The following is a 56,393-nucleotide window of genomic DNA, read 5'->3' on the forward strand; positions in this document are numbered from 1 at the left end:
GGACGACCTGAGGCCGCGGAAGCCGCAGCCGAGCGCGCGCAGCGCCGCCTCGGCCCGGTCCTCCGCGATCGCGGCGGCCATCTCCTCGCCGTCGGCCGCGTCCGAGACGACGACGTACCGCAGCGAGAAGTGTTTCAGCGGCGACGCCTCTTAGGACAGCGACCCCTCCTCGGTGAACCGCATGCTGGTCGGCCCGTGCCGCGCCGCCTCGGCGAGCAGGCGCGCCCGTGCCTCGCCGGTCAGCGCGTCCCAGGTGCCCCGGACGATCACCCGGTAGGTGTGCCGCCCGCTCAGGTGGCTCCGCTCCTTCTCCCGGCCGCCGCCGGCCCTGGTCGGGTGTGAAGGCCCGACTGTACGGCGCGGACGCACACCGTGACGCGCCGTTTTCCGGCGGCCCGGCGGCCCGGGCGCTCCGCGAGGCCGTCGCGCGGAGCGTCGCGGAGGCCGCGGGGACCCGCACCGAGTTCACGGTGGGCCCGCGTGCGGCCCGTGGAATCCGCGCGGAACGCGTCCGGAGCGCCTGCAACCCCTGCGGAACGCGTCCGGGGGTGTGACACTGGCGACCTCACATATCCGACAGTCGCGTATTCCTCAAAGAGTGAGGGTCCGTGGTCACCGTGTGTGGCCGCCGGGGGCTTGGAGGCGCACGGTCTTCCGAACTTCTGCAGTGAGGTGGGCGGTCAGGCTACTGGCCGGATCCGGTCACTGGTTGCCTGGCGCAGTGCGGCTTGGAGGCGGTCCCGGACTGCGGTCTGGGCGGCGATGCGTTCGTCGAGGACTGCCAGTCGCTGCACTGCGACCCGGATGCCCCTGTCGGACGGCGGCGCCGCGGTTACGTCTCCGTCCAGACACGGCAGGAAGACCCGCACGTCGTCCAGGGTGAGCCCGGCGGTCAGGAGGTAGCGGATGTTGCGGACCCGCACCACCGCACGCTCGTCATAGAGGCGGTAACCATTGGGGGTCCGCTCGGAGGAGATCAACCCCGCCTGCTCGTAGTGCCGCAGCGCACGGGCGGTCGTCCCGGTCGCCTTGGCCAGCTCACCGATCTGCACCCGCTCTCCCCTCTGGGGTGCAACTCCTATCACGCCACGACCGCCCCGCCGTCGACCGGGAGTACGACCCCGGTGACAAACGACGCGGCCGGTGCGGCAAGCTGGGTGATCGCCCAGGCCACCTCCTCGGGCTGGCCGATCCGGCCCAGCGGGGTGTGTGCCAGCTGCCACTCCCGTACCGCTGCCATCCGCTCCGGTGTCAGTCCCTGGTGCTCGCCGATCGGGGTGTCGATCGCTCCGGGGGCGACCGCCGCCACTCGGATCCCGCGAGGTGCCAGCTCGACGGCCCAGCTGCGGGTCAGCGTCTCCAGCGCGGTCTTGGTCGCCGCGTAGACAGAGCTGCCCGGCCAGGCCCGCTGCCCCACCGATGTACTCACGTTGACGATCACTCCGTCGGACGCCTCCAGAGACGGCAGCGCGGCCTGGGCCAGCAGGACAGGTGCGATCAGGTTGGTGGCAACCTGCAGTCCGATCATCTCCGGCGTGAGCGCGCCGAGGGAACCGCTGCGCACGATGCCGGCATTATTGACCAGCACGTCCAACCGGCCGTGCGTCTCCAGCGCGGTCCGGACGATCAGCTCGGGCGCGCCGTCTGCGGTGATGTCGACAGCCAGCGGGGTGATGTGGCTGTGCCTGGCGGCGGTCTCGTTGAGCGGTTCGGCCCGTCGGCCGACGGCCAGGACGTGGGCGCCCTCGGCGGCGAAAGCGCGGGCGGTGGCCCGGCCGATCCCGGTGCCGGCCCCGGTGACGGCGACGACCCTGCTGATCCTGGGTGCAGTGCTGCTGTCCATGCCGGTCATCGTTGAACCCTGCCGCCAGCGGTAAGGTCAAGCGGCGCCTGGTGGGCCTGTGATTGATCAGCGGGTGTGGTCACCGGGGGCATAGTGATGTGTGGCAACCCCGACAACCTCCCTCACCTGGGACCAGGGTGCCGAGATGGCCGCCCTGCGGTGGTGACCCGCCACACAGGCCGGCTATATGGCCGGGATGGTCTTGCTGGTGCCGCTTGGCGACCGGTTCCCGCACCGCTCGTTCCTCGTCGTCCTACCGCCGGGCGCCGGAAACTCAGGCAACCGACGCCCTGAAAGGATCGGTGGGAATGATCTCTGCCTCGTCGAAGAGCTGCTCCAACGCCTCGTGCCCGTGACGCCTGCGGAACTCGATCTCGGCCGTCGTGACGGGCAGGGTCCACAGGATGCGGGCGTGACCTCCCGGAACGGAGCAGTGTTCGAGGTCGGGTCCGTGGAGACAGGGCAGGCTGATCAGCAGGTGGTCGCAGGTTGACCCCGGCACCCACGGTTCACCGATCGGCATGCTGTGCTCCAGGTCGAGCTGATGTCCTCCGCAGTGGTAGTAGGCGATCATCGCCATGAGCTCGATGAACCGCTGGTCGCGGACGTGGGCGGTCATGACGAACTCAAGGCCGTGGCCGTCCTTCTCCAGCGCGGCCCAGCACCCGGCGGTCACATAGGCCCAGCTGTCGCCGCGGGGACCCGGCCCTACGATCAGAACTCGCAGATCGGGCACCACCTCTCGCCGTTCCGGCCCGAGGCCGTAGTCGACGACCTCCACGGAGTGCCCTTCGAAGAACGCCCGGACATGTGACTCAACGGCCTCCGCGGCCAACACCCTCGCATCACTCACCGCGCGATCATCCCAACTCATTGCCCCTTTGGCGCGTATCTGGGGCACACCCCGTCCGGACCGTGCGGAACGCGCCCCGGGCCGTGCGGAACGCGTCAGGAGGACGCCTTTGCGGAACCCTGACCGGCGGTGCCTCTGGCCGGATCACCGGGTACCGGGTTCCATGGTCGTCGTGACGACGATCCGACGCGAGGTACTGACGCTGCCCGCCGCGCAGTTGGGGCCGGACAACCCCCTGCCCCCGCTGCGCCCGCTCGACGAGGTCCACGACGTCGAGGGCCAGGACGACAAGGAGATCGGGCGCCTGCCGCGGGACATGGCCCGGCAGATGCGCTGTGCGCCGCTGCGCAGCCTGCTGCCGGTCCGTGTCCGCGACGGCTACGACCGGACGCGCGAACCCCGGCAGATCGACGCGCTGGTGCTGGAGAACGACCGGCTGCGTGCCACGGTGCTTCCCGGGTTCGGCGGTCGCGTCGCCTCCCTGGTGCACAAGGCAACCGGCCGCGAACTCCTCTACCGCAACCCGGTGTTCCAGCCCGCCAACTTCGCCCTCAACGGCGCCTGGTTCTCCGGCGGCATCGAGTGGAACATCGGCGCGACCGGCCACACCACCCTCTCCTGCTCCCCCCTGCACGCCGCCCGCGTCCCGGCGCCCGGCGGCGGGGAGATGCTGCGCCTGTGGGAGTGGGAACCGCTGCGCGACCTGCCCTTCCAGATCGACCTCTGGCTGCCGGACGGCGCCGACTTCCTGTACGTCGCCGTCCGCATCCGCAATCCCCACGACCGGCCGGTGCCGACCTACTGGTGGTCCAACATCGCGGTGCCGGAGGAGCGTCGGGTGCTCGCGCCCGCGCACGAGGCGTTCCACTTCGGCTACGAGCGCCGCCTGCGCCGGGTGCCCGTCCCCTCGTACGACGGCACCGACCGGACGTACCCGCTGAACAGCACCTTCGCCGCCGACTACTTCTACGACCTGCCCGAGGGGCGGCGGCCCTGGATCGCCGCGCTCGACGACGGCGGCGACGGCCTGGTGCAGACGTCGACCGACGTGCTGCGCGGCCGCAAGCTGTTCGTGTGGGGCGCCGGCCCCGGCGGGCGGCGCTGGCAGGAGTGGCTGACGGAACCCGGCACCGGCGGCTACTGCGAGATCCAGGCCGGACTCGCCCGCACCCAGCTGGAGCACGTCCCGCTGGAGGCGGAGAGCGAGGTCGCGTGGCTGGAGGCGTACGGGCCGCTGAGCGCTCCGTCGCCGGCGGGGGAGTGGGACGCCGTCCTGCGGCGCACCGAGGAGCGACTCGACGCCGCCCTGCCGCGCACCGTCGTCGACGCCGCGTACGAGGCGTGGCGGCCGTACGCCGACGCCGAACCGGACGAGATGCTCGCCACCGGCTCCGGCCGGGGCGCACTCGAAGTGCTGCGCGCCGGCTGGAAGCTGCCGGGCACGCCGTTCGCCGAGTCCACCCTCGGCGAAGCGGAGGAGCCCTGGCGGGAACTGCTGCGCTCGGGGTCCTTCCCGCAGCCGCGTGAGGTGCGGCCGCCGGGTCCGACCCTGGTCGCCCCGCACTGGCGGGACATGCTGGAGACGGCTCCCGCCACCCCGCTGACGGAGTACCACCTCGGTGTCGCGCAGTGGCACGCCGGAGACCGGGCGCAGGCGGTGCGCAGCTGGGAGCGGGCCCTCGCGTCGCCGTCCGCGCCCGCGTCGCCGGGGTGGCCGCTGCTGCGCTGTCTCGCCGTCGCCGACGAGGAGGGCGGACACCACGAGCGGGCCGCCGACCGGTACGCCGAGGCCTTCGACGGCCTGTGCCGGGAACGGCGCGACGACGACCCGTCGTGGGCGGCGGCCACCGCCGCGCTGGGCCGGGAGACGATCGAGGCGCTGCTGCGGGCCGGCCGTGCGGCACCGGCGCGGGGCGTGTGGGAGCGGCTGCCCGCCACCACCAGGGAGCGGGGCCGGTTCCGGCTGCTGGAGGCGGAGCTGCTGCTCGCCGAGGGCCGCCGGGAGGACGCCCGGGCCGTCTTCGAGGAGGGCTTCGAGGTCGCCGACCTGCGCGAGGGCGACGAGCGGCTCGGGCAGGTGTGGGAGCGGACCGGGGCCGGGGAACTTCCGGGGCGCTACGACTTCCGGATGCGCCCCGGCCCCGTGCGGTCCTCCCCGTCCTGACCCGGCGGGCTGCGGCCGGGTCAGGACGGGGTCCTGGCGGGTCCTGGCGGGTCCTGGCGGCGGGTGGCCGGCGGGGGACGGACCGCCGTGGTCCCACGCACCCGGCGCCGTCACACCCGCGGTTACGGCAGCCGGGGTGCGGCGCGGCGACGCCGGGACGGTGGTCGCCGCGACGGCCGTCGTGACGGTCGCTGCGGCAGGGGAGGTGTCCGTCCGGTGCCGCGCGTCGTCCCTCCGCGCGTCCGGTCGGCCCGGCCGCGGGAGCCGCCCGGCGGGCGTGCCGGGTGGGCGCGGCGGACGTTTGGGGGCCCCGCCCGGGGGGACGCGGAAGGTTCCGTACGAACTCCGCGACAGCGCCGGAGGGGAACCGTGAGTCGACCCCGTATCGTGATCGTCGGTGCCGGCTTCGCCGGATACCGGACGGCTCGAGTGCTGTCCCGGACGGCCCGCGGCAGGGCCGACGTCGTCCTGCTGAACCCGACGGACTACTTCCTGTACCTGCCCCTGCTGCCCCAGGTGGCGGCGGGCATCCTGGAACCGCGCCGCGTCACCGTGTCCCTCTCCGGCACCCTGCGCCACGTGCGCCTGGTCCTCGGCGAAGCCGATCGCGTCGATCTGGACGCCCGCTCGGTGCACTACACCGACCCCGAGGGCAACGAGGGCACGCTGGGCTACGACCGGCTCGTGCTCGCCGCGGGCGAGCCGGCGTGGTCGCCGCTCCGGCCCGCAGCGCAGGAGCACGCCGGCGCCGGCGGCGCGGGTGGCGCGCCCGAACCGGCGGGGAACCGGACCGGCGCGCGACCGGGGAGGACAGAGCCCAGCCCGGAGCCGCCCAGGAACCAGCCGGGCGGCGAGTCCGCGGAGAACCGGTCCGGCACGCGGCCGGCGAGGACACAGGTCGGTGCGGAACCGGCGAGGAACCAGCCCGGCGGGGAACCGGCCAGGAACCAGCCCGGCGGCGAGCCCGCGAAGAATCAGCCGGGTGGCGAGCCCGCGAAGACCCGGCCTGGCGCGCAACCGACGGGCGACCAGCCCGGCAGGGATCCGGCAAGGGACCGGCCGGGCGGTGAGTCCGCCGGCAATCAGCCCGCCGGGAAGCGGCCCGGCGTGGAGCCGCCGGCCGGCCGCCCGCCCGGCGAGGTGCCGCCCGGTGAGAAGCCCCCCGTTGAGGCGCCGCCCGTCGAGGCGCACCGAGGCCGGCGCCTCTCCCCCGGGCCGGTCGACCGCGACGACCTGCCGATGGACCCCCCGGTGGACACACCGGCGGAAACCGCAGCGGGAATCCCCGCGAAAGGAGATCCATGAACACCGACGAACTCGCCGAACTCGGGCAGCAGTTGCGCGTCGACAGCGTGCGGGCCGCCGCCGAGGCGGGCTCCGGGCACCCGACGTCGTCCATGTCCGCCGCGGACCTGGTGGCCGTCCTGCTCGCCCATCACTTCCGCTACGACTTCGAGCGCCCCGACCACCCGGGCAACGACCGGTTCGTGCTGTCCAAGGGGCACGCCTCGCCCCTGCTGTACTCAGCCTTCAAGGCGGCCGGCGCCATCGACGACGAGGAACTGCTCACCTTCCGCAAGCTGGGCAGCCGACTCGAAGGGCATCCGACGCCGCAGCGGCTGCCGTGGGTGGAGACCGCCACCGGCTCGCTCGGGCAGGGACTGCCGATCGGCGTCGGCATGGCGCTGGCCGGCAAGCGGCTGGAGCGCGCCGGGTACCGGGTATGGGTACTGTGCGGCGACAGCGAACTCGCCGAGGGCTCCATCTGGGAGGCCGCCGAGCACGCCGGTCACGAGCAGCTCGACAACCTCGTCCTGATCGTCGACGTCAACCGGCTCGGCCAGCGTGGCCCCACCCGGCACGGGCACGACCTCGACGCCTACGCCCGCCGCTTCCGCGCCTTCGACTGGCACACCGTCGAGATCGACGGGCACGACCTGGAAGCGATCGACCGGGCCTACGGCGAGGCGCTGTCCACCGCGGGGCAGCCCACCGCGGTCATCGCCCGCACCGTCAAGGGCAAGGGCGTCGCCGACATCGAGGACCGCGAGGGCCTGCACGGCAAGCCGCTGAAGAACGCCGACGAGGCGATCGAGGAACTCGGCGGCGTCCGCGACCTGCGCGTACGGGTGAGCGAGCCGGCCTCCGTCCGGCCGCCGCAGACCGTGGGCGACAGCGACCTCGAACTGCCCCGCTGGGAGAAGGGCGAGGAGGTCGCGACGCGCGACGCGTTCGGCCGGGCGCTCGCCGCGCTCGGCACCGCGCGCGGCGACGTCGTCGTGCTCGACGGCGAGGTCGGCGACTCCACCCGCGCGGAGTTCTTCGCCAAGGAGCACCCCGACCGGTACTTCGAGTGCTACATCGCCGAGCAGCAGATGGTCGCGGCCGCCGTCGGAATGGCCCGGCGCGGCTGGGTGCCCTACGCCTCCACGTTCGCCGCCTTCCTCACGCGCGCCCACGACTTCGTGCGCATGGCCTCCATCAGCGGTTCCGGCATCAACCTCAACGGCTCCCACGCGGGTGTCTCCATCGGGCAGGACGGGCCCTCGCAGATGGGCCTGGAGGACCTGGCGATGATGCGCGCGATCCACGGCTCGACCGTGCTGTACCCGTGCGACGCCAACCAGACGGCGAAGCTGGTCGCCCAGACTGCGGGCCTGGCCGGCGTCCGGTATCTGCGCACCTCCCGCGGGGGCAGCAAGGTGATCTACGGACCGGACGAGGAGTTCCCGGTCGGCGGCAGCAAGGTGCTGCGGTCCACCGACCGTGACCGGCTGACGATCGCCGCCGCGGGCGTCACCGTGTACGAGGCGCTGGCGGCCGCCGACACCCTGGAGCAGGAGGGCATCCCGGTCCGGGTGATCGACCTGTACTCCGTCAAGCCCGTCGACCGCGACACGCTGCGCCAGGCCGCCGACCAGACCGGCTGCCTGCTCACCGTCGAGGACCACCGCGCGGAGGGCGGCCTCGGGGACGCCGTGCTCGACGCGTTCAGCGACGGGCGCCCGGTGCCCCGCCTGGTCCGGCTCGCCGTCGGCACGATGCCCGGCTCGGCCTCGCCCGCCGAGCAGTTGCACGCCGCGGGCATCGACGCCGAGTCGATCGCGGCGTCCGCGCGGCTGCTGGTCGAGCAGGCGATCGTCCCGTGAGCGGGGAGACGCGCACCGTGCGGGCCGGCCGCCGCACGGTCCAGGTGCACCGGCCGGACAAGGTGCTCTTTCCCGGGCGTGACAGCGACGGCGGCGGCGCGAAGGAGTACACCAAGGCGGACCTCGTCGACTACTACCGGGCTGTCGCGCCGTTCATGCTGCCGCACCTGCGCGGCCGCCCGCTGATGCTCCAGCGCCACCCCGACGGCCTCGACGGACCGAGGTTCATGCAGAAGAACGCCCCGGAGAGCTACCCCGGCTGGATCACCCGGGCCGAGGTCGCCAAGGAGGGCGGCACCGTCACGCACGTCGTGTGCGACGACACCGCCACCCTTGTCCACCTCGCCGACCAGGCCTGCCTCACCCTCCACCGGTGGCTGTCCCGGGTCGGCCGGATCGAGCGGCCGGACCGCATGGTCTTCGACCTCGACCCCGCCTGGGAGGCCGGTCCCTCCGGCACCGCGCCGGGGGAGGACTTCGCGCCGGTGCGCGAGACCGCCCGGGAGCTGCGGGAGCTGCTGGACCGGCTGGGGCTGCCCTCGGCGCCGATGACGACGGGCTCGCGCGGTCTGCACGTCGTGGTCGCCCTCGACGGACGTCATGACTTCGACGACGTGCGCGCGTTCGCCCGGGACGTCGCCGAGGTCCTCGCCGCCGCCCACCCGGACCGGCTCACCACGGCGGCCCGCAAGAGCGAGCGCGGCGACCGGCTCTACCTCGACGTGCAGCGCAACGGGTACGCCCAGACCGCGGTGGCCCCCTACACGGTCCGCGCCCTGCCCGGCGCGCCCGTCGCCGTGCCCGTCACCTGGGACCAGCTCGACGGCGCGGACATCGGGGCCCGGCGGTGGACCCTGGCCGACGCCGTCGACCAGGCCCGCACGGACCCCTGGGCCGGCCTGCTCGGCCGGGGCCGCTCCCTGAACCCGGCGCGACGCCGCCTGGACGCTTTCCGTGGCTAATACACATACCGGCCCTGCGCAGGTGGAACGCCCAACGGAGGGGACCTCTGCGCCCGTGAAGGTTTGGCCAACGGACTCGCGGCCACACGGAAGAAAGAGGTGGCCATGACGAACACGAACAACACACAAGACTCGCAGGATTCACAGAAGCCACAACAATCTCAGGAGTCAGAGGCAACAGCGGATCAGCGTGCGGCCCGTCCGAGGCCGATGGAGGTGCTGCGCGAGGCGCGCGCCCAGCTCGCCGAACTCACCGGCATGACCGCGGAGTCCGTCTCCTCGTTCGAGCAGACCGAGGACGGATGGTCGCTCGAGGTGGAGGTCCTGGAACTCGAGCGGGTCCCGGAGACGATGAGCCTGATGGCGAGCTACCTGGTCGAGCTCGACCCCGAGGGGCAGCTGACCGGCTACCGGCGCCTCCGCCGTTACGAACGCGGGCGGGCCGACGCACGGTCCGGCGGCCGGTAGGCCGCACCCGCGACGACATTCGCAGTCCATTCCCACAGACAAGGAGGCGCGGTCGGCATGACCGTTGTCCCGGCACAGCAGAGCGGCGGCGGAGGCGGCAGCAGCGGCCTCTACGACGTACTCGAACTCGTCCTCGACAGGGGGCTTGTCATCGACGCGTTCGTCAGGGTCTCCCTGGTCGGCATCGAAATCCTGAAGATCGACGTCCGTGTCGTCGTCGCCAGCGTCGACACCTATCTGCGCTTCGCGGAGGCATGCAACCGGCTCGACCTGGAGGCCGGGCCGCGCAAGAGCCCGGGCCTGCCGGAGATCGTCGGCGAGGTCACCGAGTCCGGTGCGCGCGGCAAGTCCAAGGGAGCCCTGTCCGGCGCCGCCGAGACCATCTCGGACGCGTTCAAGCAGGCCCGTGAAGAGGGCGAGAGCAGGCCGAGGGCCCGCAAGACCGCCGCCCGCCGGAAGGAGGAGGACGAGTGAGCACATACGTCTACGGCATCACGGCCGCGTCGCACCCCGCGCTGCCGGACGGCATGGAGGGCGTCGGAGAGCCGCCGCGCCCCGTGCGCGTGCTGCGCGAGGGCGAGCTGGCGGCGATCGTCAGCGATGCGCCGGAGGGGCTGCGCCCCAAGCGCAGGGACCTGCTCGCCCACCAGAACGTGCTGGGTGAGGCGGGAGCGGCGGGCTGCGTCCTGCCCATGCGGTTCGGCAGTGTCGCCCCGGACGACGCCGCCGTCACCGGCGTGCTGGCCGAGCGCGCGGACCACTACGCCGAGCGCCTGCAGGCCCTGGACGGCAAGGTCGAGTACAACGTCAAGGGCAGTCACATCGAAGAGGCCGTGCTGCACCGCGTGATGGCCGAGAACGCCGAGGTCCGGGCACAGGCGGAAGCCAACCGGCAGGCCGGCGGCGGCAGTTACGACCAGAAGATCCGGCTCGGCGAGATGGTCGCCGGCGCGGTCAAGGCCCGCGAGGGAGAGGACGCCGCGGAGGTGATCCGGGCGCTGGAGCCCGCGGCCGCCGCGATGAGCTCCGGTCCCGAGTCCACGGGCTGGCTGGTCAACGCCTCCTTCCTGGTCGACCGGAACACGGCGGAGGACTTCCTGGGTGCCGTGGAGGACGCCCGCAAGGCACTGCCGCACGTAGAACTGCGCGTCAACGGACCGCTGCCGCCGTACAGCTTCGTCGAGCCCGGCCCCGCCGAGCCCGCCGAGTCCGCGGCGACCCCGGCCGGAGCGGACGCGGGAGCGGAGTAAGGCGATGGGACTGATCTCGGAGGTGCTGCTGCTGCCGTTCGCACCGGCACGCGGCAGCGCCTGGGCGATCAGGAAGGTGCTCCAGGAAGCGGAGCGCCTGTACTACGACCCGGCCGCGGTACGGGCCGAACTCGCCCAGCTGGAGGAGCAGCTGGAGGCGGGCGAGATCAGTGACGAGGAGTTCGACCGCCGGGAGGACGAGCTCCTGGACCGCCTGGAGGTCGGCATGCGCGGTGGCGCGGGAACAGGTGAGGGGACAGCGCGATGAATCGAACGGCACTCGGCCTCGCGGTAGGGGCCGGATACCTTCTGGGACGTACCAAAAAAGCGAAACTCGCCCTCGCCGTCGGAAGTCTGGTGGCCGGCAAGAAGCTGAACCTGGGCCCCAAGGGCATCGCCGAGCTGGTGAACCAGCAGCTGCAGAACAACCCGCAGTTCAAGGAGATCAGCGACCAGCTGACGCAGGAGCTGCGGGGCGTCGGCAAGGCGGCGTCGGGTGCGATGGTGGAGCGGCAGATCAGTTCGCTCGCCGACCGGCTGCACGGCCGCACCGCCCAGGTGCGCGACCAGCTCGCGGGCGGCGGGAAGGCCGCCGAGGCGGACGGGCCGGGTGCCGAGGAGCCCGAGGGCGACGAGGTCGAGGACGAGTACGAGGACCGGGAGGGCCGCGAGGCGCAGGAGCCGGACGGTGAGTCCGAGGGCGAGCCGAGGAAGCGGAAGCCCGAAGGCCGTGAGACGGCCGCGAAGGCGCGGCCGAAGGCGGCGAAGCAGAGCCCCGCCAGGAAGACGGCGGCGAAGAAGACCACGGCCGCGGGGAAGACGGCGGCGAAGAAGACGGCCTCGGCCGGCGACGCCGCGCGCGGTGCCCGCCCCCGGCTGCCGAAGGGTGGCGGTGAGCGATGACCGAAGCACTGCGATCGGTGAAGTCCACCGCCGGCAAGGAGTCCAAGGACAACCCGCTGTCCGGCCTGGCCCACAGCGAGGCCGTGGACCGGCTGAAGTCGGAGGTGCAGGACTTCCTCGCCGCCCAGGCCCAACGCATGCTGACCGGGGTGGGCCGCAAGCTGGGCGCGACCACGCTCAAGCTCAGCGACATCGCCGAGGGCAAGAGCCCGGGCTTCGCCAAGATGGCACTCGAGGGCGGCCGCAAGCTCGCCGAGGGCAAGGGGCCGGTGCGCTCCGTGCTCGAACTCGGTGCCTCGAAAGCGAAGGACAACGTCGTGGGCGCGCTGAAGAACCTCGGGGGCGGCAAGGGCAAGGGCAAGAAGCGCGCCGGCAACAAGCCCACCGTCATCATCGAGTCCCTCGACGTCGGCGTGCCGGTGCGCACCGCCTACGACCAGTGGACCCAGTTCCAGGACTTCAGCATCTTCGCCAAGGGCGTCAAGAGCGCGAGCCGCATCGACGACACGACCTCGGACTGGAAGGGCAAGATCTGGTGGTCCAACCGTAGCTGGAAGGGCCTGACCGTCGAGCAGATCCCCGACTACAAGATCCAGTGGTCGTCGGAGGCCGCCAAGGGCACCCACAGGGGCGTCGTCACCTTCCACCGGCTCGACGACAACGGCACCCGCATCCTGCTGGTCATGGAGTACTTCCCCAGCGGCTTCTTCGAGAAGACCGCCAACCTCTGGCGTGCCCAGGGCCGCCGGGTCCGCCTGGACTTCAAGAACTTCGACCGCTACATCAGCCTCAAGGGAGAGGCGGAGGACGGCTGGCGCGGCGAAATCCGGGACGGTGAGGTCGTCCGCACCCACGAGGAGGCGCTCGAGGAGGAGCAGCGGGCCGAGCAGGAGGGCGAGGAGCCCGAGGGCGCCGAGGAGGCTGCCGAGGCCGAGGAGGGCGCTGAGGAGGAGCCCACCGAGGAAGAGCAGGCTCCGGAGGAGGGCGCCGAGGAAGAGCCCGAAGGGGAGTACGAGGAGGACGAGGAGGGCGCCGAGGAGGAGCCCGAAGGGGAGTACGAGGAGGAGGAGGCTCCCGAGGAGGGCGGCGAGGAAGAGCCGGAAGGGGAGTACGAGGACGAGGAGGCTCCCGAGGAGGGCGGCGAGGAAGAGCCGGAAGGGGAGTACGAGGACGAGGAGGCCCCTGAGGAGGGCGGCGAGGAGGAGCCCGAAGGGGAGTACGAGGACGAGGAGGAAGGCGAGCCCGGGCCCGCCGAAGGTGGGAGCCGCCGATGACGACCCCGAGCCGGCTGCCCGACCCCTACGGCCCGAGCAGCGGCGCCAACCTTGCCGACATCCTCGAACGGGTGCTCGACAAAGGCATCGTCATCGCTGGTGACATCCGCATCAACCTGCTCGACATCGAACTCCTCACCATCAAGCTCCGACTCGTCGTGGCCTCCGTGGACAAGGCGAAGGAGATGGGTATCGACTGGTGGGAGAGTGATCCGGCACTCTCCTCGCGAGCCCGCCGCGACGAGCTCGCGCGGGAGAACGCCGAGCTCCGGGAGCGGCTGGCGCGCCTGGAGGAACTGGAGCTGGACAGGGGCCGTGCCCAGAAGGAGAACCCATGACCGGACTGCGGTACGTCTACGCCGTCTGCCGTCCCTTCGGCACGCCTCTCCAGGCCGAGCTGACGGGCGTGGCGGGCAAGCCGGCCAAGCTGCTTCCCCACCACGACCTGGTGGCCGTGGTGAGCGAGGTGCCGGAGGCCGACTTCGCCGAGGAGCCGCTGCGGGCCCATCTGGAGGATCTCGACTGGCTCGCCGCGACCGCCCGCGGCCACCAGAGCGTGATCGACGCGCTCACCGTCGTCACCACGCCGCTGCCGCTGCGCCTGGGCACCGTCTTCCGTGACGACAGCGGCGTGCGCACCATGATGGAGGCTCGCGAGGACCACTTCCTGCACACCCTGCACCGGCTTGAGGGCCGCGTCGAGTGGGGTGTCAAGGTCTACCTCGAGACCGAGCAGCCGGAGAGCGCGCAGCCCGCGCCGGCCCCCAAGGCCGCGTCCGGCCGGGACTACCTGCGGCAGCGGCGGCAGCAGACGAGGGCGCACGAGGATCTGTGGCAGCGGGCCGAGACGTTCGCGACCCGGCTGCACGAGACGCTGTCCTCCCTGGCGGAGGACACGCGGCTGCACACGCCGCAGAACGCCGTCCTGTCCGGCTCCTCGGGGCGGAACGTGCTGAACGCGGCCTATCTGGTGCCGCGCGCCGGGTCCGAGGAGTTCGTCGAACGCGTGGACCGCACCAAGGACGACGTCCCCGGGCTGCGGGTGGAACTCACCGGTCCCTGGGCGGCCTACTCGTTCGCCCAGGACACCGCGGAGGAGGGGACGGGTTCGTGACCGTCGTGGAACGCCGCGAGATCGCCCTGGTCGATCTGCTCGACCGGCTGCTGGCCGGCGGAGTGGTGATCACCGGGGACGTGACGCTGCGCATCGCGGACGTCGACCTGGTCCGCATCGACCTGAACGCGTTGATCAGCTCGGTCAACGAGCAAGTGCCCTCACCGTTTGGAGACTGACGTGACATCGCCGACCGGGCCGTCCCCGGCCGAGCCGTCGCCAACCGGACCATCGCCAACCGGACCACCGCCGGCCGAGCAGTCGCCGGCCGATTCGTCGTCGGCTGAGGGGTCGTCGGCCGATTCGTCGCCGAGGGAGCCGTCGCCGGCTGATTCGTCGTCGGCTGAGCGGTCCCCTGCCGGGTCGTCGCCGGCCAGGCGGAAGCGGCTGGATCTCGAACCGGACACGGTCGAGCGCGACCTCGTCAAGCTCGTGCTGACCGTCGTCGAACTGCTGCGCCAACTCATGGAGCGGCAGGCGCTGCGCCGCTTCGACGAGGGCGACCTGAGCGAGGAGCAGGAGGAACGGATCGGGCTGACGCTCATGCTCCTGGAGGACCGCATGGGCGAGCTGCGCGACCGCTACGGACTGCGGCCCGAGGACCTGAACCTGGACCTCGGGCCCCTGGGGCCCCTGCTGCCCCGGCAGTGACGGGTTCCGTGGCGGTGGCGTTCCCGCGCCGCCGCCACGGCAGCCGTGCCCCGGCCGGGAAAGCCGGGATCATGTGCGGCCCGCGCGGCCGGTCAGGAGTCCTTGCGGCAGAGAATCTCCCCGTGCAGCACGGCGAACCAGCCGTCCTCCCTCTTCCCCCACTCCCGCCAGGCCTCCGCCACGGCGCGCAGCCGCCCGGGGGTCGCGTGGCCGCCGTCCACGGCGCGGTCCGCGTACGCCGAGGCCAGGGTGCGCTCCGCCCACAGACCGCTCCACCACTCCCGCTCGGCTGCGGTGGCGAAGGTCCATGTGCTCGACGTGGCCGTGACGTCCGTGAAGCCCGCCCGCGCCGCCCAGGAACGCAGCCGGCGTCCCGCGTCCGGCTCGCCGCCGTTGGCGCGGGCCACCCGCTCGTACAGCTCCAGCCAGTCGTCCATCCCTGGTACCTCCGGATACCAGGTCATCGCCCCGTAGTCCGCGTCGCGCACGGCCACGTACCCGCCCGGTCTCGTGACCCGCCGCATCTCGCGCAGTGCCGCCACGGGATCGCCCACGTGCTGCAGCACCTGGTGGGCGTGGACCACGCAGAAGTGGTCGTCGGGGTAGGGCAGGGCGTGCACGTCGGCGACCGCGAAGCCGACGTTGGACAGTCCCCGCCCGGCGGCCGTGGCGCCGGCCCGCTCCAGGATCGCCGGCGCCCGGTCCACGCCGGTGACGTGCCCGTCGGGTACCAGTTCCGCCAGGTCGGCGGTGATGGTGCCGGGGCCGCAGCCCACGTCCAGGACCCTCATGTGGGGCCTGAGCGAGCCGAGGAGGTACGCCGCCGAGTTGGCGGCGGTGCGCCACATGTGCGAACGCAGCACGGACTCGTGGTGGCCGTGTGTGTAGACGGCCGTCTCCCGCGGCTCAGGCATGGCCTTGCCCCTCTCGTCGTACCGGTCCCCGCCGGGCCCGTCGGCCCGGGGCCCGGGCCCCACGGCCCGGGCCGGCGCGGATCACGGTACGCGCGCATGCCGCATGATGAGACCGACGTCCCACTAAGTGGACTGATTGTTGGTCAGGTGCGGGGGAGGGGGCGGTACACCGGCAGGGCCCCGGGCAGCTTCTCCAGCCACACCTCGTCATCGACCTCCATGACCTCGCCGTCGTAGGCGAGCAGCGTGCCGGGGGCGACACCCGTCAGATGCAGCCGGTGCACCTGCACCCCCGCGTGGGCGGGGGAGCGGGTCAGCGGGCCGGCGAGAGCGGCGGCGAGCAGCCGCAGCGCGGGCCGGCGACCGCCGTGCACCACGCGCACGTCGAGCACACCGTCCGCCAGGTCCTGCCGGCGGCCCGGCGCCAGGCCCATCCGGTGGTAGGTGCCGTTGCCGGCGAACAGCAGCCACAGCGGACGGCGCCGGCCCTCGAACTCGGCCTCCAGGGGATGGCGGTCCGCACGCAGCACCCGCAGCGCCGCCAGCACGCCGGCGGGCCACCCGCCGATCCGCTTCGACCAGTGCTCCCGCTCGCGCACCAGCTCCGGGTACACGCCCAGGCTGAAGGTGTTCAGGAAGATGCCCCGCTTGTGCCCGGAGGAGAAGCGGCCCACGTCGGTGCGCATACCCTCGCCCCGCTCCAGGGCCCGGGACAGGTCCCGCACGTCCTCCACGCCGAGGTCGTACGCGAAGTGGTTGAGGGTCCCGCCGGGCAGCACGGCGAGCGGCAGTCCGTGCCGCAGGGCGACCTCGGCGGCCGCGTTCACGGTGCCGTCACCGCCGCACACCCCGAGCACCCGGGCCCGGCCGGCCGCCTTCTCCAGCTCCGCCCCGACGTCCTCCGGCGCGCACTCCACGACCTCCGCCTCCGGCAGCGCGTCCCGCAGCGCCTGGGCCCGGTCCGCGGTGCCCGACGCGGTGTTCGCGACGACGACCAGGCCGTCGCCCCCGGGCAGCGCCGGCAGGTGGGCGCGCGGCCGGGCCGGCGGGACGATCTGCCCGCGCGTGGGCACCAGGCCCCGGACGGCGAACGCGGCGCTCGCGCCCAGGGCCGCGCCCGCCAGGACGTCGCTCGGGAAGTGGACACCGGTGTACACGCGGGAAGCCACCACCGACAGGGCCAGCGGGGCCACCGCCGCGCCCCACGCCGGGGACTCCAGGGCGACGCCGGTCGCGAAGGCGGCCGCGGACGCCGAGTGACCCGAGGGGAAGGACGTCGTGATCGGCTGCTGCTTCAGCCGGCGCATCAGCGGCACCGGGTCCAGCGCCGGGCGGGGACGGCGCACCGAGCGCTTGCCGAGCGTGTTGATGGTCAGGGAGGCCAGGCCCAGCGAGGCCAGGCCGCGGACGGCGGCGCGGCGGGCCCGCGGCGTGCGGCTCGCCGCCATGGCGGCCGCCACGGCGAGCCACAGCACGCCGTGGTCGGCGCTGCGGCTCAGCCGCGGCAGGACGGGCTCGGCGCCGGGCCAGCGCCACGAGGCCGCGGCCTCGAACAGGCGGCTGTCCAGGGCCAGCGCCCGCTTCAGCACGGAGTGCGCGCCGGTCATCGGGGCGGTGAGGTCGAGGTCTGGGCTCATACAGAGACCGTTACCCTCAAGTCGCTCTCCCTTGTCCGCGCGAACGGCGCCGACCCCGCTGGGCCGCCCCCCGGACGCGGCTGCCCCTCGTGGCCGCGGCCGGATCCCGCCCCCGCCCCGCTCGACACGGCCGCCGGGACCGGGCCCCGACCCGCCCGGCCGGCGGCGGGCCGCCGCGTCGCCTCCGGCCCGGACGTGACGACCTGGGTGGCGCCAGTCCGGCGCGGGGCGCGGTCGTCACGTCCGGAGGAGGGCGGCCCGGCCGGACGGCCACCCGCGGCCGGGGGCCGGTCCGCCGGCTTCGGATATGGGTTTGCCGCCGCCAGGGCGCCGCCCGCACAATGCGTCCTCATGGGACATCTGGAAGCCGCGCACCTCGAATACCACCTCCCCGACGGGAGGACGCTGCTCGGCGACGTGTCCTTCCGGGTGGGGGAGGGGGCCGTCGTGGCCCTCGTCGGACCCAACGGCGCCGGCAAGACGACCCTGCTCCGGCTGATCTCCGGCGAGCTGAAGCCGCACGGCGGCAGCGTCACCGTCAGCGGCGGCCTGGGCGTGATGCGGCAGTTCGTGGGCTCCGTACGCGACGAAACGACCGTGCGTGACCTGCTCGTGTCCGTCGCGCCGTCGCGCATCCGCGAGGCGGCGCGGGCCGTCGACGTGGCCGAGCACGCCCTGATGACCGTCGACGACGAGGCCGCCCAGCTGGCGTACGCGCAGTCCCTGGCGGACTGGGCGGAGGCGCGGGGCTACGAGGCCGAGACGCTGTGGGACGTGTGCACCACGGCCGCGCTCGGCGTGCCCTACGAGAAGGCGCAGTGGCGCCAGGTGCGGACCCTGTCCGGCGGCGAGCAGAAGCGGCTGGTCCTGGAGGCGCTGCTGCGCGGCACGGACGAGGTGCTCCTGCTCGACGAGCCGGACAACTACCTCGACGTCCCCGGCAAGCGCTGGCTGGAGGATCGCCTGAAGGAGACCCGCAAGACGGTCCTGTTCGTCTCCCACGACCGCGAACTCCTCGCCCGCGCCGCCGAGAAGATCGTGTCGGTCGAGCCCGGCCCGGCCGGCGCCGACGCCTGGGTGCACGGCGGCGGCTTCGCCACCTACCACGAGGCCCGGCGCGAACGCTTCGCGCGCTTCGAGGAACTGCGCAGGCGCTGGGACGAGAAGCACACCCAGCTGAAGAAGCTGGTGCTGAACCTGCGGCAGGCCGCCAGTGTCAGCCACGAGATGGCGTCCCGCTACCACGCCGCCCAGACCCGGCTGCGCAAGTTCGAGGAGGCCGGCCCGCCGCCCGAGCCGCCGCGCGAGCAGGACATCACCATGCGGCTGAAGGGCGGCCGCACCGGCGTCCGGGCCGTCACCTGCGCGGGGCTGGAGCTGACGGGCCTGATGAAACCGTTCGACCTGGAGGTGTTCTACGGCGAACGGGTCGCCGTCCTCGGCTCCAACGGCTCCGGCAAGTCCCACTTCCTGCGGCTGCTGGCCGGCGAGGACGTCGCGCACACCGGCAGCTGGAAGCTCGGGGCGCGCGTCGTGCCCGGGCACTTCGCGCAGACCCACGCGCACCCCGAACTGCAGGGCCGCACCCTCCTGGACATCCTCTGGAAGGAGCACGCGCAGGACCGGGGCGCCGCCATGTCCCGGTTGCGGCGCTACGAGCTGACCGCGCAGGCCGAGCAGTGCTTCGAGCGGCTCTCGGGCGGCCAGCAGGCCCGCTTCCAGATCCTGCTGCTGGAACTGGCGGGCGCGACGGCCCTGCTGCTGGACGAGCCCACCGACAACCTGGACCTGGAGTCCGCGGAGGCGCTGCAGGAGGGCCTGGAGGCGTTCGAGGGCACGGTGCTCGCGGTCACGCACGACCGCTGGTTCGCCCGTTCCTTCGACCGCTACCTCGTCTTCGGCAGCGACGGCCGCGTCCGCGAGACCCCGGAGCCGGTGTGGGACGAGCGGCGGGTGGAGCGGGCCCGGTAACCGGCGGCCGGACGGCCGCCCGGGTGTTCCCGGCGACCGGTCCTGCCCGGCGACTGGCCCTCCCCGGCCACGGACCCGGCACGGTCGCGGACTTGGCGCGGGCACGGTCGCGGACCCTGGCACCCCCGGGTCGTGGACCGGGGGTGCCGTGGCCGTGGACTCCGGGGCGTCACGGTCGGGGACCTCGGGGAGTTCCCGCGGTGCCGTGGACCTGGCGGCGTCACGGCCGTTGCCCGGCGCCGGCACCCACGCCGCCGGTGCGAGCGCCGGGCGGACCCAGGGACGCCGTGGTGGTGGACGCCGCGGCGCCGCGGCCGTGGACCTCGCGCCACGGTCCCGGACCTGGCGGCGTCACAGGCCGGTACCTCGGAGCGCCCACGGCCCCTGGGCCTCGGGGCGTCACGGGCCCCGGTGGGCTGAGGCCGTGTGGTGCTGTCGCTCACCTCCGCCGCAGGACGGCGCCCAGACCGCCCGCCGGCAGCTCCTCCTCCGCCGCCGCGGACAGCGGCGCCAGCGACATCGCCGGGGCGTCCGTGACCGCCGCGTTGCGGATCAGGGCCTCGTCCGCCCGCACCGCCCACGAGTGCTGTTCGCCGAGGATCGTCAGCTCCGTCCGGCGCTCCGCCAGCTGGTCCGGGTCCTCCCCGATCCACACCCGACGGTGCGGGTCCACACCGTCAGGACGCAGCAGCAGCTCCTCGATTTGCTGCTCGCGGGCCGCTTCGAGCAGCCCCGGCAGGCCCTCGGCCGCCTCCACGCGTCCCCCGGCGTCCGGTGTCCGGGCGGACCGGAAGCGGTCCAGCTCCGCCTCTGCACGCCGGTGGACGTACGCCGCGCGGAGGCCGTCCACGGCGTCGTCCGGCAGCCGGGTGCCGGCGGCGGTGCCGTGCGAGGCCTCCACGACACGCTCGTGCAGCCGCCTGGGCAGCCGCTCCCGCACCTCCCGCAGAGCGCGCGCGTCGCCGACGAGGACCAGCAGGTCGGCGCGGCTCTCCTCCTGGCTGACACTGAGCGCGTCGGCGATCTCCGCCGCGTTGTGCTCCCAGGTGTTCTCCACCTTCAGCTGGAACTGCCGCTCGGACCAGGCGGCGCCGCCGGCGCGGTGGACGGGGTGCCGGCGTCCCGCCACCGCCCGGGCCCGCTGCCGGCCCCGCGCGTCGCGCAGTTCGAAGTCGGCGCCCTTGCGGTCGACGTAGGCGACGATCGCCACGGGGTCCTCGCCCGCCAGGTCCAGCAGCGGCGCCGCACGCGGCAGCGGCGCCCACACGGCCGTGCCGCCGCCCGGCGGGCGGCGGGCCAGACAGGGATCGAGGACGATCCGCCCGCCCCGTGCGAACAGGGCCCGTCCGTGGACGTCCGGGGAGGTGCGCAGGTCCTCGATCGCGTCCTCCACGGCGCGGCAGGTGGCCTCGTCCGCGCCCCGCACGGACAGCTCACCGACCAGTTCCCGGACCGTCGGGCGCCGCTCGCGGGGCGTGTCGTCCGCGTGCCGCGAGGTGTCGACGTACACGGAAGCCCAGGGACCGGTGCGCTCGTAGAGGGGAAGCAGAAAAGCGAGATCCATGGCTTCCTCCCGATGCCGTTCGGGGGTAGTGCGTCCCGGACGGGTACCCGTACCGCATGAACGAACACGACGAGCGGGGCACCACCATGACCGGAGTCGACCCGGGGCGACTGGACGACCAGCAGCTCACGAAGGAGCTGGAGAACATCCACCGCACGCGCCACGACACGCTGCTGTACGGCTCGAACGACGCGCTGCGCGCCCACAACGAGCGCATGGCGCAGCTCGAGGGCGAATGGCTGCGCCGTCATCCGCGGCGGCCCGTCGCCTCCGGCCGCACCCGCGAGGGCGCCCGGGAACGGCAGTGCGGGGAGTCGGCGACTCCCCACACCTGACGCCGGCCGGTCGTGACCCCGCCCGGCCGGTACGCCCCTGGTACACCGGCCGGACACACCCGCGTCCGCCGGTGCGCAGGGTCGGCGGACCGGTCCGCCGACGGCGGGACCACCGCGTCGCCGGGCTTCCTGCCCCGCCGCAGCCGCCGCTCGCAGCGTCCCGGGCGCGCGAACCCCGCCCGCACGGCTCCTACCGGCCGGAGGGCCGTCGCACGGCCGCGGACCGGTTACGTCACCCCGGTTCCCGTCAGGCGCGCGCCTTGGCGAACACGTCCAGGAACGTTTCGCAGAACGCCTTGAGGTCGCCCGGCTTGCGGCTGGTGACCAGCGTGTTCGGGCCGCCCTCACAGACCTTCACCTGCTCGTCGACCCAGGTGGCGCCCGCGTTGCGCAGGTCCGTCCGCAGACTCGGCCAGGAGGTCAGCGTCCGGTCGCGTACGACGTCCGCCTCGATCAGCGTCCAGGGGGCGTGGCAGATCGCGGCGACCGGGCGGCCCTGGTCGAAGAAGGACTTCGCGAACGCCACCGCCTTCTCGTTGAGCCGCAGGAAGTCCGGGTTGGCCACGCCGCCCGGCAGAACCAGACCGTCGAAGGAGTCGGCGGAGACGTCGCCGACGACCGCGTCGACGGGGAACGTGTCCGCCTTGTCCAGGTGGTTGAACGCCTGGATCTCACCCGACTCGGTCGACACGAGCACGGGCTCATGACCGGCGTCGGTGGCCGCCTTCCACGGCTCGGTCAGCTCCACCTGCTCGACGCCCTCGGGTGCGACCAGGAATGCGATACGCATGATGTTCGACGTCCTTTCGTGGGGCACCCACGGGCCTCATGGCCGGCGGGCGCTCGTTTCTTGTTCGTTTCGGTCGCCGGTGCCGGCGACCGCGGGGCCCGGGCGACGGGCACAGGACCGGGACCGCGGTCGGCGGTGGCGCCGGGGCGGTTCGGCGGCGGCCGTGTCGTCACCGCTCACCCGGTGGTCGTGGCGCCCGTTCCGGGCCGCGCGGAGTCCGTGAGCGGCCGTTGCGCCGCGTGCGGGCCCGCCGTGTCCGGTTCCGCCCGGCTGATGTCGGCGAGCGCCGACCCCGCCCGGTCCGCCTCGGCCAGGTCGCCGAGGCTCACCATGCCGACCGGCAGGCCGTCCTCGACGACCGGCAGGCGGCGCACGGCGTGCCGGCGCATCAGCGCGACGGCCGCCGACACCGGGTCGTGCGGGCCGACGACCCGCGGGTCCGGCGTGCATACGGCCCGCACGCTCACCGTCTGCGGGTCACGGCCCTCGGCCACGGCCCGCACCGTGATGTCGCGGTCGGTGAGCACGCCGACGATCTGCTGCCCGTCGGCCACCACCACGTCACCGATGTCCTGGTCGCGCATCAGCTTGGCCGCCTCGGCGATCGAGGCGTCGGGGCGGACGGCGACCACACCGGGTGTCATGACGTCCCTCACGTAATCAGCCATACGCGGGCCCTTCCTGCCTTCCAGTCGGTGGGGCCGCCGCGGCCCCGATCGCCGGCGTGGCCATCGCGTACCCGTGCACGGCGAGCCGACACCGCCCACCTGCGACGGCCACCCGGCGGGCGCGGTGGCCCGTGCCCGCCGGCAGGTGCCCCGCGCCCGCCCGTCCGCCCCGGGCTACGGCTTGTCGCTGCCCGTCAGGAACTCCTGCACCTTCGCCTTCAGACCCTGCTTGACCACGGAACCGCGGTCCGCGTCGCCCTTCAGGATCGCGGCGGCCGTCGCCTCCATCTGCTCCCACGTGGCGTGCGGCGGGATCGGCGGCACCGCCGGGTCGGTCAGGAACTCGACCACCGCCGGCCCGTCGGCCTCCAGCGCCGCCCGCCAGGCCCCCTCGACGTCCTCCGGCCGCTCCACCCGGATGCCGGTCAGCCCCAGGGAGCGGGCGAAGGCGGCGTACTGCACGTCCGGGAGCTCCTGCGAGGGCAGGAACGACGGCGCGCCGCCCATGGACCGCAGCTCCCAGGTGACCTGGTTGAGGTCCCGGTTGTTCCAGATGGCGACCACCAGCCGCGGATCGTCCCACTGGTGCCGGTACTTGGCCGCCGTGATCAGCTCGGCCATGCCGTTCATCTGCATCGCGCCGTCCCCGACCAAGGCGATCGCGGGCCGGTCCGGGTGGGCGAACTTCGCGCCGATCGCGTACGGCACCGCGCAGCCCATCGTTGCCAGCGTGCCCGACAGCGAGGAGCGCATCGCGCCCCGCATCGTCAGGTGCCGGGCGTACCAGTTGGCGGTGGAACCGGAGTCGGAGGTGATGATCGCGTTCTCCGGCAGCAGCGGGTCCAGCGCGCGGGCCGCGTACTCCGGGTTGACCGGGTCGGCCGACAGGCCCGCCCGCCGCTCCATCACGTCGTGCCAGCGCCGCACGTTGTCGCACACGGTGTCGAACCACTCGCGGCCGCGGTCCGGGTTCAGCAGCGGGATCAGCCGCTCCAGCGTCGCCCGCGCGTCGCCGACGAGGTTCACCTCGTACGGGTAGCGCATGCCGACCATGTGCGGGTCGATGTCGATCTGCACGCCGCGGGCCGACCCGAACTTCGGCAGGAACTGGCTGTACGGGAACGAGGAGCCGATCGTCAGCAGGGTGTCGCAGTCGCGCATCAGCTCGTACGACGGGCGGGTACCGAGCAGGCCGATCGAGCCGGTCACGTAGGGCAGTTCGTCACTGAGGACGTCCTTGCCGAGCAGCGCCTTGGCGACGCCGGCACCGAGCAGCTCGGCGATCCGCTCGACCTCCGTCCGCGCCCCCGAGGCGCCCTGGCCGACCAGGATCGCCACCTTGTCGCCGGCGTTGAGGACCTCGGCGGCCCGCTGCAGCGCGTCCTCGCCGGGGACCGCCGTCCAGGCGCTGCGGTCCAGACTTGAGGGCACCATCTTGAACTCGTGCGTCGGTGGCGAGTAGTCGAGATCCTGCACGTCGCCGGGGATGATGACCGCGGTCGGGCAGCGGCGGGCGTACGCGGTGCGGATCGCCCGGTCCAGCACGTTCGGCAGCTGCTCGGGGACCGTCACCGTCTCCACGAAGTCGGAGGCGACGTCCTTGAACAGCGTGTGCAGGTCGACCTCCTGCTGGTAGGAGCCGCCCATCGCGGTGCGGTGCGTCTGCCCGACGATCGCGAGCACCGGCACATGGTCGAGCTTCGCGTCGTACAGGCCGTTGAGCAGGTGGATCGCGCCCGGCCCGGACGTCGCCACGCACACGCCGAGGCGTCCGCTGAACTTGGCGTAGCCCACGGCCTGCAGGGCGGCCGTCTCCTCGTGCCGGGCCTGCACGAAGCGCGGTTGGTCATCGGCCCGGCCCCAGGCGGCGAGCAGCCCGTTGATGCCGTCACCGGGGTAGCCGAAGACCTCCTCCACACCCCACTCGCGCAGACGCTGCAGGATGTGGTCGCCGACCTTGGTACTCATGAGAACGGACCTCCCGGGGGGCGGGGACAGCGGGCACAGTCGGGATCACGTGTCACCCGGCGCGGCCCCGCGAAAACCTGCCCGGGTGTTTGCCTTCGCCGCCCCGGGGCAGGCGCGCAGTCAGTGTTTCGGACCGGAGGCACGTCCGTGGGACCGCCACGGCGGGCCGCCGGACGTGCGCGTCCGCTGCGTGGCCGCCCTCCCACGGTGACCGTCCACCCAGAACACCCCCGAGGGAGTTGGGACGCAGCATGCGAACCGCCAGCGCCAGGCGCCATCCGCACGACGACGCACCCGCCACCGAGGAGGCCTTCCGCAGACTCGCCACCCTGCCGGCCGGAGAGCGGCGGGACGGACTGCGCGACGAGATCGTGCGGGCCTGGCTGCCGATGGCCGACCGGCTCGCGGGCCGTTTCCGCGGCCGCGGCGAGAGCTACGAGGACCTGCGCCAGATCGCGGCGCTCGGCCTGGTCAAGGCCGTCGACCGCTACGACCCGGACCGCGGCCACGCCTTCGAGAGCTACGCCGTGCCCACCGTCACCGGCGAGATCAAGCGGCACTTCCGCGACCACATGTGGACCCTGCACGTGCCGCGCCGGGTGCAGGACCTGCGCAACCAGGTCCGCGCCGCCACCCGGGAGCTGTCCCAGACCGCCTCGGGGGACCGCCCCGGCGTCGCCGAGATCGCCGAGCACGCCGGCCTGAGCGAGGAGGAGGTCCGGACCGGGCTGGAGGCACTGGACAGCTTCACGGCGCTCTCGCTGGACGCGGAGCTGCCCGGCAGCAACGACGGCTATTCCCTGAGCGACGCGCTCGGCGCGCCGGACCCCGCGCTGGACACCGTCGTCGACCGTGAGGCCGTCAAGCCGCGGCTGGCGGCCCTGCCCGAGCGGGAGCGGGCCATCCTGTACCTGCGCTTCTTCGGCGACCTGACGCAGAGCCGGATCGCCGAGCGGATGGGGATGTCCCAGATGCACGTCTCCCGGGTGATCAGCCGCTGCTGCGACCGGCTGCGGGAGCAGGTGCTGCGCGAGACGGGGTAGCGGCCGGCGCGCCGCCCCCCCGGCGGGGGCGGACGTCGGTGGCGCCGATGTCGGCGGGGCGTGGGGCCGCTCGGTCGGGCGCTCGGTCGGGGGCGGTCGGCGGCGCGGATGCCGGGCGAGCGCGGCCCTCTGCTCCGCTCACCCGCACGGCTGTCTGTGTCCCGCTAACGGACGGCCCCGGGAGCCGGGGGCGCGCGGCCCGCCCGGGGACGGGTTGTGATGGCAGACAGGCACACGCGCTGTGCCGCACCGCTGCCGGTCGTGAGGAGCCGCATCCATGCGTCGCACCGCCCGTTCCCTGTCCGTCGTCCTGGCCGGCCTCATAGCGGGTGCCGCCGCTCCGGTCGCCTCCGCCGCCGGCGCCCCGGCCGCGACGCCCGGGCCCGATCCGGTCCGGTCCGCCGTCGGCGCCCCGGCCGGCTTCTCCTGCGCGCCGGGCGACCCCGCCTGCGGGGCCGGGGCCGGCGAGCGGGCCGGTCGGGTGCGGGCCGGGCGCCCCCTCGCCCCGGACCCGTCCCGCCGGGACACCGGCGCCCCGGCTTCCCCGGCCGGTGGACTGTCCCGGGCCCCGTCCACCGGCGGGCCGCCCCCGGTTCCGTCCGCCGGTGGCCCGCCGCCGGTGCCGTCCGCCGGCGGCCCGCCCCCGGCCCTGTCCACCGGCGGGCCGCCCCCGGTTCCGTCCGCCGGTGGCCCGCCCGGCGGCTACGCCGCCCAGGGTGGCCCCGTCGGCGCGCCTCCGGTGGATTCCCTCTCCGACGGGCCGGGCTCCGGCGCCTCCGAGGGCGGCGAGCCGCGCGGCGAGGCTTCGGACCCGTTCGGCCTGGGCGTACCCCAGGGCCCCGGGCTGGACGCGGGGTCCGAGGCCGGGCCGGGCGTGGGCTCCGGTGTGCCGCCGACCGGCGCCTCGTCGTCGGCGGGCGCCGGCCTGAGTCCCCTGCGGGCCGACCCGGGCGACGACTTCCCGCAGGAAGCCCCCCGCGCCCCCTCCGGCGACGGCACCTCGCGTGACTCCTCCGACGACGGCACCTCGCCTGACCCCTCCCGCGGCGAGGGCGGCTGGGGCGAGACGGGTCAGGACCAGGGAACGCGCGACGGGGGAGGCCAGGACGAGGACGGCGGCGAGTCCGGCCACGACGAGGACGGCGACGACTCGGCCCACGAAGAGGGAGCCCATGACGGGGGCCGGGGCGGCGACGGCCAGGCGAAGGACACCGGCGACGTGACGCAGCACGGCGTGGAGGCGGGGGAGGGCGGCTCGTTCACCACGTCCGTCCCGGCCCTGGCCGTCGGCGGCCTGCTGATCGCGGCGGCGTTCGGCGCCGCCGCGCAGCGGCTGTGGCGCCGCTGGAGGCCGGCGTGCTGACCCGGGCCGTGGGTCGGGGGGACGGCGCGTTGAGCGGGGCGGTGGGTCGGGAGGGCGGCGTGTTGATCGGGGCGGTGGGTCGGGGGGACGGCGCGTTGATCGGGGCGGTGGGTCGGGGGGACGGCGTGCTGACCGGGGCGGTGGGTCGGGGGGACGGCGTGCTGACCGGGGCGGTGGGCCAGGAGGATGGCGCGCCGTCCCGGGCCGTGGGTCGCGGCCGGTGTGACCGTCGCAACCCGGCCGGGCGGCCATGACAAGGGCCCGTCCTGGGTACTCGCCCACCGTGGCACGGCCCCCGCCGTACGCACGGCCCGGCCCGGCACGATGCGGACCCCCACGGACCGCCCGGCCCGACGGCGACAGGACACGGCACCAGGCACTGCGCGGAGGTGGCGATGCGGCGGACGGCTCCGGAGGGCCACGGCCCCGTCCGTTACGGGCCCGCCCTCCCCGACGACGGCCTGCCGGTGCTGCCCGAACTGTCCGCCGCGCTCGTCGCCGCCGCGGGACGCCACGAGGAACGCCCGATCGGCGGCGGGGCCGCGCTGACCGACGCCGCCTGCGGGTACTGGACGCGGCGCGGGCTGTCCACCCGGCCCGGCCGCGTGGTCGCGGCGCCCGGCGCGCCCTCCCTGCTGCTCGCGCTGACCGCCGCGCTCGGCGGCGACGTGCTGGTGCCCAGGCCGTGCGCCGCCTGGTGGGCGCCGTACGCACGCCTGCTGGGCCGCCCCGTCTTCCACGTGGCCACAGCCGCCGAGTCCGGCGGTGTCCCGGACCCCTACGTCCTTCTGGAGACCGTCCGCCGGGTCCGCGCCGAGGGCGGCGATCCGCGGCTGGTCGTGCTGTCCGTCGCCGACGACCCCACCGCCACCGTCGCGCCACCGGAGGTGCTGCACGAGACCGTCGAGGCCGCCGCGGGCGAGGGGCTGCACCTCGTCAGCGACGAGACCTGGCGGGACACCGTGCACGAGCCCCACGAGACGGTCCTGCTCAGCCCAGCCGAGATGCTGCCCGAACGGGTCACCGTCGTCACCGACCTGGCCGGCGCGCTGCTGCCCACCGGCTGGCCCGCGGCCGTCGCCCGCTTCCCCGCGGGCGCCACCGGGGACGCCCTGCACGCGCGCGTGCTGGACGTCCTCACCGCGCTCGACGCCCGCATCGCCGAACCCGTCGCCGCGGCCGCCGCCTACGCCCTCGACGAACCGGAGCCGGTCACCGCGCGCACCACCGCGACCGTGCGGCTGCACGCGCGCCTGGCCCGCGCCGCGTACGCCGTCGTGACCGCCTCCGGCGCGCTCGCCCGGCCGCCCCGGGCCGGCCGCCACCTGTACGCCGACCTCGGCCCGCTGCGCGCCGCGCTCACCGCCCACCAGGTCGGCGACGCGCAGGAGTTGGAGGACTTCCTCACCGCCCGCCTCGGCATGCCGGCACCGGGCGGCCACCGCTTCGGCGACGACCTCGGCGAACTGCGGGTGCGGCTGTCCACCGCCGAACTCCTCGGCGGTACGGACGAGGAGCGCGAGGAATGCCTCTCGTCACCCTCACCGTTGGAACTGCCGCCCGTACAACGCGCGTTGACCTCCTTGAAAACGGTCTTCGACGATCTTTGCGACGACGCTCAGCGATGGGAGCCTCCTCGATGACGCAGCAGTCCGAGTCGATCACGCCCACGACCACCCGGGACGCCGGCGATCCGGTGGCCTCCCCAGCGCTCGCTCCGCCGCTGACCGCCCCCCGGCCGCCGGGGGAGCGGCGGGTGTGGCCGCGCACCTTCCACGACCGTCTCACCGCTCCGCTGCCCGGGCTGCGGGCCTACGCCCGTTTCGTGCGGGAGGGCGCCGTACGGCCGGACAGAGCGGGCCTCGCCGACATCCCGCGCCTGCCCTACGAACCGGGCCCGCTGCCCCGCGTGGACGCGGGGGCCGTCGCCGTCACCTGGGCGGGACACGCGAGCTGGGTGGTGCGCATCGGCGGGCTCACCGTGCTCACCGACCCGGTGTGGTCCCGGCGGATCATCGGCACCCCGGCCAGAGTGACCCCCGTCGGCGTCGCCTGGGAGGCGCTGCCACCCGTCGACGCGGTCGTCATCAGCCACAACCACTACGACCATCTGGACGCCCCCACCCTGCGCCGCCTGCCACGCGACACACCGGTGTTCGTGCCGGCCGGGCTCGGCCGCTGGTTCCACCGCCGCCGCTTCACCCGCGTCACCGAACTCGACTGGTGGGAGGGCGCCGAACTGCGTGCGGGGGACGGCGCCCCGGGAACCTCGCCGGGAAGCGGCGGTCGTAGCCACGCCGCCGTCCGCTTCGACTTCGTGCCCGCGCACCACTGGTCCAAGCGCACCCTCACCGACACCTGCCGCAGCCTGTGGGGCGGCTGGGTGCTGACCGCGCCCGACGGCCGGCGCGTCTACTTCGCCGGCGACACCGGCTACGGCCACTGGTTCTCGCGCATCGGCCGCCGCTACCCCGGCATCGACCTGGCCCTGCTCCCCATCGGCGCCTACGACCCGCGGTGGTGGCTCAGGGACGTGCACTGCGACCCGGAGGAGGCGGTCATGGCCGCGCAGGACCTCGGCGCCCGCCGCATGGCCCCGATGCACTGGGGCACGTTCGTCCTCTCCGCCGAGCCGGTCCTGGAACCGCTCACGCGCGTACGGGCCGCCTGGCAGAACGCGGGCCTGCCCCGTGAGGACCTGTGGGACCTGCCCGTGGGCGGGTCCCGGGTGCTGGACTGAGGCCCGGCGCGGTGGTGGCCCGCCCCCGGGTGACCGGGGCCGCCGCCCCGGGTCCCGGGACGGACGGAACCGGGCGCCCGCGGCCAGGCGTGTCAGCTCGACCGGTGCACCGGCGACGACCCCCGCACCCGGCGCCACAGACCCGGGGCCGCACCGACCAGCACCGTCAGGACGACCGCGGCCACCACGCCCTCCCACGGCTCGGTGAACAGCGAGCCGCCGAGGACGCCGATCAGCTCGTACGTCAGGGCCCAGGCCAGGCAGGCCGGGAGGTTGCCGCGGGAGAAGCGGCGCAGCGGCCACTTCGCCAGCAGGCACGCCAGCATCACCGGTATGCGGCCGGCCGGCACCAGCCGGGACAGCACCAGCACCGTCACCCCGTGCCTGGCGAGCTTGTCCTGGGCCTGTTGCAGCCGGTCCTCCGGCGCGCGGTCCCGTATCGCCTCCAGCCACCGGGACCCGTTCTTCGAGCGCATCCCGCGCTGCCCCAGCCAGTACAGCGTCGCGTCGCCGAGGAACGCGGCCAGCGCGGCCGTGAGGAAGACCAGCAGCATCGACAGCGGCGCCGCCTGGTGGAAGGCGACCACCGCCGCCGAGCTGACCAGCGCCCCGGTCGGCACCACCGGGACCAGCGCACCGATCAGCACCAGCAGGAACAGCGACGGATACCCCACCGCCCGCTGCGTCGACACCGGCGGCACGACCGTCGTCACGACGGTGGCGAGCCACGTCACCGGGCGACCTCCAGACGGACGCTCTGCCCGTGCCCGAGCCGGTGCACCCGCACCGCCGGCGCGTGACGCGCCGCCAGGCGCACGAACTCCTCGCCCGGCGCGTGGAATTCGTGCGGGCGCACGGCGTCCATCCCGATCGGCCAGTACGTGCCGTAGTGCACCGGCACCGCCATGTACGGCTCCAGCCGCGCCAGGGCCCGCGCCGCCCGGCCCGCGTCGAGGTGACCCTCGCCGAGGTACGGCCCCCATCCGCCCACCGGCAGCAGCGCCGCGTCGACCGGACCGACCTCCCGCGCCATCGACTCGAACAGGCCGGTGTCCCCGGCGAAGTACGTACGGGCCTCGCCCTCGACGACGTAGCCCAGCGCGGGGGAGCGGCGCGGCCCGACGGGCAGCCGCCGCCCGTCGTGCTCCGCGGGCACCACCCGCACGACGAGACCGCCCACGTCGACGCGGTCGCCCGGCGCGACCTCGGTCATCCGCAGCCGGTCCAGCCGGCGCAGCCCCGGCACGGAACGCGGTGCGCCCCGGGGTACGAACAGGGGCGTACCCGGGGCGAGCCGGGCCAGCGAGGGCACGTGCAGGTGGTCGGCGTGCAGGTGCGACACAAGCACCACGTCCGCGTCCCAGGCGTCCGGCGGGGGCAGGGCGCCGCGCCGGCGCCGCAGGTGCGCGAGCCGGCGCGCGAACAGTGGATCGGTGAGGACGCGCACGTTCGAGTCCTCGACGGTGCAGGTGGCGTGACCCCACCACGTGATCTCCACCGGCACTCCGTTTCCTCCTTCGCGCGACTCCCCAGAGCCTACGTCCAGCGGTAGGGTCGGCGGCTGGAACCCGGCAGTGAGGGGACGCCATGGGGAGAGCACCGGGTGCCCGGGACGGGGACGCCGCCGCAGGGGTACGTGTCACCGCGATCGCGAGCCTGACACCCCTGGAGGAACTGCACGACGACCCCTTCCTGGTCGACTCGCGCAGCCAGCACGCCATGTGCGCGCGGTGGGCCGCCGAGCACGGGTACGTCGTCGCACGGGAACTGCTGGTCCGCCGGCTGCGGCCCGACCACTGCGCCCTGTGGGACGGGATGCGTCCCGGCGTCGACCTGTTCGTCGCCCCCAGCCACCGCGTGCTGGAGAAGGCGCTGTCCTCCGTGGAGGAGTTCACCGCCGAGTGCGCGCGCCGGGGCGTGCGCGTGGAGACGGTGGGGCAGGCCGAACCCTCCTACGACGCGCAGATGATGGCCCGGGTGCACCGGCGGCTGTCCATGCCGACGGCCGGCTACGACGGCCGGTAGCGGCTCCCCCCGCCGCGTGTGACAGGGTGGGGCGAGGCCCACCGGTGACGGGCCGGGACGTGAGGTGTGAGGGTCGTGCGGGGCGGGCGGTGGCGCGCAGTCGCCAGTCAGGTCGGGCGGAGCCTCACGGTGTGGGTCGTCTCCACCCTCACCCTGCTCCTCCTCGCCGGCGTCCTGCCGGACTTCCAGTTGCAGTCCCCCGGCGGCGACAGCGCCACCCGCATCGCCGTCACCGCCGCGCTCGGCGCGGGCGCCTTCGGTCTGCTGTCGGCCCTCGTCTGGCCGCTGCTGGTCCGGCTGCTGCTCCTGGTGCCCGCGCTCGTCCTCGGGCTGCTGGTGTTCTTCCTCAACGGCTCGCTGCTGCTGCTCGCCCTGCGCGTCAGCCCCTCCGGCCGGCCGGAGGCCGCACCCGAGACCGCCGTCATCGTCGCCGCCGTGATGTCCGCGGTCGCCTCGGCCACCGGCGCCGCCCTCGCCGTACGGGACGACGACGCCTACCGGCGCCGGCTCTACCGGCTCGCCGACCGCCGGCGAAGACGGCAGCCGTCCGGCCCGTCCACGCCCGGCACCGTCTTCGTGCAGCTCGACGGTGTGGGTCACGACGTCCTGTTGGACGCGGTCGGCCAGGGCCTGATGCCGACCGTCGCCCGCTGGCTGGGCACCGACCCGGGCGGCCGGCCCACCCACCGGCTCACCCCCTGGCGCACCGACTGGTCCAGCCAGACCGGCGCCAGCCAGCTCGGCATCCTGCACGGCTCCAACCACGACGTCCCCGCCTTCCGCTGGTACGAGAAGGACACCGGCGAGGTGATGGTCTGCAACCGTCCCTCCGGCGCCGTCGAACTCCAGCGCCGTGCCGTGGCACACACCGGCGACGGCGGGCTGCTCACCGTCGACGGGGCCAGCCGCGGCAACCTGTTCAGCGGCGGCGCCGGCGAACTCGCGCTCGTGCTGTCGGTCTCCGCGCGCCGCGGCCGCGAGAACCGCTCACGCGCGGGCTACTTCGCCTACTTCTCCGACCCCGCCAACGCCGTGCGCACCGCGCTGTCCTTCGCCGCCGAGGTCGGCCGCGAGATCGGCCAGTCCGTCCAGGCCCGGATCCGCAGGCAGCGTCCGCGCGTCGGCCGTGGCGGCCTCTACCCCCTCGTGCGGGCCTTCGCCACCGTCGTCGAACGGGACGTCGTCGTCGCCGCGGTCATGGGCGATCTGCTCGGCGGGCGCAGCGCCGTCTACGCCGACCTCGTCGCCTACGACGAGGTGGCCCACCACTCCGGGCCGCGCAGCCGGGACGCCGCGAAGGTGCTGCACCGCCTGGACCGCGCCCTCGCACTGATCGAGAAGGCCGCCGACAACGCCCCCCGCCCCTACCGGATCGTCGTCCTGTCCGACCACGGCCAGAGCCCCGGCGAGACGTTCCGCTCCCGGTACGGCCTCACCCTGGGCGACCTGGTCCGGGCGGGCTGCGGACTGCCCGTCCCGCGCCGCGCCGAGCACACCCGGAGCGGCGCCGAGGCGCGGGCCGCGGTCCGTGTCGCGCTGCGCAGGCCGGAGGAGCACCACGAGCGCCACCGGCCCTCCGGCCGGCACAGCGAACCGGTCGTGCTCGCCTCCGGCAACCTCGGCCTGGTGTCCTTCCCCGACGTGCCGCACCGCATGAGCAAGGAGGAGATCGACGCCCGTCACCCGGCGCTGCTGGCCACGCTCGCCAACCACCCCGGCGTCGGTTTCCTGCTCGTGCGCAGCGAGGAGCACGGCGGGGTCGTCCTCGGCGCGCGCGGCGCGGAGATATCGCTGGACGACCTCGACGCCGATCCCGGCCCGCTCGCCCCGTTCGGGCCCGGCGCCGCCGACGCCGTGCGGCGCACGCACTCCTTCCCGCACGCCGCCGACATCATGGTGAACTCCTTCCACGACCCCGCCGACGGCGAGGTCCTCGCCTTCGAGGAGCAGATCGGCTCCCACGGCGGTCTCGGCGGCGCCCAGACCCGCCCGTTCCTGCTGTCGCCGCTCGCCCTCTCCCCGCCGGCCGCGGAGGCCGGGGAGGCCGGGGAGGCCGGGGAGGCCGGGGAGGCCGGGGAGGCCGGGGAGGCCGGGGAGGCTGCGGAGGCCGGCGAAATCGTCGGCGCCGAGCACGTCCACCGCGTCCTGCGCCGCTGGCTGCGCGAGTCCCACGGACCGCAGGTGCCGCTCCAGCAACCGGAGGGCCGGCGGGTCGCGTAGGGGCCGTCCGCGGCCGGACACTCCACCGGAACCCGCCCGGGACGCGCCATCGGTCCGCCGGACGCGCGCCCGCAACGCGCCACCGGTCTGCCGCGTGCGCCGGGCCGGAATGTGATCGGATGGGTCCCGGCGACCCGGCAACGGGATTGCCGCGTCAGGACACAGCCGCATTTCGGAAGGATGCACCGTGGCAACCACGCGCACCGCTCACACCGTCTGGGAAGGCAACCTGCTCGAGGGCAACGGCGTCGTCACCTTCGACTCCTCCGGCATCGGCCAGCAGCCGGTGACCTGGGCGTCGCGCGCCGAGCAGGCGAACGGCAGGACCAGCCCCGAGGAACTGATCGCCGCCGCCCACTCCAGCTGTTTCTCCATGGCGCTGTCGCACGGCCTGGCCGGCGCCGGCACCCCGCCCACCAAGCTCGAGACCAGGGCCGACGTGGACTTCCAGCCGGGTGAGGGCATCACCGGGATCCACCTCACCGTCGAGGGCGCCGTCCCCGGCATCGACAACGACGCGTTCGTCGCCGCCGCCGAGGACGCCAAGAAGAACTGCCCGGTCAGCCAGGCCCTGGCGGGCACGAAGATCACCCTGTCGGCGAAGCTCGCCTGACCTCCGTCCGCGGTGCCGGGCCCCGTCCCCGGTGGCGCGGCACGAGCGGTCTGCCCGCCGCGCCCGGCCCCGCTCGGGCGCGGCCGGGCCGTTTTCCGGTCGCGCCCGGCCCGGGTCTTTCCGTCCCGGCCGGTTCCCCGCATTGACAACGACCGTCCCCGGTTCTGTGCTGATAAGGGGGATGTGTCCGCTGCCGGAAGGGGCCGAAGATGGCACGCGCGGTCGGGATCGATCTGGGGACGACGAACTCGGTGGTGGCCGTCCTGGAGGGCGGCGAGCCCACCGTCGTCGCCAACGCCGAGGGCGCGCGGACCACGCCCTCGGTCGTGGCGTTCGCCAAGAACGGCGAGGTGCTCGTCGGCGAGGTCGCCAAACGGCAGGCCGTGACGAACGTGGAGCGCACCGCGCGCTCCGTCAAGCGGCACATGGGCGACGCGCACTGGCGCTTCCCCGAGCACGGCTCCGTCGACGGCACCCGCTACCGGGCGCAGGAGCTGTCGGCGCGCGTGCTGCAGAAGCTGAAGCGGGACGCGGAGTCCTACCTCGGCGAGGACGTCACCGACGCGGTGATCACCGTCCCCGCCTACTTCGACGACGCCCAGCGCCAGGCGACGAAGGAGGCCGGTGAGATCGCCGGCCTGAACGTGCTCCGTATCATCAACGAGCCGACCGCCGCCGCCCTCGCCTACGGTCTCGACCGCGGCGAGGAGCAGACCGTCCTCGTCTTCGACCTCGGCGGCGGCACCTTCGACGTCTCCCTGCTGGAGATCGGCGAAGGGGTCATCGAGGTCAAGGCCACCAACGGCGACACCCACCTCGGCGGCGACGACTGGGACCAGCGGGTCGTCGAGTACCTCGTCAAACGGTTCAAGGGCCAGTACGGCGTCGACCTGGACCGGGACAACATGGCGCTGCAACGACTGCGCGAGGCCGCGGAGAAGGCCAAGATCGAGCTGTCCTCGTCCTCCGAGACCACCGTCAACCTGCCCTACATCACCGCCTCCGCCGAGGGCCCGCTCCACCTCGACGAGAAGCTGACCCGCGCCCAGTTCCAGGAGCTCACCGCGGACCTGCTCGACCGCTGCAGGCAGCCCTTCCACCAGGCCGTCAAGGACGCCGGCGTCAAGCTGTCCGCCGTCGACCACGTGATCCTCGTCGGCGGCTCCACCCGCATGCCCGCGGTCACCGACCTGGTCAAGGACCTCACCGGCAAGGACCCGCACAAGGGCGTCAACCCCGACGAGGTCGTCGCCGTGGGCGCCGCCCTCCAGGCCGGTGTCATCCGCGGCGACGTCAAGGACGTCCTCCTGCTCGACGTCACCCCGCTGTCCCTCGGCATCGAGACCAAGGGCGGCATCATGACCAAGCTGATCGAACGCAACACGACCATCCCCACCCGGCGTTCGGAGATCTTCACCACGGCCACCGACAACCAGCCCTCGGTCGGCATCCAGGTGTACCAGGGCGAACGCGAGATCGCCGCGTACAACAAGAAGCTCGGCGTCTTCGACCTGACCGGCCTGCCGCCCTCGCCGCGCGGCGTCCCGCAGATCGAGGTCGCCTTCGACATCGACGCCAACGGCATCATGCACGTCTCCGCCAAGGACCTGGCGACCGGACGCGAGCAGAAGATGACCGTCACCGGCGGCTCGGCGCTGCCCAAGGACGACATCGACCGCATGATGCGGGAGGCCGAGCAGTACGCCGAGGAGGACCGCCGGCGCCGCGAGGAGGCCGAGACCCGCAACCAGGCCGAGCAACTCGTCTACCAGACCGAGAGGTTCCTGCGCGACAACCCCGACCGGATCCCCGGGGACGTCAGGAGCGAGGTGGAGGCGGCGACCGCGGAGGTCAGGAGCCAACTGGAGCGCAACGGAGACACCGGTTCCCTGCGGACGGCCGTCGAGCACCTCGCCGGCGTCAGCCAGAAGATGGGCCAGGCGATGTACGCCCAGGCCCCCCAGGACCGGCCCGAGGACACCGGCCCCCGCGCGGAGGACACCGGGCGGCACAACACGGCGCACGGTGAGGACGGCGTCGTCGACGCGGAGATCGTCGACGACGACCGGGACGCCAAGGGCGGAGCCGCCTGAACCTGCCGGGCCCGGCGCCGCCCGCCGGGCCCGCTCTCCGGCCCTTTCAGTACCGGTCGCGGTACTCCCGCAGGATCTCCAGCGTGCGCCGCGGCGACGCGGCGCGGGCCGTCATGTGGTCCAGCACCTCGAGATGCGTGGAGATCTCCGTGCGTGAGTCCAGGTACAGCGCGCCGGTCAGGTACTCCGTGTAGACGAGGTCGGGCAGCTCCGGCTCGGCGAAACGGAACAGCGAGAACGGCGCGTACGTCCCCGGGTGCGGCCCGGCCGCGAACTCGGCCACCTGCAGCGTGACGCGATCCCGGACCGCGTACTCCAGCAGCTTTTCCAGCTGGCCGCGCATCACCCGGCCGCCCGCGCTCACCGGGCGCGCCAGCACCGTCTCGTCCACCATCACCCACAGGTGCGGCGGACCCTGCCGCTCCAGCAGCCGCTGCCGGGCCATGCGCAGGGACACGTGCCGCTCCACCGCCTCCGGGCCGCCGCGCCCCGCCGTCCCGCTCTCCAGCACCGCCCGCGCGTACTCCTCGGTCTGCAGCAGCCCGGGCACGAAGTGCGGCTCGTAGGACCGGATCAGCCGGGCGGCGCCCTCCAGACTCACGTACAGGCTGAACCACTCCGGCAGCACGTCGTGGTACCGCTGCCACCAGCCCGGCCGGTTCGCGTCCTCCACCAGCGTCACGAAGGCAGCGGCCTCCTCGCCGCGGACCCCGTACGCCGACAGCAGCATCTGCACGTAGGGGATCTTCAGCGAGACCTCGGCCATCTCCATCCGCCGCACCGTCGCGGGCGCCACACGCAGCACCCGAGCCGCCTCCTCGCGCCCGAGGCCGGCCGCCTCCCGCAACTCCTGGAGCCTCCTGCCGAGCACCACCTGGCCCACCGTGGGCGCGGCCCGCCGCTCACTCACCCCACGCCTCACCGCCCGCCGCACGCTTTCGCCGTCGACACCCCGTGATCAGTGTGTCACGGGGCGCGCGTGGCGCATACCGGTGCGACGCCCACCGGTGCGGCCGGCATCGGTCCCTCTCACCCCGCCGCCGTGTGCAGGTACTTGGCCGTCGCCGGGTCGGCGGGCAGGAACGTCTCGATCGCCAGTTCCGCCACCGTGACATCCATCGGGGTGTTGAAGGTGGAGATCGAGGAGACGAACGACAGCACCCGGCCCCCGTGCTCGATCCGCAGGGGCAGCGCCACGTACGGCACGCCCCCGGCCACCTGGCCGTCGCCGCCGGTCCGGGGCACCGGGTACGCCGCCACCTCCTCGTACAGCGCGCGCAGCTCCCGCGAGCGGTGCAGCGCGATCTGCCGCTCCATCTGCGCCAGCAGATGCCCGCGCCACTCCCGCAGGTTGCGGATGCGCGGCGCGAGCCCCCGCGGGTGCAGCGTCAGCCGCATCGCGTTCAGCGGCGGCACGAGCAGCGACTCCGCGACGCCCTCCAGCAGCATCGCGATGCCCCGGTTCGCCGTCACCACGCCGTACGTGGCGTCCACCACCAGCGCCGGATAGGGCTCGTAGCCCTGGATCAGCCGCTCCAGGCCCTCCCGCAGCGCGTCAAGGGACGGGTCGTCCAGCGGGGTCTCCGGATAGTGCGGGGCGTAACCGGCCGCCAGCAGCAGGGCGTTGCGCTCCCGCATCGGCACGTGCAGGTGCTCCGCCAGCCGCAGCACCATCTCCTCGCTGGGCCGTGAGCGGCCCGTCTCGATGAAACTGATGTGCCGGGCCGACGAGCCGGCCCGCGACGCGAGCTCCAGCTGACTGACCCGGCGTCGCTCCCGCCACGCCCGCAGCAGCGGCCCGGCTCCCCGGGCCGCGCCCGCGGGCGCGGAGGCCTGCGGCACGGTGGTGGACGGTTCGGGGACCGCGGACGCTGCGGCACCGGACGCGGACACGACAGAGGTCATACGGTCGACCGTAGCCGAGGAGGGGCGCACGGGGCGCCGGAACGAGCCGCGGGCGACCCGCTCCGGCCGCCTGCCTCCGCACCCCCGGGCAGCTTCCCTGACCAGGGACGCGACGGCCTTCCTGTGGCACTCTGAACTCGACCGCGTCACCAGGAAGGGGTCGATCCCATGCCCGTCGAACCGTTGTCGCAGCAGCAGATCGAGGAGCGGCTGGCCGACCTGCCGGGCTGGTCCCTCGACGGCGACCGCCTGACCCGCTCGTACCGGCTGCCCTCCCACTTCGCGGCGACGGCGATGGTCGTGCACATCTCCCAGGTCCAGGAGGAACTCGACCACCACTCCGACCTGACCCTCGGCTACCACACCGTCTCCCTCAGCGTGAACACGCACTGCGCCGGCGGTGCGATCACCGAGAAGGACTTCGAACTCGCCCGCAGGGTGCGCGACCTGGCACCGGGGCACGGGGCGCGCTGAACCGCGGCGGGACGGGGGCCGCCGCACCGGAGCACGCGCACGGGCGGCCACCCGTGCCGGACGGACGCAGGGGGAGCCGTGCTGGACTACGAGAAGGAAGCGGAGCACTACGATGCCGCGCGGGGCGGTGAGCCCAGGGCCGAGGCCGCCGCGCGGGCTCTTCTCGGCCTCCTGCCGTCCCGGGCCGGCAGCCTGCTCGACGTCGGCTGCGGCACCGGCATCGTGACCCGGCGGCTGGCCGCGGCCCGCCCCGGCCTGCGGGTGACCGGCGCCGACCGGGCTCCGGCGATGGCCCGGCAGGCGGCCGCCCGCCTGCCCGGCGCCGTCGTCCTCGCCGACGCCCGCCGCCTGCCCTTCCCCGACGGCCGCTTCGACGCCGTCACCAGTGTGTGGCTGCTGCACCTCGCGCCCGGCCCCGCGGACGCGGAGGCCATCGTCGCCGAGTGCGCCCGGGTGCTCAGGCCCGGGGGCGTGTACGTCACCACCGTCGACAAGGCCGCCGCGCACAACGTGGGCAGCGACATCGACGTCGTGCTCGCCTCCCGGCCGCGCAGCCCGGTCCGGGACGCCGCCGCGGCCGTCACCGGGTACGCCGCCGCGCACGGCCTGGTGCCGGCCGGGCAGGCCCGCTTCCCCGGCCTGGGCCAGGGGCGCAGCCCCCGCAGCACCATCGCCGACCTCAGGCGCGGCTGGTTCGTGACGCTGCCGCCCGGCGGGCCGCTCGCCGAGGACTACGCCGTCAGGCTGGCGGCCCTGCCCGACCAGGACCGGCCCCGCCCCGACCCGGTGTTCACGGTGCGGGCCTACCGCAGAGGCGCGGACAGCTGAACCCACGGTCGCGGCGCCCGTGCCCCGCCGGCGGCCGAGGACACGCGGCGGCCCCGCCCAACGGCGCCGGTGACGCGTCGTCCGGCGGACAACCGGGTGAAGTCCGTGGGCACGGCGGCGGTACGCCCGTGTGCGGCGGCCGCCGTGCCCGTCGGCCGGGGAAGGACCACGCGGCCCTATGGAGGCCGGGGCCGTGCAGGACCGTCCGACGGTCACCAGTAATGGCGGCGCCCCCCGACCGCGTGACCCAGGGCGCCCGCGATCCACAGAACGGCGCCGATCACGACGAGGATGATGCCGATCGTCCACAGGATGGAGATCCCGAAGACGAAACCCAGGACGAGCAGGATGATGCCGAGGGTGATCACGGCGGCCTCCCGATGAGAGTCGTGCTCCTCTCACTGTGCGCCGGAAGCCGTCACTTGTCGCTCCGACGGAGCCGGAGTCCGACGGGGCGCACCGTTCCGCGCCGCCGTGCTCACAGCGCTTGATCGCCGAACTGTTCCAGGAGGACGTCGACCGGCAACTGGCTCACGGGACCGGGCACCTCCTCGTGCAGGAGCTGCTCGGCCCAGATCACCTTGCCGCGGGGCGTGTACCGCGTCCCCCACCGCTCGGCGAACTGCGCGACGAGGAACAGACCCCGCCCGCCCTCGTCCGTGGTCTCCGCCCGCCGCAGCCGCGGCGAGGTGCTGCTGCCGTCCGCCACCTCGCAGATCAGACAGCGGCCGCGGAGCAGGCGCACCGTCACCGGGGGCGACCCGTACCTGATCGCGTTCGTGACCAGCTCGCTCAGGATCAGTTCCGTGGTGGTGGCCGTCTCCTCCAGCCCCCACCCTTCCAGCACCCGGCGGCACTCGGCCCGCACGGCGGGCACCGCGGCCGTGTCCGGGGGCACGGTCCACTCGGCGACCCGCGACGGCGGAACCCGCCGGGTGCGCGCCGCCAGCAGGGCGATGTCGTCGCAGAGGTGGGCCGGCTTCAGCTCGTCGATCACCGCCTGGCACGTCTCCTCCGCGGTGCGCCCCTCTGTGCAGGCCAGTGCCCGGCAGAGCCTGTCCAGCCCGTCGTCGATGTCGCGGCCGGCCTGCTTGACCAGTCCGTCGGTGAACAGGACCAGCTGGGACCCCTCCGGCAGGTGCAGCTCGGCGGTCTCGACGGGGTAGCCGCCCAGGCCGAGCGGGGGCGAGGCCGGCACGTCGGGGCGGGTGACGGTCCCGTCCGGGTTCACCACCATGGGGCAGGGATGCCCCGCGCGGGCCATCGTGCAGATCCCCGTCACCGGATCGTAGATCGCGTACAGGCACGTCGCTCCGGTCACGTCCTCCGTCTGCCGGCCGTCCGGGGCGCGGCCGTCCCCGTTCTCGTCGTTCTCGTCGTTCTCGTCGTCCAGGCGGACGACCAGGTCGTCCAGGTTCCCGAGCACCTCGTCCACGGGGAGGTCGAGGGTGGAGAAGTTGTGCACCGCGGTGCGCAGCCGCCCCATCGTCGCCGCCGCGTGCAGCCCGTGGCCGACGACGTCGCCCATCACCAGCGCCACGCGCGAGCCCGGCATCGGGATGACGTCGAACCAGTCCCCGCCCACCCCCGCCTCCGACGGCACGTACCGCCAGGCCACCTCCAGTGCGTCCTGCTCCGGCTGTCCCCGCGGCAGCAGGCTGCGCTGCAGCGTCACCGTCATGGCGTGCTCGCGGGTGAACCTCCGGGCATTGTCGAGGGCCACCGCGGCCCGCGCGGCCAGCTCCTCAGCGAAGGCCACGTCCTCCGGCTCGAACGCGGGGGAGCGGTCCGTGCGGTAGAAGTGCGCCAGGCCCAGGGGCACGCCGCGGGCCCGCAGCGGCACGGTCACCAGCGAGCGCAGTCCGAGGTCCAGGGCCCTGCGGGCGCGCTCGGGATCCTGTTCCCGCCAGGCGCGGGCCTGCCGCAGGTCCGCCTCCAGCACGCCCCGGCCCTCCCGCAGCGCCAGCATCTGCGGGGTGTCCGGCGCGAACGTGATCACCTGGCCCTCGGGGTACAGCGGCAGCGTCCGCCGGTCCCCGCCGACCGCCGTACGTCGCAGATGCCGCCATCCCTCCGCCGTCGGCTCCCACCCCCGCGTCACCGCGTCCACCAGGTCCACCATGACGACGTCGGCGAACCGGGGCGCCGCCACCTCGACGAGCTCCCGGGCCGTACGCTCCACGTCCAGCGTCGTCCCTATCCGCACCCCCGCCTCGTACAGCAGCTTCAGCTGCCCCAGGGCCACCTCGGCCCGCCCCGAGACCTTCGCCAGCTCCGTGGTGTCCCGCAGCGTCACCACGCTGCCCGCGTGGTCCGCGTCCGGGAAGGTGGGCCGCTTGTTCACCACCAGCAGCCGGTCCAGCGCGGGGAGGACCTCGTCGGTGACCGCGTCGCAGGACATGAGCAGACGCGTCATCCGCTCGGGGAGCCCCAGCTCCGCCACGTGCCGCCCCTGCGCGTCGGCGGGCAGGCCCAGCAGGCGCCTGGCCTCGTCGTTGGCGAGCAGCAGCCGGCCGTCCTCGCCGGTGATCAGCACCCCTTCCCGCACCGCGTGCAGCACGGCGTCGTGATGCTCGTACAGCCGTGCCAGCTCCAGCGGGGCCAGGCCGCGCGTCTGCCGCAGCAGCCGCCGGGCCACCAGGGTCGTCCCCGTCGCGGCCAACCCCAGCGCGGCCACGCCGGCGGCGAAGATGATCGGCAGCTGGGGCGTCCACAGCCTGGCCACGTTCCTGACGGTGATCCCGGCGGAGACCAGGCCGACGACGGAGCCGCGCGCGTCGGTCACCGGGACCACCGCCTGCACCGCCGTCCCGCCGCTCTGGGGCAGGGGCGGCCCGCCGGCCTGCTCGACGACGGTACGGCCCTGCAGCGCCGGCCCGATGTTGCCGACGAACTTCTTCCCGATCTCCCGCGGGTAGGGGTACGTGTAGCGGATCCCCTGGGTGTTCATGACGACTATGAAGTCGACGCCCGCCTTCTTCCGCGCCTCCTCCGCCCACGGCTGCAGTACCGCGGTGGGGTCCGGGCTGCGCAGGGCCTGCCGCACGCCGGGGGCGGCGGCGAAGGACTGGGCGGCCACGACCGACTCGCGGCGCCCCTGCCTGAGGGCGTCCCACGACGCCTGCAGGATGACGGAGGCCGTGGCGGCCAGGACGACCAGCACCACGACCGCGATCTGGAGAAGGAACACCTGCCCCGCCGTACTGCGCGGGCTGAGTACGGAAAGGCGCTGAGCCCGTGTGCCGTCAGTGGGCGGGGGAGACGAAGGGGTCCGAGACGGGCCGGAGGATTCCCTCATACACCTACATAACACCGCGGGGCGAGCCCGGGTCGACTCGCCCGCCGTGCGGCCCTCCGCCTGCTTTTTGCCGCCCCGGCAACGCGAGTGGCCCCCGCGCGGCGCGTCGGCGCACCCTGACCGCACACACCGACGAGAGGCTGACGACCATGGCACACCAGGCCCACGACACCCCGTCCTCCGGCCACCGGCACCACGACCCCGGCCACCACCACACCGCCCTGGACTGGGCGGAGCTCGCCGCAGAGCTGGAGACGCAGGCGGAGCTGTTCACCCCGCTGTACGCGCGGGCCCTGGCCTGGCTGGCCGGGACGACGCCCGCGCCGGGCCTGATCGTCGACGCGGGCAGCGGACCCGGCGTCGTGTCGTGCCTGTTCGCCGAGACGTTCCCGGGCGCCCGGGTCGTGGCCGTCGACAGTTCCGAGCCGCTGCTCGAGCGGGCCCGCGACCGGGCCGCCCGCCAGGGCTTCGCCGGGCGCTTCGGCACCGTCACCGGTGAACTGCCCGGCGTGCTGGAGCGGCTGGACCACCCGGCCGACCTGCTGTGGGCGAGCCGCAGCCTGCACCACCTCGGCGACCAGAAGGTCGCGCTCACGGCGTTCGCCGCCCGGCTGGCGCCCGGCGGCACCCTGGCCCTGCTGGAGGGCGGGCTGCCCGCACGGTTCCTGCCCCGCGACATCGGCATCGGCCGCCCGGGGCTGCAGGCACGGCTCGACGCGGTGCAGGAGGAGTGGTTCGCGCGGATGCGGGCCGACCTGCCCGGAGCCGTCGCCGAGACCGAGGACTGGCCCGTGCTGCTGACCGCGGCCGGCCTGAAGCACACCGGCACCCGCAGCTTCCTGCTGGACCTGCCCGCCCCCGCGTCCGACCGGGCCCGCGCGCACCTGGTCGCGTTCCTGACCCGGACCCGTGACACCTGCGGAGAGACCCTCGACGCCGACGACCGCGCCACCCTCGACCGTCTCCTCGACCCGGACGACCCGGCGGGCCTGCGGCGCCGGCCGGACGTGTTTCTGCTGGCGGCGCACACCGTCCACACCGCCGTCCGACCGCTCTGAGCCGCGCCGGGGCCCCCGAGGCGTGGTGATCAGGCCCGGGCCGCCGTGTCACCGGACCGCCGGGTGCGGGACCGGACGCACGAGGTGCCCCGCGCCGCCGTCCGGCGGTGCGGGGCACCCGTGGTACCGGTGGTCCTCAGGCCACGTCGAACGTGGCCGGGTCCGGGCCGAGCCGCCGGTCCTCGTTCAGGGCGCTGATCGCGGCGAGGTCCTCGTCGTCCAGGCTGAAGCCGAACACCTCGATGTTCTCCTTGATCCGGGACGGCGTCACCGACTTCGGGATGACGACGTTGCCGAGCTGGATGTGCCAGCGCAGCACGACCTGCGCCGGGGTGCGGTCGTGCTTCCGCGCGATCGCCACGATCGCGGGAACCTCCAGCAGGCCCTTGCCCTGGCCGAGCGGCGACCATGCCTCCGTGGCGATGCCCCGCTCCGCGTGGAACTCGCGGGCCGCCTGCTGCTGCAGGTGCGGGTGCAGCTCGATCTGGTTGACCGCCGGGACGACCGACGTCTCGGAGATGAGGCGCTCCAGGTGTTCCGGGAGGAAGTTGGAGACACCGATCGCCCGGGCGCGGCCGTCGGCGTATATCTTCTCGAACGCGTTGTACGTCTCGACGAAGGCGTCCTTGGACGGCAGCGGCCAGTGGATCAGGTACAGGTCCACGTACTCCAGGCCGAGCTTCTCCAGGGAGGCGTCGAAGGCGCGCAGCGTGGAGTCGTACCCCTGGTCCCTGTTCCAGAGCTTGGTGGTGACGAAGAGTTCCTCGCGCGGGACGCCCGAGGCGGCGACGGCCTTGCCGGTGCCCTCTTCGTTGCCGTAGATCGCCGCTGTGTCGATGCTGCGGTACCCGGCCTCCAGCGCGGTGGCGACGGCCCGCTCCGCCTCGTCGTCCGGCACCTGCCAGACGCCGAAGCCCAGCTGGGGCATCTCGACGCCGTTGTTGAGGATGATCGGGGGGACCTTGCTGCTCACGAGCTCTTGATCCTTCGGTTGTCGTCAGGTGGTACCGACATGGTCAACGATCACGGACGGCAATGCATTCCTGACCGGCCCAACCGTCCGGAGTCGGCCGGTGAGGCCGCCTGTGCGGGCAGGATTGGCCGGAAAACGATCCCGTCCGGTCGGCCGGAACCCCGGCCCGTGCCGTCGGGAGTCGGCGGACCGCCGGGTGGTGCCCCGGCGGTGCACGGGGCCGGATACCCGTTTCAGGCCCGGTACAGCGCCTCGACCTCGTCGGCGTAGGCGTTCTCGATCGCCTTGCGCTTCAGCTTCAGCGACGGCGTGAGCAGGCCGTGCTCCTCGGTGAAGGGCTGCGCGAGGATGCGGAAGGTGCGGATGGACTCGGCCTGGGAGACCAGCGTGTTGGCCGCTACCACCGCCCGCCGCACCTCCATCTCCAGGTCGGCGTCGCGCACCAGTTCGGCGGCGGACATCCGCGGCTTGTGGCGCATCTGCAGCCAGTGCTCGACGGCCTCCTGCTCCAGGGTGACCAGCGCGGCGACGTAGGGGCGGTCATTGCCCACGACGATGCACTGCGCGACGAGCGGGTGGTCGCGGACGCGTTCCTCCAGCAGCCCCGGCGAGACGCTCTTGCCGCCGGAGGTCACCAGGATCTCCTTCTTGCGGCCGGTGATGGTGAGGTAGCCGTCCTCGTCCAGGGAGCCCAGGTCGCCGGTGGCCAGCCAGCCGTCGTGCAGGGCCTCGTCGGTGGCCTTCTGGTTGTTGAGGTAGCCCTGGAAGACGTTGCCGCCGTGCAGCCAGACCTCGCCGTCGTCGGCGATGTGCACGGTGACGCCGGGGATGGGCTGCCCGACGGTGCCGTAGCGGGTGCGCTCGGGCGGATTGGCGGTGGCGGCGGCGGTGGACTCGGTCAGGCCGTAGCCCTCGTAGATCTGCACGCCGGCGCCCGCGAAGAACAGGCCGAGGCCGCGGTCCATCGCCGATCCGCCGGACATCGCGTTCCGCAGCCGACCGCCCATCGCGGCGCGCAGCTTCGCGTACACCAGCTTGTCGAAGAACTGGTGCTGCATGCGCAGGCCCGCCGAGGGACCGGGACCGATGCCCCAGGCCTTCGCCTCCACCGCGTCCGCGTACTTCACGGCGACGTCGACGGCCTTCTCGAAGGGTCCTGCCCTGCCGTCCTTCTCCGCCTTGCGCCGGGCGGCGTTGAACACCTTCTCGAAGATGTACGGCACGGCGAGGATGAACGTCGGCCGGAACGTCTGCAGGTCGGGCAGCAGGGCGGCGGCGTTCAGCTGCGGCTGGTGGCCGAGGCGGACCTTGCCGCGGATGGCGGCCACCTCCACCATCCGCCCGAAGACGTGCGCCAGCGGCAGGAACAGCAGGGTCGACGCCTCGTCGCCCTGCTTGGTGTGGAACACCGGCTCCCACCGCTCCATGACGGTGTCCGCCTCGAACATGAAGTTGCCGTGGGTCAGGACGCACCCCTTGGGGCGGCCGGTGGTCCCCGAGGTGTAGATGACCGTCGCGATCGACTCGGGGGTGACCGCCTCCCGGTGCCGGTGCACCGTCGCGTCGTCGATGTGCACGCCGGCGTCGTACAGCTCCCGCACGGCGCCCGCGTCCAGCTGCCACAGCCGGCGCAGCCGCGGCAGCCGGTCGATGACGGTGGCGATCGTCATCGCGTGGTCCTCGTGCTCGACGACGGCCGCCGACACCTCCGCGTCGTACAGCATCCAGAAGCACTGCTCGGCCGACGACGTGGGATAGACCGGCACGACCTGGGCGCCGATCGACCACAGCGCGAAGTCGAACAGCGTCCACTCGTACCGGGTACGGGACATGATCGCCACCCGGTCGCCGAAGCGGACGCCCTGGGCGAGCAGCCCCTTGGCCAGCGCCAGCACCTCGTCGCGGAACTCCGCCGCGGTCACGTCGCGCCACTGCCCGCTCTCGTCCTTGCGGCCCAGGGCGATGCGCAGCGGGTCCTCCTCGGCATGCCGGTAGACGACGTCGGCCAGTCCGCCCACCGGGGGTGCCGACGTCGCCGGAGGACTGGTGAACTCGCGCAAACCCGCTCCCGCTCCTTTGTGACGCCCCGCACAGCGCCGTGAAAGCTACCCCACCGTGCGGCGGGGCGGCAGGGGGGCCGAAAGCGTGCGACTGCACACGTATGTGCAGGTCAGCTCCGGAAAATGCGCTCACATGCGGAAGGGCCGGGCCAAATTCCTTACGCATGCGTAAGCTCCCGGGCCGTAATCTCCACCGAATCTGTACGACCTGATCACCGGCGCCCGCCTGCCACGGGCGCCGGCGCGCGCCGTCACCTGTTCCAGCGTTCGCGCACCGCGATCCGTCACCCGGCCCGGCGGAGACCGTGGACGCCGGGCCGGGAAGAGCACCGGGCGCGCCACCGGGCCGGCGCGGGGCACGGCGCTCCCCGGACGGCCGCTCAGCGCCGCTGCAGCCGGTCGCCGGCCGCCAGGACGGCCGCCGCCAGGGCGTCCGCCGCGTCCTGGGCGGAAGGCCGCCGCCGGCCGTGCACCAGGACGAAGTCCACCTGTCCCAGCTCCGGGAGTCCCATCCGGTCGGGGACCTGCACCAGGCCCGGCGGGATCAGCCCGCGCGAGTGCGCCATCACCCCGAGACCCGCCCGCGCCGCCGCGATCAGCCCGTTGAGGCTGCCGCTGGTGCACGCGATGCGCCACGGCCGCCCCTGCCGCTGCAGCGCCTCGAAGGCCAGCGCACGGGAGATGCCGGGCGGCGGATACACGATCAGCGGCACCGGGCGGTCCGGGTCCAGGCGCAGCCGCTCCGCGCCGATCCACACCAGCCGGTCGTGCCACACCAGCTGACCGCGCGGGTCCTCCGGACGGCGCTTGGCGAGCACCAGGTCGAGCTTGCCGGCGGCGAGCTGCTCGTGCAGCGTGCCCGACAGCTCCACCGTCAGCTCCAGGTCGACCTCGGGGTGTTCGTAGCGGAACCCCTCGAGGATCTCCGGCAGCCGGGTCAGGACGAAGTCCTCCGACGCGCCGAACCGCAGCCGGCCGCGCACCCGGGTGCCCGTGAAGAACGCCGCCGCCTGCTCGTGCACCTCCAGGATCCGGCGAGCGAAGCCGAGCATCGCCTCGCCGTCCTCGGTCAGCGCCACGGAGTGGGTGTCCCGCGAGAACAGCGGGCGCCCGACGGCGTCCTCCAGACGGCGCACGTGCTGGCTCACGGTCGACTGGCGCACCCCGAGCCGCCGCGCGGCCCGGGTGAAGCTGAGGGTCTGCGCCACCGCGAGGAAGGTGCGCAGCTGAGCGGGGTCGTACACGGCTTCAGGCTATCGCCGGACGGGAGCGGCCATCACCGTTCGTGATGACAGTCAGAACGGTATGACGGATTCCCGATCGCCGGCGGCCGGAGCAGGATGAAGAGGGGACCTCGCCGGTCCCGCATCGGCGGAATCCCTTATTCCGTGCTGTGCGGGGACGCCGGCCCCCGCACGTCCCGGGACCCCGGTCCCACCGCCGAGAGCACGAGCAAGTGGAGCACCGTGAAACGCCTGCGCCGGCCGAGCTGGCTGCCGATCGACCCCTACCTCGCGCTGCTGATCGGGACGGTCGGCGTCGCGGCGCTGCTCCCGGCCCGCGGCACGGCCTCCCACGTGGTCTCCGGCGCCTCCACCGCCGCGATCGCCTTCCTCTTCTTTCTCTACGGTGCCCGGCTGTCCACCCGTGAGGCCCTGGACGGGTTCCGCCACTGGCGGCTGCACGTCACCGTCCTGGCCTGCACCTTCGTGATCTTCCCGCTGCTCGGCCTCGCCGCCCGCGGCCTCGTCCCCGTGCTGCTGTCCCAGCCGCTCTACCAGGGCCTGCTCTTCCTCACCCTCGTCCCGTCGACCATCCAGTCGTCGATCGCCTTCACCTCGATCGCCCGCGGCAACGTGCCCGCCGCGATCTGCGCCGGCTCCTTCTCCTCGCTGGTCGGCATCGTCGTGACCCCGCTGCTGGCGGCGGGACTGCTCGGCAGCGGCGGCGGCGGCTTCTCGGCCCACTCGCTGGTGACGATCGTGCTGCAACTGCTCGTACCGTTCGTCGCCGGGCAGGTGCTGCGGCCGTGGACCGGCGGCTTCGTCGCCCGGCACCGGAAGGTGCTCGGACTCGTCGACCGGGGCGCGATCCTGCTCGTCGTCTACACCGCGTTCAGCGAGGGCATGGTGCGCGGCATCTGGCACCAGGTCAGCCCGCTGCGGCTCGGCGAACTGCTCCTCGTCGAGGGGGTGCTGCTCGCCGTGATGCTCGCCCTGACCTGGTACGGCGCCCGCGCGCTGGGCTTCGGCCGCGAGGACCGGGTCGCCATCCAGTTCGCCGGTTCGAAGAAGTCCCTCGCCTCGGGCCTGCCCATGGCGAGCGTCCTGTTCGGGGCCCACGCCTCGCTCGCCGTGCTGCCGCTGATGCTGTTCCACCAGATGCAGCTGATGGTCTGCGCGGTGATCGCCAAACGCCGCGCGCGGGACGTCCCGGAGGATCCCGCCGCGTCCGCGCCCCCGGCCGCGGAGTCGTCGGCGGCGGCCGGGCCGCCGACGCGCCGACACTGAGCCGCGGCCCGCATCCGCCCGCCCCGCGCCGGACCGCCCCGGCTGGTGGCAGGGAGTGTCCCGGCCAACCGCCCAACCGCCCAACCGGCCGCCCGGTCCGGGTGCCGGGACGCGGGGCGGCGTGCGCGGGGGACACTCCCGGCCGGCAGGCGGCGGGACGCCCGCCCTTCCAGGACGTCACGCCGCACCGGCCCCCGGGCTCGGGCCGCCCGGGGCTGAGACCGCGCCGCGCGGTTCAGGCGTCCGGGGTGCGGCCGCACCCCGGCACGGGCGCTCGGGGTGACCGGGGGCGCGGCGGCGCGAGGGGTGCGCCCCGCCGACGGGGCACCGCCCCTGTGCCGCGGCGACCGGTCAGCCCCGGGCCGCCGCGGTCCGCAGGGCGACCCGCTCCTCGCCCGCGTACACGTTCATGGAGCTGCCCCTGAGGAAGCCCACCAGGGTCAGGCCCGTCTCCGTGGCCAGGTCCACCGCGAGCGAGGAGGGTGCCGACACCGCCGCGAGGACCGGGATGCCGGCCATCACCGCCTTCTGCGCCAGCTCGAACGAGGCCCGCCCCGACACCAGCAGGATCACCCGGGACAGCGGCAGCGCGCCGTCCTGCAGGGCCCGGCCGACCAGCTTGTCGACCGCGTTGTGCCGGCCCACGTCCTCCCGGACGTCCAGCAGCTCGCCGTCCTCGCTGAACAGCGCCGCCGCGTGCAGCCCTCCGGTCCGGTCGAAGACCCGCTGGGCCGCGCGCAGCCGGTCCGGGAGAGCGGCGAGGAGCTCGGGGGCGACCCGGACCGGGGGAGTGTCGGCGATCGGCCAGCGCGCCGTCGTCCGCACCGCGTCGAGGCTCGCCTTGCCGCACAGCCCGCAGGAGGACGTCGTGTAGACGTTGCGCTCCAGCGTGATGTCGGGGAGGGCCACGTCCGGCGCGGTCTGCACGTCGACCACGTTGTAGGTGTTGCGGCCGTCGGCCGTCGCCCCCGCGCAGTAGACGATGTTCTGCAGCTCGGACGCGGCGCCGAGGACCCCCTCGCTGACCAGGAAGCCCGCCGCGAGCGCGAAGTCGTCGCCCGGGGTGCGCATGGTGATCGCCAGTGGCCTGCCGTTCAGCCGGATCTCCAGGGGTTCCTCGGCGACGAGCGTGTCCGGCCGGGTGGAGACCGCCCCGTCGCGGATCCGGATCACCTTGCGTCGTTCCGTCACTCGTCCCATGTCCTGATCAGCCCCGGTTCTGTAGGTGCTGGCGGCCGCATCGGCCCTTGGTGCGGAGGTTTGCCGTGGCTCACCTGGCCGTCGTGCGGCCGGGTGACCTCGGCGGTCTCATTCTCCTGCACGGGGAGAGCGAACCAGCCGGCCCCTCCGCGGTGGGCGCGGACCGTGGTGGTCCGCGTCCGGGGCCGGCTGGTTCCAGGTACCCGCCGCACGCGGGTCGAACGGCGGCGGGGGTGCCCGCCTGCCGGACGCCGATCGGGGAACCCGCCGGCGGCGACCGCTTGTCGCACCGTGCATACCGTTCACCGCACACGATCGACCCGCGCCTTCCCTCTCCCGCCCGCCGCTTCCTACCGTCCGGGTTTCATGAGTCCCCCGGTCGCACCCCCGGGATGGAGCCGCTGGCTGGTCCCGCCCGCCGCGCTCTCCGTCCACCTCGCCATCGGCCAGGCCTACGCCTGGAGCGTGTTCAAACCGCCGCTCGAATCCGCCCTCGGCCTCGACGGCACCCAGAGCGCGCTGCCCTTCCAGCTCGCCATCGTGATGCTCGGCCTGTCCGCCGCGTTCGGCGGCACCCTCGTCGAGCGCAGGGGCCCCCGCTGGGCCATGACCGTCGCCCTCGTCTGCTTCTCCTCGGGCTTCCTCGTCTCCGCGCTCGGCGCGCAGACCCGGCAGTACTGGCTGATCGTCCTCGGCTACGGCGTCATCGGCGGGATCGGCCTCGGCATCGGCTACATCTCCCCGGTCTCCACCCTGATCAAGTGGTTCCCGGACCGGCCGGGCACGGCCACCGGCATCGCCATCATGGGCTTCGGCGGCGGCGCCCTCATCGCCTCGCCCTGGTCGGCGCAGATGCTGCAGTCCTTCGGCACCGGCCACTCCGGGATCGCCCTGGCGTTCTGCGTGCACGGACTGTCGTACGCGGTCTTCATGTCGCTCGGCGTCCTGCTGATCCGCGTGCCGCGCGCCGAGGAGCGCGCCACGGCCGGCCCGGGCGCCGCCACCGGCGTGCGGGTGTCGGCCCGTGGCGCCGTCCGCACCCCGCAGTTCTGGTGCCTGTGGCTCGTGCTGTGCACCAACGTCACCGCCGGCATCGGCATCCTGGAGAAGGCCGCGCCGATGATCACGGACTTCTTCGCTGACACCTCCTCGCCCGTCACGGCCCCGGCCGCCGCAGGCTTCGTCGCGCTGCTGTCGGCGGCCAACATGGCCGGCCGCATCGGCTGGTCGTCGGCGTCCGACCGGATCGGGCGGAAGAACGTCTACCGCCTCTACCTGGGCGTCGGCGCGCTGATGTACCTGCTGATCGCCCTGTTCGGCGACACGTCCACCCCGCTGTTCGTCCTGTGCGCGCTGGTCGTGCTGTCCTTCTACGGCGGCGGCTTCGCCACCGTCCCCGCCTACCTGAAGGACCTCTTCGGCACCTACCAGGTCGGTGCCATCCACGGCCGGCTGCTCACCGCCTGGTCGACCGCCGGCGTCCTCGGACCGCTCATCGTCAACTGGATCGCCGACCACCAGGAGGCCGCCGGCAGACGCGGCGCGTCCCTGTACGGGCTGTCGTTCACCATCATGATCGGGCTGCTCGTCGTGGGCTTCGCCGCCAACGAACTGATCCGGCCCGTCCACCCGCGCCACCATGTGCCCGCACCGAGGAAGGACAGCGATGTCGCACGACAGCAGTCCGAGTCCGCCTGAGCGCCGTCCGCTGGTCGTCCTCGCCTGGCTGTGGGTCGGGGCACCCCTCGCCTACGGGCTCTACGAGCTCGTGCGCAAGGCGGCGCAGTTGTTCACCGGATAGGTACTCGGGCGTCCGAGCGTCTGACCGAAGCCGACAAGCCGGGCGTCCGAATCCTGTGCCCTCGCCTGCCGCCCTACCCGCGGGTCACTGATCAGACTGGGTGATCACGCCACCCACGGCAACGAGGGGAACCACCCGATGAACGGCTCGCGCATCACCGCGGTCGGCCACTACCAGCCCGCCCGGGTACTCACCAACGAGGACCTGGCGGGTCTGGTCGACACCAGCGACGAGTGGATCAGGACGCGGGTGGGCATCCGGACCCGCCACGTCGCCGGGCCCGACGAGCCCGTCGACGAACTCGCCGCGCACGCCGCCGCCAAGGCCCTCGCCGCGGCCGGCCTCGCACCCGGCGACATCGACCTGGTGCTGGTCGCCACGTCCACGGCCGTCGACCGCTCCCCGAACACGGCGGCCCGCGTCGCCGCCCGGCTGGGGATCCCGCGGCCGGCGGCGATGGACGTCAACGTCGTCTGCGCCGGCTTCACGCACGCCCTGGCCACCGCCGACCACGCGGTGCGCGCCGGTGCCGCGGCGCGGGCCCTCGTCATCGGCGCCGACAAGATGTCCGACGTCACCGACTGGAGCGACCGGACGACCTGCGTGCTCGTCGGCGACGGGGCGGGCGCCGCCGTGGTGGAGGCCGCCGCACCGGGAGAGGAGCCCGGCATCGGGCCGGTGCTGTGGGGGTCCGTGCCCGAGATGGGGCACGCGGTACGGATCGAGGGCACGCCCCCGCGGTTCGCCCAGGAGGGCCAGAGCGTCTACCGGTGGGCCACCACCCGGCTGCCGCCGCTCGCCCGGCAGACCTGCGAGCGGGCCGGGATCGGCCCGGCGGACCTCGCCGCCGTCGTCCTGCACCAGGCGAACCTGCGCATCATCGAACCGCTCGCCGAGAAGCTCGGCGCCGTCAACGCGGTCATCGCCCGCGACGTCTGCGAGTCCGGCAACACCTCGGCCGCCAGCATCCCGCTCGCCTTCTCCAAGCTGCTCGAACAGGGCGCCGTCCGCACCGGGGACCCGGTGCTGTTCTTCGGCTTCGGCGGCAACCTGTCGTACGCCGGGCAGGTGGTGCGCTGCCCGTGAGCCGGGCGACGGCACGGCGCGGGGGGCCCGATCGCTCACCGGGTGGGTGCTGGGGCGTCCGGGAGCCGCACGGCGGGCCGCCCGCTCCCGCGCTCGCGGACCACTTTGTCCTGTGAGTGGAGAAAGTTGGCGGCAATTCCTGCGCGACTTCTTCCCACACCCGGCAGCCACTGCTACTTTCCCCTCGAAAGCAACCCGGCCGGATGGCCGGATCCCGGTGTGCTGAGGCCGAATCGAGGCGGGGAGGGGCTCGTGAGACGGATGACCGCACGACCTGCCAACGCGCACCAGGCCCGGCTGCTGAAGCTGCTGCGCGACTCCGGTCCCAGCTCCCGGGCCCAACTGGGCGATCGCGTCGACCTGTCACGGTCCAAGCTGGCCGTGGAGGTGGACCGGCTCCTGGAGACCGGGCTGGTCGTCGCCGACGGGCTCGCCGCCTCACGCGGCGGCCGCCGCTCCCACAACGTCCGGCTCGCGCCCGAACTGCGCTTCCTCGGCGTCGACATCGGCGCCACCTCGGTCGACGTCGCCGTCACCAACGCCGAACTGGAGGTGCTGGGCCATCTGAACCAGCCGATGGACGTGCGCGAGGGCCCGGTCGCGGTCTTCGAGCAAGTCCTCGCCATGGCGGCCAAGTTGAGGGCGTCCGGACTCGCGGAGGGGTTCGACGGCGCCGGCATCGGCGTCCCCGGGCCGGTCCGCTTCCCCGAGGGCGTCCCCGTGGCACCCCCGATCATGCCCGGCTGGGACGGCTTCCCGGTACGGGAGGCGCTCAGCCAGGAGCTCGGCTGCCCGGTCATGGTCGACAACGACGTGAACCTGATGGCGATGGGGGAGCAGCACGCGGGCGTCGCCCGCTCCGTGGGCGACTTCCTCTGCGTCAAGATCGGCACCGGCATCGGCTGCGGCATCGTCGTCGGCGGCGAGGTGCACCGCGGCGCCACGGGCAGCGCGGGCGACATCGGGCACATCCAGGCCGTGCCCGACGGACGTCCCTGTGCCTGCGGCAACCGCGGGTGCCTGGAGGCCCACTTCAGCGGAGCGGCCCTCGCCCGCGACGCGGTGGAGGCGGCCCAGCAGGGCCACTCGCCCGAGCTGGCCGCCCGGCTGGAGGCGAACGGCACGCTCAGCGCCGTCGACGTCGCCGCCGCGGCCGCCGCGGGCGACGCCACCTGCCTCGACCTGATCCGGGAGGGCGGCACCCGCACCGGCCAGGTCATAGCCGCACTGGTGTCCTTCTTCAACCCCGGCCTGGTGGTGATCGGCGGCGGGGTCACCGGCCTCGGCCACACCCTGCTCGCCTCGATCCGCACCCAGGTCTACCGCCAGTCGCTGCCCCTGGCGACCGGCAACCTGCCCATCGTGCTGGGCGAGCTGGGCCAGAACGCCGGCGTGACCGGCGCGGCCCGGCTCATCAGCGACCACCTGTTCTCGCCCGCGTAGTCCCCCGCCGCACCACCCTGCCGCGACCACCAGCACAGCGCCCCGCACCGCCCGGCCGGGTCCCGCCCTGCCCGCACCACCGCGCCCGCCCCACCCCGCTCAGCCTGGCCTGCCCTGCTCAGCCCTGCCCTGCCCTGTTCCGCCAACTCCGCCAGTTCAGCCCTGCTCTGCCCTGAAGCCGTCTGCCCGTCAGGCGGCACGCCCTGACACCGGCCCGCACGACCGCCGAGGGGAACCCACATGGCACCAGAACCACCGCTGCTCAGCATGTCCGGCATCACCAAGTCGTTCCCCGGCGTCCGGGCCCTCGACGGCGTCGACCTCGACGTCCAGGCCGGCGAAGTGCACTGCCTGCTCGGCCAGAACGGGGCCGGCAAGTCCACGCTCATCAAGGTCCTCGCCGGTGCCCACCAGCCCGACACCGGCACCATTCGCTGGCGTGGCGAGGACGTCGCCCTGCGCTCGCCGATCGCCGCGATGCGTCTCGGCATCGCCACCATCTACCAGGAACTCGACCTGGTGGAGCACCTGTCGGTGGCCGAGAACGTCCACCTCGGCCACGAGCCCACCACCGCCGGCTTCGTCGTGCGCGGCCGGGCGGCCCGGAACGCCGCCGCCGCCCTGCTCCGGCGCCTCGGGCATCCCGAGATCGACCCCACCCGGCTCGTCGGCGAACTGCCGGCCGCCCAGCAGCAGATCGTGTCGATGGCGCGGGCCCTCTCCCACGACGTACGGCTCATCGTGATGGACGAACCGTCCGCGGCGCTCGACCCGGAGGAGGTCGACAACCTCTTCCGCATCGTCGGCGACCTCACGGCCGACGGCGTCGCCGTCGTCTACATCTCCCACCGCCTGGAGGAGATCCGCCGCATCGGGGACCGGGTGACCGTCCTGAAGGACGGTCGGGCCGTCGCGGGCGGTCTGCCGGCGAGGACGACGCCGACCCGCGAGGTCGTGTCGCTGATGACGGGACGCAACGTCGAGTACGTCTTCCCCGAGCGCCCCGCCGCGCCGCCCGCCGGGACGCCCGTGCTCCAGGTGCGGGGACTGGCCCGGGAAGGCGAGTTCGCGCCGCTCGACCTGGACGTGCGGGCGGGGGAGATCGTCGGCCTCGCCGGGCTGGTCGGCTCCGGCCGCTCCGAGATCCTCGAGACCGTCTACGGCGCCCGCAAGCCCACCGCC

51 protein-coding genes and 2 pseudogenes (2 of these 53 cut by a window edge) are annotated in these 56,393 nt (G+C 73.9%); 33 read left to right on the plus strand and 20 right to left on the minus strand.

From position 1 onward, the window contains the following. From ACWDNY_RS01100 to ACWDNY_RS01115, 4 genes and pseudogenes are all read right to left on the minus strand, one after another. Nucleotides 1-294: pseudogene (locus ACWDNY_RS01100) on the minus strand (DUF6204 family protein); it reaches 54 nt to the left of the window's first position. A gap of 386 nt (nt 295-680) precedes the next feature. Further along, entirely contained in the window at nt 681-1,052 is a 372-nt protein-coding gene (locus ACWDNY_RS01105; RefSeq protein ID WP_451643580.1) for a MerR family transcriptional regulator, read from the minus strand. A gap of 29 nt (nt 1,053-1,081) precedes the next feature. Further along, the gene (locus ACWDNY_RS01110; protein WP_451643581.1) at nt 1,082-1,852 is read right to left on the minus strand and encodes an SDR family NAD(P)-dependent oxidoreductase; all 771 of its coding nucleotides are present in this window, start codon (nt 1,850-1,852) and stop codon (nt 1,082-1,084) included. 265 nt (nt 1,853-2,117) lie between these two features. Then, complete coding sequence (locus ACWDNY_RS01115) at nt 2,118-2,696, minus strand: suppressor of fused domain protein (RefSeq protein WP_451643582.1); 579 nt, start codon at nt 2,694-2,696, stop codon at nt 2,118-2,120. 163 nt (nt 2,697-2,859) lie between these two features. On the opposite strand from ACWDNY_RS01115, the gene ACWDNY_RS01120 reads away from it, so the two are divergent. The 14 genes and pseudogenes from ACWDNY_RS01120 to ACWDNY_RS01185 all read left to right on the plus strand — a co-directional run bounded on the left by ACWDNY_RS01120 (nt 2,860) and on the right by ACWDNY_RS01185 (nt 14,631). Beyond that, the gene (locus ACWDNY_RS01120) at nt 2,860-4,860 is read left to right on the plus strand and encodes a DUF5107 domain-containing protein (protein ID WP_451643583.1); all 2,001 of its coding nucleotides are present in this window, start codon (nt 2,860-2,862) and stop codon (nt 4,858-4,860) included. Between the two features lie 369 nt (nt 4,861-5,229). Then, a pseudogene (locus tag ACWDNY_RS01125) lies at nt 5,230-5,634 on the plus strand (FAD-dependent oxidoreductase); the annotation flags it as partial. A 527-nt stretch (nt 5,635-6,161) separates the two neighbouring features. Next, the gene (locus tag ACWDNY_RS01130; protein WP_451643584.1) at nt 6,162-8,009 is read left to right on the plus strand and encodes a transketolase; all 1,848 of its coding nucleotides are present in this window, start codon (nt 6,162-6,164) and stop codon (nt 8,007-8,009) included. Continuing rightward, nucleotides 8,006-8,971 (plus strand): non-homologous end-joining DNA ligase, encoded by a 966-nt coding sequence (ligD, locus tag ACWDNY_RS01135; RefSeq protein WP_451643585.1) that lies wholly within the window; start codon nt 8,006-8,008, stop codon nt 8,969-8,971. Before ACWDNY_RS01130 ends, ligD begins: the two co-directional genes overlap by 4 nt. 105 nt (nt 8,972-9,076) lie before the next feature. Then, nucleotides 9,077-9,439 (plus strand): gas vesicle protein GvpO, encoded by a 363-nt coding sequence (locus tag ACWDNY_RS01140; RefSeq protein ID WP_451643586.1) that lies wholly within the window; start codon nt 9,077-9,079, stop codon nt 9,437-9,439. A gap of 57 nt (nt 9,440-9,496) precedes the next feature. Further along, a complete protein-coding gene (locus ACWDNY_RS01145; protein ID WP_451643587.1) occupies nt 9,497-9,913 on the plus strand; it encodes a gas vesicle structural protein GvpA in 417 nt (138 codons plus the stop codon). Continuing rightward, nucleotides 9,910-10,689 carry a GvpL/GvpF family gas vesicle protein gene (locus ACWDNY_RS01150; RefSeq protein ID WP_451643588.1) on the plus strand — a complete coding sequence of 260 codons (780 nt, stop codon included), beginning with the start codon at nt 9,910-9,912 and terminating at the stop codon, nt 10,687-10,689. Before ACWDNY_RS01145 ends, ACWDNY_RS01150 begins: the two co-directional genes overlap by 4 nt. A gap of 4 nt (nt 10,690-10,693) precedes the next feature. Continuing rightward, entirely contained in the window at nt 10,694-10,957 is a 264-nt protein-coding gene (locus ACWDNY_RS01155; protein ID WP_451643589.1) for a gas vesicle protein GvpG, read from the plus strand. Continuing rightward, complete coding sequence (locus tag ACWDNY_RS01160) at nt 10,954-11,592, plus strand: DNA primase (protein ID WP_451643590.1); 639 nt, start codon at nt 10,954-10,956, stop codon at nt 11,590-11,592. The genes ACWDNY_RS01155 and ACWDNY_RS01160 overlap by 4 nt, the downstream gene beginning before the upstream one ends. Further along, on the plus strand, nt 11,589-12,866 hold the full coding sequence (locus tag ACWDNY_RS01165) for an SRPBCC family protein (RefSeq protein ID WP_451643591.1): 1,278 nt from the start codon (nt 11,589-11,591) through the stop codon (nt 12,864-12,866). Before ACWDNY_RS01160 ends, ACWDNY_RS01165 begins: the two co-directional genes overlap by 4 nt. Beyond that, nucleotides 12,863-13,204: a gas vesicle protein gene (locus ACWDNY_RS01170; RefSeq protein WP_451643592.1), complete on the plus strand. Its 342-nt coding sequence runs from the start codon at nt 12,863-12,865 to the stop codon at nt 13,202-13,204. The genes ACWDNY_RS01165 and ACWDNY_RS01170 overlap by 4 nt, the downstream gene beginning before the upstream one ends. Continuing rightward, nucleotides 13,201-13,980 (plus strand): GvpL/GvpF family gas vesicle protein, encoded by a 780-nt coding sequence (locus ACWDNY_RS01175; protein ID WP_451643593.1) that lies wholly within the window; start codon nt 13,201-13,203, stop codon nt 13,978-13,980. The genes ACWDNY_RS01170 and ACWDNY_RS01175 overlap by 4 nt, the downstream gene beginning before the upstream one ends. After that, on the plus strand, nt 13,977-14,159 hold the full coding sequence (locus ACWDNY_RS01180; RefSeq protein ID WP_451643595.1) for a gas vesicle protein: 183 nt from the start codon (nt 13,977-13,979) through the stop codon (nt 14,157-14,159). The genes ACWDNY_RS01175 and ACWDNY_RS01180 overlap by 4 nt, the downstream gene beginning before the upstream one ends. A gap of 208 nt (nt 14,160-14,367) precedes the next feature. Continuing rightward, the gene (locus ACWDNY_RS01185) at nt 14,368-14,631 is read left to right on the plus strand and encodes a gas vesicle protein K (protein WP_361507168.1); all 264 of its coding nucleotides are present in this window, start codon (nt 14,368-14,370) and stop codon (nt 14,629-14,631) included. A gap of 92 nt (nt 14,632-14,723) precedes the next feature. On the opposite strand, the gene ACWDNY_RS01190 is transcribed toward ACWDNY_RS01185, so the two are convergent. Both ACWDNY_RS01190 and ACWDNY_RS01195 read right to left on the minus strand, forming a co-directional pair. Next, nucleotides 14,724-15,545: a methyltransferase domain-containing protein gene (locus ACWDNY_RS01190; protein WP_451643596.1), complete on the minus strand. Its 822-nt coding sequence runs from the start codon at nt 15,543-15,545 to the stop codon at nt 14,724-14,726. Nucleotides 15,546-15,688: 143 nt separating this feature from the next. Then, nucleotides 15,689-17,182 (minus strand): phosphatase PAP2 family protein, encoded by a 1,494-nt coding sequence (locus ACWDNY_RS01195; protein ID WP_451643597.1) that lies wholly within the window; start codon nt 17,180-17,182, stop codon nt 15,689-15,691. Between the two features lie 351 nt (nt 17,183-17,533). On the opposite strand from ACWDNY_RS01195, the gene ACWDNY_RS01200 reads away from it, so the two are divergent. Then, the gene (locus ACWDNY_RS01200; protein WP_451643598.1) at nt 17,534-19,153 is read left to right on the plus strand and encodes an ABC-F family ATP-binding cassette domain-containing protein; all 1,620 of its coding nucleotides are present in this window, start codon (nt 17,534-17,536) and stop codon (nt 19,151-19,153) included. 439 nt (nt 19,154-19,592) lie between these two features. Here the strand turns inward: ACWDNY_RS01200 and ACWDNY_RS01205 are convergent, their stop codons facing one another. Continuing rightward, on the minus strand, nt 19,593-20,717 hold the full coding sequence (locus tag ACWDNY_RS01205) for a baeRF2 domain-containing protein (protein ID WP_451643599.1): 1,125 nt from the start codon (nt 20,715-20,717) through the stop codon (nt 19,593-19,595). Between the two features lie 56 nt (nt 20,718-20,773). On the opposite strand from ACWDNY_RS01205, the gene ACWDNY_RS01210 reads away from it, so the two are divergent. Continuing rightward, nucleotides 20,774-21,052 carry a DUF6158 family protein gene (locus tag ACWDNY_RS01210; RefSeq protein WP_451643600.1) on the plus strand — a complete coding sequence of 93 codons (279 nt, stop codon included), beginning with the start codon at nt 20,774-20,776 and terminating at the stop codon, nt 21,050-21,052. Between the two features lie 247 nt (nt 21,053-21,299). Here the strand turns inward: ACWDNY_RS01210 and ACWDNY_RS01215 are convergent, their stop codons facing one another. The 3 genes from ACWDNY_RS01215 to ACWDNY_RS01225 form a co-directional block, all read right to left on the minus strand. Next, on the minus strand, nt 21,300-21,842 hold the full coding sequence (locus ACWDNY_RS01215; protein WP_451643601.1) for a type 1 glutamine amidotransferase domain-containing protein: 543 nt from the start codon (nt 21,840-21,842) through the stop codon (nt 21,300-21,302). Nucleotides 21,843-22,018: 176 nt separating this feature from the next. Then, on the minus strand, nt 22,019-22,510 hold the full coding sequence (locus tag ACWDNY_RS01220; RefSeq protein WP_451643602.1) for a CBS domain-containing protein: 492 nt from the start codon (nt 22,508-22,510) through the stop codon (nt 22,019-22,021). Between the two features lie 174 nt (nt 22,511-22,684). Next, complete coding sequence (locus tag ACWDNY_RS01225) at nt 22,685-24,478, minus strand: thiamine pyrophosphate-requiring protein (RefSeq protein WP_451643603.1); 1,794 nt, start codon at nt 24,476-24,478, stop codon at nt 22,685-22,687. 251 nt (nt 24,479-24,729) lie between these two features. Between ACWDNY_RS01225 and ACWDNY_RS01230 the strand changes: the two genes are divergently transcribed. From ACWDNY_RS01230 to ACWDNY_RS01245, 4 genes are all read left to right on the plus strand, one after another. Further along, nucleotides 24,730-25,521 (plus strand): RNA polymerase sigma factor SigF, encoded by a 792-nt coding sequence (locus ACWDNY_RS01230; protein ID WP_451643604.1) that lies wholly within the window; start codon nt 24,730-24,732, stop codon nt 25,519-25,521. A gap of 277 nt (nt 25,522-25,798) precedes the next feature. Continuing rightward, nucleotides 25,799-26,884 (plus strand): hypothetical protein, encoded by a 1,086-nt coding sequence (locus ACWDNY_RS01235; protein ID WP_451643605.1) that lies wholly within the window; start codon nt 25,799-25,801, stop codon nt 26,882-26,884. Between the two features lie 395 nt (nt 26,885-27,279). Next, nucleotides 27,280-28,527, plus strand: coding sequence for an aminotransferase class I/II-fold pyridoxal phosphate-dependent enzyme (locus ACWDNY_RS01240; RefSeq protein ID WP_451643606.1), 1,248 nt, complete (start codon nt 27,280-27,282; stop codon nt 28,525-28,527). Continuing rightward, a complete protein-coding gene (locus ACWDNY_RS01245; protein ID WP_451643607.1) occupies nt 28,524-29,624 on the plus strand; it encodes an MBL fold metallo-hydrolase in 1,101 nt (366 codons plus the stop codon). The genes ACWDNY_RS01240 and ACWDNY_RS01245 overlap by 4 nt, the downstream gene beginning before the upstream one ends. 92 nt (nt 29,625-29,716) lie before the next feature. Here the strand turns inward: ACWDNY_RS01245 and ACWDNY_RS01250 are convergent, their stop codons facing one another. Then, a complete protein-coding gene (locus tag ACWDNY_RS01250; protein ID WP_451643608.1) occupies nt 29,717-30,358 on the minus strand; it encodes a DedA family protein in 642 nt (213 codons plus the stop codon). Next, entirely contained in the window at nt 30,355-31,128 is a 774-nt protein-coding gene (locus ACWDNY_RS01255) for an MBL fold metallo-hydrolase (protein ID WP_451643609.1), read from the minus strand. The genes ACWDNY_RS01250 and ACWDNY_RS01255 overlap by 4 nt, the downstream gene beginning before the upstream one ends. A gap of 83 nt (nt 31,129-31,211) precedes the next feature. Between ACWDNY_RS01255 and ACWDNY_RS01260 the strand changes: the two genes are divergently transcribed. From ACWDNY_RS01260 to dnaK, 4 genes are all read left to right on the plus strand, one after another. Further along, nucleotides 31,212-31,649 (plus strand): hypothetical protein, encoded by a 438-nt coding sequence (locus ACWDNY_RS01260; RefSeq protein ID WP_451643610.1) that lies wholly within the window; start codon nt 31,212-31,214, stop codon nt 31,647-31,649. A gap of 75 nt (nt 31,650-31,724) precedes the next feature. Beyond that, nucleotides 31,725-33,869, plus strand: a complete 2,145-nt coding sequence (locus tag ACWDNY_RS01265; RefSeq protein WP_451643611.1) for a phage holin family protein — start codon at nt 31,725-31,727, stop codon at nt 33,867-33,869. A gap of 187 nt (nt 33,870-34,056) precedes the next feature. Next, nucleotides 34,057-34,482 (plus strand): OsmC family protein, encoded by a 426-nt coding sequence (locus ACWDNY_RS01270; RefSeq protein ID WP_451643612.1) that lies wholly within the window; start codon nt 34,057-34,059, stop codon nt 34,480-34,482. Nucleotides 34,483-34,691: 209 nt separating this feature from the next. Continuing rightward, nucleotides 34,692-36,575 carry a molecular chaperone DnaK gene (dnaK, locus tag ACWDNY_RS01275; protein WP_451643613.1) on the plus strand — a complete coding sequence of 628 codons (1,884 nt, stop codon included), beginning with the start codon at nt 34,692-34,694 and terminating at the stop codon, nt 36,573-36,575. A gap of 46 nt (nt 36,576-36,621) precedes the next feature. Here the strand turns inward: dnaK and ACWDNY_RS01280 are convergent, their stop codons facing one another. Both ACWDNY_RS01280 and ACWDNY_RS01285 read right to left on the minus strand, forming a co-directional pair. Continuing rightward, nucleotides 36,622-37,485 carry a helix-turn-helix domain-containing protein gene (locus tag ACWDNY_RS01280; protein ID WP_451643614.1) on the minus strand — a complete coding sequence of 288 codons (864 nt, stop codon included), beginning with the start codon at nt 37,483-37,485 and terminating at the stop codon, nt 36,622-36,624. A 119-nt stretch (nt 37,486-37,604) separates the two neighbouring features. Further along, nucleotides 37,605-38,480 (minus strand): helix-turn-helix domain-containing protein, encoded by an 876-nt coding sequence (locus ACWDNY_RS01285; RefSeq protein ID WP_451643615.1) that lies wholly within the window; start codon nt 38,478-38,480, stop codon nt 37,605-37,607. 168 nt (nt 38,481-38,648) lie between these two features. Here ACWDNY_RS01285 and ACWDNY_RS01290 point away from each other — a divergent pair, with 168 nt between their 5' ends. Beyond that, nucleotides 38,649-38,954 (plus strand): 4a-hydroxytetrahydrobiopterin dehydratase, encoded by a 306-nt coding sequence (locus ACWDNY_RS01290; protein WP_451643616.1) that lies wholly within the window; start codon nt 38,649-38,651, stop codon nt 38,952-38,954. 78 nt (nt 38,955-39,032) lie between these two features. Further along, the gene (locus tag ACWDNY_RS01295) at nt 39,033-39,782 is read left to right on the plus strand and encodes a class I SAM-dependent methyltransferase (RefSeq protein WP_451643617.1); all 750 of its coding nucleotides are present in this window, start codon (nt 39,033-39,035) and stop codon (nt 39,780-39,782) included. Between the two features lie 212 nt (nt 39,783-39,994). Here the strand turns inward: ACWDNY_RS01295 and ACWDNY_RS01300 are convergent, their stop codons facing one another. Both ACWDNY_RS01300 and ACWDNY_RS01305 read right to left on the minus strand, forming a co-directional pair. Next, on the minus strand, nt 39,995-40,150 hold the full coding sequence (locus tag ACWDNY_RS01300) for a DUF6131 family protein (protein WP_451643618.1): 156 nt from the start codon (nt 40,148-40,150) through the stop codon (nt 39,995-39,997). A 110-nt stretch (nt 40,151-40,260) separates the two neighbouring features. Further along, nucleotides 40,261-43,080 carry a SpoIIE family protein phosphatase gene (locus tag ACWDNY_RS01305; RefSeq protein ID WP_451643619.1) on the minus strand — a complete coding sequence of 940 codons (2,820 nt, stop codon included), beginning with the start codon at nt 43,078-43,080 and terminating at the stop codon, nt 40,261-40,263. Nucleotides 43,081-43,229: 149 nt separating this feature from the next. On the opposite strand from ACWDNY_RS01305, the gene ACWDNY_RS01310 reads away from it, so the two are divergent. Continuing rightward, the gene (locus ACWDNY_RS01310) at nt 43,230-44,138 is read left to right on the plus strand and encodes a class I SAM-dependent methyltransferase (RefSeq protein WP_451643620.1); all 909 of its coding nucleotides are present in this window, start codon (nt 43,230-43,232) and stop codon (nt 44,136-44,138) included. 136 nt (nt 44,139-44,274) lie between these two features. On the opposite strand, the gene ACWDNY_RS01315 is transcribed toward ACWDNY_RS01310, so the two are convergent. The 3 genes from ACWDNY_RS01315 to ACWDNY_RS01325 all read right to left on the minus strand — a co-directional run bounded on the left by ACWDNY_RS01315 (nt 44,275) and on the right by ACWDNY_RS01325 (nt 48,415). Next, complete coding sequence (locus tag ACWDNY_RS01315) at nt 44,275-45,111, minus strand: aldo/keto reductase (protein ID WP_451643621.1); 837 nt, start codon at nt 45,109-45,111, stop codon at nt 44,275-44,277. Between the two features lie 233 nt (nt 45,112-45,344). Next, complete coding sequence (locus tag ACWDNY_RS01320) at nt 45,345-47,171, minus strand: AMP-dependent synthetase/ligase (protein WP_451643622.1); 1,827 nt, start codon at nt 47,169-47,171, stop codon at nt 45,345-45,347. 380 nt (nt 47,172-47,551) lie between these two features. Next, complete coding sequence (locus tag ACWDNY_RS01325; protein WP_451643623.1) at nt 47,552-48,415, minus strand: LysR substrate-binding domain-containing protein; 864 nt, start codon at nt 48,413-48,415, stop codon at nt 47,552-47,554. Nucleotides 48,416-48,637: 222 nt separating this feature from the next. Between ACWDNY_RS01325 and ACWDNY_RS01330 the strand changes: the two genes are divergently transcribed. Next, complete coding sequence (locus tag ACWDNY_RS01330) at nt 48,638-49,681, plus strand: bile acid:sodium symporter family protein (protein WP_451643624.1); 1,044 nt, start codon at nt 48,638-48,640, stop codon at nt 49,679-49,681. 351 nt (nt 49,682-50,032) lie between these two features. On the opposite strand, the gene fdhD is transcribed toward ACWDNY_RS01330, so the two are convergent. After that, the gene (gene fdhD / locus ACWDNY_RS01335; RefSeq protein ID WP_451643625.1) at nt 50,033-50,881 is read right to left on the minus strand and encodes a formate dehydrogenase accessory sulfurtransferase FdhD; all 849 of its coding nucleotides are present in this window, start codon (nt 50,879-50,881) and stop codon (nt 50,033-50,035) included. 366 nt (nt 50,882-51,247) lie between these two features. Here fdhD and ACWDNY_RS01340 point away from each other — a divergent pair, with 366 nt between their 5' ends. From ACWDNY_RS01340 to ACWDNY_RS01360, 5 genes are all read left to right on the plus strand, one after another. Continuing rightward, nucleotides 51,248-52,579 carry an OFA family MFS transporter gene (locus ACWDNY_RS01340; protein WP_451643626.1) on the plus strand — a complete coding sequence of 444 codons (1,332 nt, stop codon included), beginning with the start codon at nt 51,248-51,250 and terminating at the stop codon, nt 52,577-52,579. Then, complete coding sequence (locus tag ACWDNY_RS01345; RefSeq protein WP_451643627.1) at nt 52,548-52,682, plus strand: MFS transporter small subunit; 135 nt, start codon at nt 52,548-52,550, stop codon at nt 52,680-52,682. Before ACWDNY_RS01340 ends, ACWDNY_RS01345 begins: the two co-directional genes overlap by 32 nt. Nucleotides 52,683-52,820: 138 nt before the next feature. Beyond that, a complete protein-coding gene (locus ACWDNY_RS01350) occupies nt 52,821-53,768 on the plus strand; it encodes a beta-ketoacyl-ACP synthase III (protein WP_451643628.1) in 948 nt (315 codons plus the stop codon). A 261-nt stretch (nt 53,769-54,029) separates the two neighbouring features. Continuing rightward, nucleotides 54,030-55,211 carry an ROK family protein gene (locus ACWDNY_RS01355; protein ID WP_451643629.1) on the plus strand — a complete coding sequence of 394 codons (1,182 nt, stop codon included), beginning with the start codon at nt 54,030-54,032 and terminating at the stop codon, nt 55,209-55,211. 240 nt (nt 55,212-55,451) lie between these two features. Then, nucleotides 55,452-56,393, plus strand: partial view of a sugar ABC transporter ATP-binding protein gene (locus tag ACWDNY_RS01360; protein WP_451643630.1) — the 5' portion only. The gene runs 597 nt beyond the window's last position; the window shows 942 of its 1,539 coding nt (coding positions 1-942); the start codon lies at nt 55,452-55,454; its stop codon lies off the right edge, out of view.

The sequence above is a fragment of the Streptomyces sp. NPDC003697 genome, assembly GCF_053587115.1.

Bases quoted from the DNA above. Each gene is read 5' to 3' on its own strand.
- ACWDNY_RS01160 (WP_451643590.1), top strand. From the start codon at position 10,954: ATGAATCGAACGGCACTCGGCCTCGCGGTAGGGGCCGGATACCTTCTG.
- ACWDNY_RS01290 (WP_451643616.1), top strand. From the start codon at position 38,649: ATGCCCGTCGAACCGTTGTCGCAGCAGCAGATCGAGGAGCGGCTGGCC.
- ACWDNY_RS01305 (WP_451643619.1), bottom strand. From the start codon at position 43,080: ATGAGGGAATCCTCCGGCCCGTCTCGGACCCCTTCGTCTCCCCCGCCC.
- ACWDNY_RS01340 (WP_451643626.1), top strand. From the start codon at position 51,248: ATGAGTCCCCCGGTCGCACCCCCGGGATGGAGCCGCTGGCTGGTCCCG.
- ACWDNY_RS01235 (WP_451643605.1), top strand. From the start codon at position 25,799: ATGCGTCGCACCGCCCGTTCCCTGTCCGTCGTCCTGGCCGGCCTCATA.
- ACWDNY_RS01200 (WP_451643598.1), top strand. From the start codon at position 17,534: ATGGGACATCTGGAAGCCGCGCACCTCGAATACCACCTCCCCGACGGG.
- ACWDNY_RS01210 (WP_451643600.1), top strand. From the start codon at position 20,774: ATGAACGAACACGACGAGCGGGGCACCACCATGACCGGAGTCGACCCG.
- ACWDNY_RS01140 (WP_451643586.1), top strand. From the start codon at position 9,077: ATGACGAACACGAACAACACACAAGACTCGCAGGATTCACAGAAGCCA.
- ACWDNY_RS01145 (WP_451643587.1), top strand. From the start codon at position 9,497: ATGACCGTTGTCCCGGCACAGCAGAGCGGCGGCGGAGGCGGCAGCAGC.
- ACWDNY_RS01190 (WP_451643596.1), bottom strand. From the start codon at position 15,545: ATGCCTGAGCCGCGGGAGACGGCCGTCTACACACACGGCCACCACGAG.
- ACWDNY_RS01120 (WP_451643583.1), top strand. From the start codon at position 2,860: ATGGTCGTCGTGACGACGATCCGACGCGAGGTACTGACGCTGCCCGCC.
- ACWDNY_RS01350 (WP_451643628.1), top strand. From the start codon at position 52,821: ATGAACGGCTCGCGCATCACCGCGGTCGGCCACTACCAGCCCGCCCGG.
- ACWDNY_RS01285 (WP_451643615.1), bottom strand. From the start codon at position 38,480: ATGACCTCTGTCGTGTCCGCGTCCGGTGCCGCAGCGTCCGCGGTCCCC.
- ACWDNY_RS01130 (WP_451643584.1), top strand. From the start codon at position 6,162: ATGAACACCGACGAACTCGCCGAACTCGGGCAGCAGTTGCGCGTCGAC.
- ACWDNY_RS01170 (WP_451643592.1), top strand. From the start codon at position 12,863: ATGACGACCCCGAGCCGGCTGCCCGACCCCTACGGCCCGAGCAGCGGC.
- ACWDNY_RS01215 (WP_451643601.1), bottom strand. From the start codon at position 21,842: ATGCGTATCGCATTCCTGGTCGCACCCGAGGGCGTCGAGCAGGTGGAG.
- fdhD (WP_451643625.1), bottom strand. From the start codon at position 50,881: ATGGGACGAGTGACGGAACGACGCAAGGTGATCCGGATCCGCGACGGG.
- ACWDNY_RS01240 (WP_451643606.1), top strand. From the start codon at position 27,280: ATGCGGCGGACGGCTCCGGAGGGCCACGGCCCCGTCCGTTACGGGCCC.
- ACWDNY_RS01220 (WP_451643602.1), bottom strand. From the start codon at position 22,510: ATGGCTGATTACGTGAGGGACGTCATGACACCCGGTGTGGTCGCCGTC.
- ACWDNY_RS01155 (WP_451643589.1), top strand. From the start codon at position 10,694: ATGGGACTGATCTCGGAGGTGCTGCTGCTGCCGTTCGCACCGGCACGC.
- ACWDNY_RS01310 (WP_451643620.1), top strand. From the start codon at position 43,230: ATGGCACACCAGGCCCACGACACCCCGTCCTCCGGCCACCGGCACCAC.
- ACWDNY_RS01225 (WP_451643603.1), bottom strand. From the start codon at position 24,478: ATGAGTACCAAGGTCGGCGACCACATCCTGCAGCGTCTGCGCGAGTGG.
- ACWDNY_RS01165 (WP_451643591.1), top strand. From the start codon at position 11,589: ATGACCGAAGCACTGCGATCGGTGAAGTCCACCGCCGGCAAGGAGTCC.
- ACWDNY_RS01345 (WP_451643627.1), top strand. From the start codon at position 52,548: ATGTCGCACGACAGCAGTCCGAGTCCGCCTGAGCGCCGTCCGCTGGTC.
- ACWDNY_RS01205 (WP_451643599.1), bottom strand. From the start codon at position 20,717: ATGGATCTCGCTTTTCTGCTTCCCCTCTACGAGCGCACCGGTCCCTGG.
- ACWDNY_RS01175 (WP_451643593.1), top strand. From the start codon at position 13,201: ATGACCGGACTGCGGTACGTCTACGCCGTCTGCCGTCCCTTCGGCACG.
- dnaK (WP_451643613.1), top strand. From the start codon at position 34,692: ATGGCACGCGCGGTCGGGATCGATCTGGGGACGACGAACTCGGTGGTG.
- ACWDNY_RS01195 (WP_451643597.1), bottom strand. From the start codon at position 17,182: ATGAGCCCAGACCTCGACCTCACCGCCCCGATGACCGGCGCGCACTCC.
- ACWDNY_RS01110 (WP_451643581.1), bottom strand. From the start codon at position 1,852: ATGACCGGCATGGACAGCAGCACTGCACCCAGGATCAGCAGGGTCGTC.
- ACWDNY_RS01260 (WP_451643610.1), top strand. From the start codon at position 31,212: ATGGGGAGAGCACCGGGTGCCCGGGACGGGGACGCCGCCGCAGGGGTA.
- ACWDNY_RS01245 (WP_451643607.1), top strand. From the start codon at position 28,524: ATGACGCAGCAGTCCGAGTCGATCACGCCCACGACCACCCGGGACGCC.
- ACWDNY_RS01355 (WP_451643629.1), top strand. From the start codon at position 54,030: ATGACCGCACGACCTGCCAACGCGCACCAGGCCCGGCTGCTGAAGCTG.
- ACWDNY_RS01230 (WP_451643604.1), top strand. From the start codon at position 24,730: ATGCGAACCGCCAGCGCCAGGCGCCATCCGCACGACGACGCACCCGCC.